Origin of the sequence: Rathayibacter sp. AY1A3, assembly GCF_002930975.1 — a bacterium.
Lineage (GTDB): Bacteria > Actinomycetota > Actinomycetes > Actinomycetales > Microbacteriaceae > Rathayibacter.
In genome coordinates, this window is record NZ_PSTO01000008.1 from 56,215 (window position 1) to 109,904 (window position 53,690).

Sequence of the window (53,690 nt, forward strand, 5' to 3'; positions counted from 1 at the left end):
CACCTCGCACGCCGCTGCGACTGCACTCCGTGGGCGCAGGCGCAGTCATGATGACCACGGCAGGTTAACGGACGGTGCCGGGCGTTTGAACAGTACTCGACCCCCGGAGGATCGACGGGCGTCCGGTAGGGGGACGCCCGGTGGATGGTTAGCCTGGGTCCGTGGATTCGGGCTTGATCGTGGTTCTGTCGCTCGTTCTCGGTGTCGCGATCGGGATCCTTCTGACGACCGTGCTCACGCTCGCCGCCCGCCAGGGCCGCATCGCGCAGGACGTGATCTCGGTCGGGCTCCCCGAGGGGATCGAGGCGATCATCGACGCCGTCGGCTCGCCCGCCTTCGTGACCGACCCGTCGCACAACGTGCTGAAGGCGTCCACCCGCGCCGTCGCGCTCGGCCTGGTCTCGCAGGACACGCTGCTCCACCCCGACCTCGCCGCCATCGTCGACCGCGTCCGCCGCTTCGGCGACGACATCGTCCAGGACCTCGAGCTCGCGACCAGCCCGCTCTCCGACGCCGCCGTGACGCTCGTCGTCCACGCGACCCGCCTGGGCTCCCGCTACGTCCTCGTCATCGCCGAGGACCACACCGAGGCGCGCCGGCTCGAGGCCGTCCGCCGGGACTTCGTCGCCAACATCTCCCACGAGCTGAAGACCCCGATCGGCGCCGTCGGCCTGCTCGCCGAGGCCCTCGACTCCGCCGCCGACGACCCCCAGCAGGTGCGCCGCTTCGCGCACCGGCTGACCCAGGAGTCGCACCGCCTCGCGAAGATCACCCGCGAGATCATCGAGCTCTCCCGCCTCCAGGCCGCCGACGTCGCCGGCTCCGCCGAGATCATCCGCGTCGACGACGTCGTCACGGCGGCGCTCGAGACCACCCACGTCATGGCGGAGTCGCACGACGTCACCCTGGTCAAGGGCGGGATGAAGAAGGCCTACGTCGTGGGGCAGGAGAAGATGCTCGTCTCGGCGCTGCACAACCTCCTCGCCAACGCCATCCAGTACTCGCCCGCCGGCTCCCGCGTGGGCATCGGCGTCCGCTCCACCGGCGGAGTCGTCGAGATCGCCGTCACCGACCAGGGCATCGGCATCCCGGAGGAGGACCTCGACCGGGTGTTCGAGCGCTTCTACCGCGTCGACCAGGCCCGCTCCCGCCACACCGGCGGCACCGGCCTCGGCCTCAGCATCGTCAAGCACGCCGTGCAGAACCACGGCGGCGACGTCCGCGTCTGGTCCAAGCCCGGCCGCGGCTCCACCTTCACCATCCGGCTCCCCGAAGCCGACCCCGCCCGGACGCCCTTCGCGGCGACCGCCCCGATAGGAGAACACGCGTGACCAGCATCCTGCTCGTCGAGGACGAGAGCGCCCTCAGCGAGCCCCTCAGCTACCTGCTCGAACGCGAGGGCTACGACGTCACCGTCGCCGAGGACGGCAACCGCGCCGTCGCCGCCTTCGACGAGGGCGACTACGACCTGATCCTCCTCGACCTCATGCTGCCCGGAATGCCCGGCACCGAGGTCTGCCGCGAGATCCGCACCCGCTCCTCCGTCCCGATCATCATGGTCACCGCCAAGGACTCCGAAGTGGACATCGTCGTCGGCCTGGAGCTCGGCGCCGACGACTACGTCACCAAGCCCTACTCCACCCGCGAACTGCTCGCCCGCATCCGCGCCGTCCTCCGACGCCGCACCGAGGAGCCCGGCGAGGAGCGGATCGTCGTCGCCGGCCCCGTCCGCATGGACATCGAACGCCACACGGTCGAAGTCGACGGCGTCGAGACCCCGATGCCCCTCAAGGAGTTCGAGCTCCTCGAGATGCTCCTCCGCAACGCGGGCCGCGTCCTCACCCGCGGCCAGCTCATCGACCGCGTCTGGGGGAGCGACTACTTCGGCGACACGAAGACCCTCGACGTCCACGTCAAGCGCATCCGCTCGAAGATCGAGAAGACGCCGAAGGAACCGGTGCTCCTGGTTACTGTCCGCGGCCTCGGCTACCGCTTCGACGCTTGATCGCGGGCCCTGGCGGGGCGATCTGCGGCGTTGTCGTCGGTTGCGATACCGCTGGTATCGCGCCCTCCTCCGCCTTGCAGCTCACCCCGCCAGGACCCGCGATCAACCCTGTGCTGGAGGGGTGAGGGGCGGGGCCGTCGCTGCGCGACGAGCCGGATGGGGTAGGGCCGTCGCTGTGGGACGAGCCGTCGAGGGTGGGGCCGTCGCTTCGCGACGAGCCGGGCGGGGGCGTCGCTCAGGGCGTGGTGCTCGAGTGGTCGGCGGAGTCGGTGTATCGAGACGCGCGCAGCCGGACGTCGCGCGAATGGTGGTCGAGTGGCCGACGGAGTCGGCGGATCGAGACCTGCGGGGACGACGAAGGGCCGCCCACCGGGGTGGACGGCCCTCGAGGGCGGAGGGGGCTACTCCGCGGTGGGAGCGTCGACGCCGGGCTCGGCGGTCGGAGTGGGGAGCGCGGTCCGGGCGGGGTCGGCCGTCGGGGTGACGGTCGGCGTCGCGGAGGGCGCGGGGGTCAGCGTCGAGTAGGCCTCGAGGGCGTTCGTCAGGACGGGGACGAGGAGCTCCTTGCCCTGCTCGGAGCCGTACTGGAAGTAGACGGGGAGCAGGCCGCCGGGGATCGTGTCGATGTCATCCATCTGGACGGCCTCGGTGCTGTCGGGGCGGACCTCGGTACGGCCGGGGACGGCGTCGACGGTGTCGCTGGTGCGGCCCGCGGAGCCCTCGTACTGCACCTCGACGCTCAGCGCCTCATCGGTGGAGTTCACGAGCGTCACGATCAGGGTGCCGGCCTCGCCGTCGTCCGAGACGATCATCGCGTTGCGGATGGCGAGATCGCCGATCGTCGCGCCGACTCCGTCGCTCGGGTCGTAGATCTTGCGCGTCGCCTGCGGGGCGACGAGGTTGCAGCCGGCGGTAGCGAGGGCGACGCCGACCGCGAGAACGACGGATGCAGCGATACGCGCCTTCACAGGAACCTCCAGATCGTCGGCCCCGCTCGCCCCGGACAGGGCGACTTCACTGTGCACGAGCCGACACCAGGCTAGCGTAGCGAGCACCGCGGCTCCGCCCGTCCGGACTCCCGTCCCGCTCGGCGCGCATGGTAATCTTTCCGCCGCTGAAAGGACGTCGCATGCAGTTCGAGGTCGGAGAGACGGTCGTCTACCCCCATCACGGAGCCGCCACGATCGCCGAGGTGAAGACCCGGACGATCAAGGGCCAGGAGAAGACGTACCTGAAGCTCCGCGTCGCGCAGGGCGACCTCGTCATCGAGGTGCCCGCCGACAACGTCGACCTGGTCGGCGTCCGCGACGTCATCGGCCGCGATGGCGTCGAGCGCGTGTTCGAGGTCCTGCGCGCCGAGGTCGTCGAGGAGCCGACCAACTGGTCGCGCCGCTACAAGGCCAACCTCGAGAAGCTCGGGTCCGGAGACGTCGTCAAGGTCTCCGAGGTCGTCCGCGACCTCACCCGCCGCGACCGCGACCGCGGCCTCTCGGCGGGGGAGAAGAGCATGCTCGCCAAGGCCCGCCAGATCCTCGTCTCCGAGCTCGCCCTGGCCGAGAAGACCGACGAGGACGCCGCCTCCGTGCTCCTCGACGAGGTCCTCGCATCCTGAACGGTCCGGCCGGCGCGCCGACCGCGGCCGTCGTCGTCGTCGCCGCCGGCAGCGGCACGAGGCTCGGCCGCGAGCGCCCCAAGGCCTACGTCGACTGCGCGGGGAGGACGATCCTCGAGCGCAGCCTGCGCACGGTGCTGCTGCTCGCGGAGCCGGTCCAGATCGTCGTCGTGGCTCCCGCCGCCCTCCTCGAGGAGACGGCCGCTCTGACGCACGCCGCCGGAGCCCCGGACGGCTCCGTCAGCGTCGTCGCCGGAGGCGCCAGCCGCCAGGAGTCGGTCGCTCGAGGGCTCCGGGCGCTCGGTCCGGCCGTCGAGACGGTGCTCGTGCACGACGCCGCCCGCGCCCTCACGCCCGTCGACCAGTTCGAGCGGGTGATCGCGGCGGTCCGGGAGACGGGCGGCGGAGTGATCCCGGGGCTGCCGGTCACCGACACGATCAAGCGCATCCGCGCCGACGGCGGGATCCTCGGCACGGTGGACCGCTCCGAGCTCGCCGCGGTGCAGACGCCGCAGGGCTTCCCGCGCGCGCTCCTCGACGAGGCCTACGCCTCGGCGGAGGAGGACTTCACCGACGACGCGGCGCTCCTCGCCTCGCGCGGCAGTCCCTCGATCGTCGTCGCGGGCGACCCGCTCGCCTTCAAGATCACCACCGCCTGGGACCTGGCCCGCGCGGAGCAGGTGCTCGCACCGCCACCCGCCGTCGTCGTGCCGCGCGTCGGCATCGGCACGGACGTGCACGCGTTCGACGACGCGTCGCCGCTCTGGCTCGCCGGGCTGCACTGGCCGGGGGAGCGGGGCCTGTCCGGGCACAGCGACGGCGACCCGGTCGCCCACGCGATCTGCGACGCGCTCCTGGGGGCGGCGGGTCTCGGCGACATCGGCTCCCGCTTCGGCACGGCCGACCCGCGCTTCGCGGACGCCCACGGCGAGGTCTTCCTCCGCGCGACCCGCGAGCTGGTGGAGGCCGCCGGCTTCGCCATCGGCAACGTCTCGGTGCAGCTCATCGGCAACCGCCCGAAGTTCTCGCCGCGGCGCGAGGAGGCGCAGAGGCTGCTCTCGGAGCTGCTCGGCGCACCGGTCAGCGTCGCCGCCACCACCTCGGACGCGCTGGGCTTCACCGGCCGGGGCGAGGGGGTCGCCGCGACCGCGACGGCACTGGTCCTCCCCACCCCCGCTGTCGCCCGGTAGTCCCCGGGCGGAGCCGCCGACCCGGCCGGGAGCGGTCCGCCCGGTAAACTCGCCCGCGTGACTCTGCGACTGCATGACTCGAAGGCCCAGGCCCTCGTCGATTTCGTCCCCCTCCGCGAGAACGAGGTCGGGATGTACGTCTGCGGACCCACCGTTCAGTCCTCGCCCCACATCGGGCACCTGCGCTCCGCCCTCGCGTACGACCAGCTGCGCCGCTGGCTGGCGTACCGCGGCTTCCAGGTCACCCTGGTGCGTAACGTCACCGACATCGACGACAAGATCCTCGCCATCGCCGAGGACGCGCGGCGTCGGGTGCCCGAGGGTGCGCCGGTCGAGCAGTGGTGGGCGCTCGCCTACCGCGTCGAGCTCGAGTTCACCGCCGCGTACACGGCCCTCGGCATCCTCCCGCCGACCTACGAGCCGCGCGCGACCGCGAGCATCGCCGAGATGATCACGCTCATCCAGACCCTGATCGAGCGCGGTCACGCCTACCCGGCGCCCGACGACTCCGGCGACGTCTACTTCGACACGCGGTCCTGGCCGGACTACGGCTCACTCACCCACCAGCGCCTCGAGAGCATGGAGGCGGCGACCGACGCCGACCCGCGCGGCAAGCGCGACCCGCACGACTTCGCTCTCTGGAAGGGCGCCAAGCCGGAGGAGCCCCAGTCGGCCGCCTGGGCCTCGCCGTGGGGCGCCGGCCGCCCCGGCTGGCACATCGAGTGCTCCGCGATGTCGACGAAGTACCTCGGCACCCAGTTCGACATCCACGGCGGCGGGCTCGACCTGCGCTTCCCCCACCACGAGAACGAGCTCGCCCAGTCCAGCGCCGCCGGCCACGCCTTCGCCAGCTACTGGCTGCACAACGGCCTCGTGTCCGTCACCGGCCAGAAGATGAGCAAGTCGCTCGGCAACTCGGTGTTCGCCTCCGAGCTGCTCGAAGCGGCCCGCCCGCTCGTCGTCCGCTACTACCTCGGCTCGGCCCACTACCGCTCCACCCTCGAGTTCCACGACGGGGCCCTCGAGGAGGCCGAAGCGGCGCTGGAGCGGATCGAGGGCTTCCTCGAGCGCTCCCGCCGCCGCCTCGACGGCACGCGGTTCGCCGCGCTCGGCGAGCCGGTGGTTCCGGAGGAGTTCGCCGAGGCGATGGACGACGACCTGTCCGTCCCGCAGGCCATCGGCGTCCTGCACGAGACCGTGCGCGCCGGCAACGCCGCCCTCGACGCCGAGGACCTCGGCTCCGTCTCGGCCCTGCGCACCCAGGTGCTCGCGATGGCGGCCGTGCTCGGCATCGACCCGGAGGCGCCCGAGTGGGCGCGCTCCGACGACGAACCCTCGTACCGCGCGCTCAGCGTGCTGGTCGACCGCCTGGTCGCCGAACGCCAGACCGCGCGCGAGCAGCGCGACTGGGCGAGCGCCGACCGCATCCGAACCGATCTCGCCGCGGCGGGAATCACGATCGAAGACACCCAGACGGGTGCGCATTGGAGTCTCGATGGCGAATAAGCCCGGCCGCCCCGGAGCGGTCCGAAAGAAGAGCAAGGGCAAGGCCGTCGGTTCCGGCGGTCAGGGCCGTCAGGCCCTCGAGGGCAAGAAGCCCACGCCCAAGGCCGAGGACCGGCCCTACCACCCCGCAGGCAAGGCGAAGCTGGCGCGCGAGCGCTTCGTCGCCGCCGGCGGAAAGGGCCGTCCCGGCGGAGCCCTCTCCGCGGCCGCCCGCGGACAGGGGCGCCCCGCCCCGTCGCGCAAGCCCAAGAGCGGCGACGACTTCGAGATGGTGACGGGCCGGAACTCGGTCCTCGAGGCGCTGCGCGCCAGCATCCCGGCCACCACCCTCTACCTCGCGACCCGCATCGAGATGGACGACCGGGTCAAGGAGGCGCTCAAGATCGCCACCGCCCGCGGCCTTCCCGTGCTCGAGGTCATGCGCCCGGAGCTCGACCGCCTCGCCGGGCCCGACTCCGTGCACCAGGGCCTCGTGCTGAAGGTGCCGCCCTACGAGTACGCCCACCCGAGCGACCTGCTCGAGCGCAGCGTCTCCCGCGGAGCGGTCCCCCTCCTCGTCGCCCTCGACGGCATCACCGACCCGCGCAACCTCGGAGCGATAATCCGCTCCGTCGCCGCGTTCGGCGGACAGGGCGTCATCGTCCCGCAGCGCCGCTCCGTGGGCCTCAACTCCGCCGCCTGGAAGACCTCCGCCGGAGCCGCCGCACGCATCCCCGTCGCGATGGCGTCCAACCTCACCGCCATGATCAAGGACTTCAAGCGCGCGGGCGTCTTCGTCATCGGACTCGACGGCGACGGCGACGTGATGCTCCCCGGCCTCGAACTCGCCGACCGGCCGCTCCTCGTCGTCGTCGGCAGCGAGGGCAAGGGCCTCTCCCGCCTCGTCACCGAGCAGTGCGACGCCGTCGTCTCCATCCCGATCAGCTCCGCCACCGAATCCCTCAACGCCGGGATCGCGGCGTCGGTCGCGCTCTACGAGATCTCCAAACTCCGCTCCGCCTCCGAGTAGCGCGGGCGCCGGCACGGCGATCTGCGGCGTTGTCGTCGGGCGCGATACCGCCGGTATCGCTTCCTCCTCCGCCTTGCAGCTCACCGCGCCGGCACCCGCGCTATGGGTCTGGATGTCAGAGGCGCCGCCTGCGGCGAGCGGACAGGGGCGCCGCCTGCGGCGAGCGGACCGAGTGCGCCGCCTGCGGCGAGCGAGCCGGGGGGATGCGAAGAGGGCCCGTGCTGACAGCGCGGGCCCTCTTGCGGTGGTGGGGGGTCAGACGTTCTTCGTCCAGTCGACGTCGGCGTCCTCGTCGGTGAGCTCGGCGTCGCCGGACTCGTCGAGGACGAGGTTCGGGAGGGTCAGCGCCTCGGTGGGAGGAGCGATGACCGTCGCCTCGTCGCGGCGGTGACGCAGGATGTCGTTCACGTAGGCGGTGACCGCCTCCGCCAGGGGGACGTCGCGCGCCTGCTGCTGCGACATGAACCAGCGGTGCTCGAGCAGCTGGTGGAACATCTCGGCCGGCTCCAGGCGGCCCTTGAGATCACGGGGGATCGAGCGGATGACCGGCTCGAACACCTGCGCCAGCCACTCGTGCGCCACCATCTCCTCGTCCAGGCCCTGCTTGTCGTAGGTCGCCGTGTACGAGTCGAGGTCGTTGAGCAGGCGCCGCGCCTGGTTCTCCTGCGCGTCCAGCCCGGTGAGACGGAGCAGCCGCCGCTGGTGGTGGCCGGCGTCGACCACCTTCGGCTGGATCCGCACCGTGGACCCGGCCTCGTCGGTCTTGATCGCGAGCTCCTCGATGTCGAAGCCCAGCTCGTTCAGCCGGTTCACGCGGTCGTTGATCCGCCAGCGCTCCGACGTCGCGAACGACTCGGCACCGGTCAGCTCCTTCCAGAGGCTGCGGTACGCCGCGACGATGCCGTCGGAGACGGTGATCGGGTCGAGGTCGTCGTCGACGCGACCGCCGGCCTCGAGGTCGAGCAGCTCGCCGGCGATGTTGACGCGGGCGATCTCCAGATCGTTCTCGCGCTGGCCGTTCGAGAGGCCGCCCGAGTAGAGCTGCCCGGTCTCCGCATCGACCAGGTAGGCGGCGAAGGCGCCGGCATCGCGCCGGAAGAGGGTGTTCGAAAGGGACACGTCGCCCCAGAAGAAGCCGATCACGTGCAGGCGGACCAGGAGGAGCGCCAGCGCGTCGACCAGACGGGTCGCCGTGTCCGGCCGCAGCGTCTGCGAGAAGAGCGCCCGGTAGGGGAGCGAGAACTTGAGGTGACGGGTGACCAGCACGGCGGGCAGGGCCTCGCCCTCGTCGTCGGTGCGGTTCGTGATCACCGCGCCCGGAACCACGCACGGCACGTCGAGGCGCTGCAGCGTCTTCAGCATCTCGTACTCGCGCCGCGACATCTCGGCGGTCGTCTCCTTGACGGCGACGACGTGACCGGAGAGGTGGGCGAAGCGGACCGTGTGCCGCGAGATGCCCTTCGGCAGGGCGGCGATGTACTCGTCGGGCCAGTCGTCGAGCCGCAGGTTCCACGGCAGGTCGAGCAGGGCCGGGTCGACGGTGGCCGAGGTGATGTTCAGGGAGCCGGACATGATGCGCCGTTCGTGTCGCGTGTCGGACGGTGGGGGAGCCGCAGACGACGCTGCCGCCGCCCTGGAGGGGACGGCGGCAGCGTGCGGTGCAGGAGGAGGCTCAGGAGAGGCGCTCGCCCGACTCCGCGTCGAAGATGTGCACGCGGTGGTTCGCGGTCACGTACACGCGGTCGCCCGCGGTCGGGTGCACGCGGCCGTCGACGCGCGCGACGATGTCGGTGCGGCGGCCCTCGACCTCGGTGTGGCCGTAGAGGTAGCCGTCCGAGCCGAGCTCCTCGATGAGGTCGACCTCGATCGGCAGTCCGCCGGGCTGGGTCGAGACGGTGACGTCCTCGGGTCGCACGCCGAGCGTGACGACCTTCTGGCTCGTCTTCGCGAGCGCCTCGCGGGCGATCGGGAGGACGGTGTCGCCGAACTTGACGCCGCCGTCGGCGACGTCCGCGTGGAACAGGTTCATCGCGGGCGAGCCGATGAAGCCGGCCACGAAGACGTTGTTCGGGTTCTCGTACAGGTCGCGGGGCGAGCCGACCTGCTGGAGGAGGCCGTCCTTGAGGACCGCGATGCGGTCGCCCATGGTGAGCGCCTCGGTCTGGTCGTGGGTGACGTAGACCGTGGTGATGCCCAGGCGGCGCTGGAGCGTGCCGATCTGGGTGCGGGTGGACACGCGGAGCTTGGCGTCGAGGTTCGACAGCGGCTCGTCCATGAGGAACACCTGGGGCTTGCGGACGATGGCGCGGCCCATCGCGACGCGCTGGCGCTGGCCACCGGAGAGCGCCTTCGGCTTGCGGTTCAGGTAGGGCTCGAGGTCGAGCATCTTCGCGGCCTCGAGGACCCGCGCGGCGCGCTCGTCCTTGTTGACGCCGGCGATCTTGAGCGCGAAGCCCATGTTCTCGGCGACCGACATGTGCGGGTACAGCGCGTAGTTCTGGAAGACCATCGCGATGTCGCGGTCCTTCGGCGGAACGTCCGTGACGTTGCGGTCGCCGATGAGGATGCGGCCCTCGTTGACCTCTTCGAGGCCGGCGAGCATGCGCAGGGAGGTGGACTTGCCGCAGCCGGAGGGGCCGACGAGGACGAGGAACTCGCCGTCGCCCACCTCGAGGTTGAGCTTGTCGACGGAGGCGCGAGTGGCCCCGGGGTAGACGCGGGACGCGTGGTCGAAAGTTACGGACGCCATTGTTCTTGCTCCTTCACCGGCAGGTACGTGCCGGACGATCCGAGTGAATGGAAGTGATGGTCATCATCGCGTGGGCGACTCCGACCAACCGTCACAGTATGCCACGGGGCCGACAGTCGTCGGTCGGGCACCGCGTATCCGTCGTTTGGAGGTTTCCCAGGGCTCGCGCGTAGGATTCCGGCGAGTCGCGCCCGGCGACCCCCTTCTTCCCCCTCTCTCATTCGGAGCGTTCTTGTCATGACCACCGGCGGAGCCAACGACCGTCTCTCGAAGAACCAGCGACGAGAGGCCGCCCGAGAGAAGGCGCGCCGCCTGCGCGAGCAGCAGAAGCGCCGCGACCGCGTGAGCCGCTTCGCCCTGCAGGGCGGGCTCGCCGCCGTCGTGATCGCGGTCGTCGTGATCGTGGTCTTCGCCGTCACCTCGAGCATCCGCCCCGCGGGCCCGGGCCCGGCGAACATGGCGAGCGACGGTGTCGTCATCGGCGAGAACATGGTCGCGCAGACGAGCGGTGCCGTCGCCGCCGACGGGACGTCCACCCCCAGCGCGCTCGACACCTCGGCCGGCACGGTCGACATCCGGGTCTACCTCGACTACCTCTGCCCCTACTGCGGCCAGTTCGAGAAGACCAACGGCGACCAGATCAAGGAGTGGGTGACCAGCGGTGCCGCGACGGTCGAGATCCACCCGATCGCCATCCTCACGACCCGCTCCAACGGAACCAAGTACTCGGAGCGCTCGGCCAACGCCGCCGCGTGCGTCGCGGACCGCTCGCCCGACTCCTTCTTCGACTTCAACTCCCTGCTGTTCGCCAACCAGCCGGCGGAGGGGACAGACGGACTCTCGGACGACCAGTTGAAGGACTACGCCTCGCAGGCGGGCGTCGAGGACACGGCGGCCGTGAACACCTGCATCGACGACCAGAGCTTCGTGAGCTGGGTCCGCGCCGCGACCGAGCGCGCCACCTCGGGTCCGCTGCCCGGCACGGACGTGCCCGCAGTCACGGGCACCCCGACCGTCCTGGTCAACGGCGAGGCGTACTCGGGCTCGCTGACCGACCCGGACGCCTTCAGCTCCTTCGTGCTCTCGGCCGCCGCCGACTCCTACTCGTCGGCGACTCCCGCGCCCACCTCCTCCGAGACCCCGGCGCCGAGCGACACGCCCGCCTCGACCGAGACGCCCGCGTCGACCGAGACCCCGGCTCCCGGCGACGCCCCGGTCTCCACCGAGGCCCCGGTCTCCACCGAGGCTCCGGCCTCCTCCGAGCCCACTCCGGCCGCCGCGGGCTGAGCCCCGGACGCGCAGGAGCCCCGCGCATGAAGAAGGCCCCGACCGCACAGCGCGGTCGGGGCCTTCTTCTCTCCTGAGCCGACGACGGGACTTGAACCCGTAACCGCCCGATTACAAGTCGGGTGCGCTACCAATTGCGCCACGTCGGCAGGTGCGCTCGCGCGCCCGGCCACCCTATCGCGGGCCCCGGATCCGCCCGGATCGGGGCCCGCCGCGTCTCACGGTTCGAGGATGCTGAGGTGCCGCTCGGCGGGAGCGGGACGCTTGGGGCCGCCGATCTTCCCGTCGGGACGGCCGACGTAGAGCCAGCCGAGCAGCTCCTCGCCCTTCTCGAGGCGATGCGCCTTCCGCACGGCCTTGTCGCGCGTGTAGGAGCCGGTGCGCCAGAAGACACCCCAGCCCGCCTCGTCGAGCAGCAGGCTCAGGAGGTGGGCGACGCCCGAGGCGACGGCCTCCTGCTCCCAGGCCGGCACCTTCGACTTCTTGACGCTGACCACGACGGCCAGCAGCAGGGAGGCGCGGTGCGTCTTCTCGATGTACTTCCGCGGGTCCTTCTTCGCCCCCGAGGCGACCGCGAAGCTGCGGCCGACCCGGTCGCGGGCGGCGCCGCGGATCTCGATGACCCGCCACGGGCGCAACGAGCTGTGATCGGCGAGACGCGACGCCGCCGAGACGAACGCCGCGATCTCGTCGTGCCCCGGAGCCTCCGGCGTCACCTTCGAGCGCGATCGGCGCGCGAGGACGGCCTCGAGCACGGGGGAGGAGGACACGGTCACTCGCCCTCGGCCTGGAAGTTCAGGGCGATCGAGTTCATGCAGTAGCGGTCGCCGGTGGGCGTGCCGAAGCCGTCGGGGAAGACGTGTCCCAGGTGGGATCCGCAGTTCGCGCAGCGGACCTCGGTGCGGACCATGCCGAGGGTGCTGTCCTCGATCAGCTGGACCGCGTCCGGGTTCACGGACTCGTAGAAGCTCGGCCAGCCGCAGCCGGAGTCGAACTTGGTGCCGCTCTTGAAGAGCTCGGCGTTGCAGGCGGCACAGGTGTAGAGGCCGGAGCGGTGCTCGTCGAGCAGCTCGCCGGTCCACGGGCGCTCGGTGGCCGCTTCGCGCAGGACCGCGTACTGGTCGCGGTCGAGCTCCTCGCGCCACTCGGCGTCGGACTTGTTCACGGAATACGACGACATGGGTCTCCCTCGGAATCCTCGTCAGTGTACGGGGGCGGTCGCGCCCCTCCACCTGGTCCAACCCCCGGGACGACGGCTCCATTCCGCCTCCGCGGGCTCTGGAGGAGACTCCCCGCCGGCACGCCGCGACGCGGTCACGAGCCGTTCGGAGCGCCTCCCCGGCGGTGGCGTCGCGCCTGCCTACCCTGGAGGGATGAGCAGGACGACGGACCCGAGACCGGGCACCGGTCTGTCCGAGCGCGAGCTGCGGGTGCTCGCCTTCGAGCGCGAGTGGACGGCCCGCTCCGGGGACAAGGACGACGCGATCCGCTCCCAGTTCGGACTGTCGGCCGCCCGCTACTATCAGGTGCTCAGCGCGGTGCTCGCCTCTCCGGCCGCCCTCGCGCACGACCCGATGCTCGTCACGCGGCTGCAGCGCATCCGCGACCAGCGCGCCGGCGCCCGCGCCTCGCGACGCCTCGGGCGCCTCGAGTAGACGAGCTGCTCGAGTCCACCAACGGAAGGCCGGCCGTACCCCCGATGTCGAACACGCACCCGAGAGACCGCTTCGACGAGGTCCCGGCGACGGAGGCGCGCGTCGGCGCCCACCGCCGGCCGCCGGCCCCTCACGCCCGCGCGGTCGCCCTCGCCTGGGCCGCGCTCGCCACCGGAGTCATCGTCCTGCTCGGCTTCATCGGGCTGCTGGTCATCGACGACCGGGTGCAGTTCACGGACGTCTTCACTCCGCCCACCGCGACCGCGGAGGCGACCCCGACCGCCGCCGCGACGCTCGATCCCGAGCTCGCCGTCGCCGTCCTCAACGGCACCGCCACCGTCGGACTCGCCGCCAGCGCCGGCGACGCCCTGACGACGGCCGGCTGGAGCGTCCCGACCGTCGCGAACGCGAACACCGAGGACATCGCCGCCACGACCGTCTACTTCAGCGACCCGGCGCTCGAGGGAGCGGCCCTCGGTCTCGTCGACTCGCTCGGAACGGGGACCGTCCTGCTCTCGCAGGACTTCGTCGAGACGGGCTCCGTCGTCGTGGTCCTGGGGGCCGATTACGCGTCCGAGCAGGGCTGATCGGGGCCCTCTGTTACGGGCACGTTTCCTCCGTGTTGAATCCCGGGCAACTCTTCCCCGCGAGGCCCTTTCCAGCCGCTCCCGGGGCCTATAGCCGGATTAGTATTCCTGACCAGGCACCAGCACATCGCTCGTGCCGCGGGCATCACAGCACTGGGGAGTACAGAGATGGCGAACGGAACCGTCAAGTGGTTCAACGCTGAGAAGGGCTACGGCTTCATCACGGTCGACGGCGGCGGACAGGACGTCTTCGTCCACTACTCCGCGATCGACATGTCGGGGTACAAGGTCCTCGAGGAGGGGCAGCAGGTCGCGTTCGAGGTCGGCACGGGGTCGAAGGGCCCCCAGGCCGAATCGGTCCGCCCGGCCTGACCGCCGAGCCTCCCGGGAGCCGTCGTCCGCCTCGTGCGGGCGGCGGCTCCTTCGTGTCGGAGCGCGTGCCGGTCGCTTGCACTCGTCCACCGCGAGTGCCAGAATCGACCTTGGCACTCGCTCCGGTCGAGTGCCAGCACAGACATTTCACGACGTCCGGGAGGGACGAGAAACACACATGGCCAAGATCATTGCTTTTGACGAAGAAGCCCGCCGCGGCCTCGAGCGTGGACTCAACACTCTGGCCGACGCGGTCAAGGTGACCCTCGGCCCGCGCGGCCGCAACGTCGTCCTCGAGAAGAAGTGGGGCGCTCCCACCATCACGAACGACGGCGTCTCCATCGCCAAGGAGATCGAACTCGACGAGCCGTACGAGAAGATCGGCGCCGAGCTCGTCAAGGAGGTCGCCAAGAAGACCGACGACGTCGCCGGCGACGGAACCACCACCGCGACCGTCCTCGCTCAGGCGCTCGTCCGCGAGGGCCTGCGCAACGTCGCGGCCGGCGCCGACCCGATCAGCCTCAAGAAGGGCATCGAGAAGGCCGTCAAGGCCGTCACCGCCGAGCTCATCGCCGGCGCGAAGGCGATCGAGACCAAGGAGGAGATCGCGGCGACCGCCTCCATCTCCGCCGCGGACCCCGAGATCGGCGCGATCATCGCCGAGGCGATCGACAAGGTCGGCAAGGAGGGAGTCGTCACCGTCGAGGAGTCGAACACCTTCGGCACCGAGCTCGAGCTCACCGAGGGCATGCGCTTCGACAAGGGCTACCTGTCGCAGTACTTCGTGACCGACCCCGACCGCCAGGAGGCGGTGTTCGAGGACCCCTACATCCTCATCGTCAACTCCAAGGTCTCGAACATCAAGGACCTGCTCCCGGTCGTCGACAAGGTGATCCAGGCGGGCAAGCAGCTGCTGATCATCGCCGAGGACGTCGACGGCGAGGCGCTGGCGACCCTGGTCGTCAACAAGATCCGCGGCATCTTCAAGTCGGTCGCCGTCAAGGCCCCCGGCTTCGGCGACCGTCGCAAGGCGCAGCTCCAGGACATCGCGATCCTCACCGGCGGCCAGGTCATCTCCGAGGAGGTCGGCCTCAAGCTCGAGAACGTCACCCTCGACCTGCTCGGCTCGGCCCGCAAGGTCGTCATCACCAAGGACGAGACCACGATCGTCGAGGGTGCCGGCGACGCCGAGGCCATCGCCGGCCGCGTCGCGCAGATCCGCGGCGAGATCGAGAACACTGACAGCGACTACGACCGCGAGAAGCTCCAGGAGCGCCTCGCGAAGCTCGCCGGCGGCGTCGCGGTCATCAAGGCCGGAGCGGCGACCGAGGTCGAGCTCAAGGAGCGCAAGCACCGCATCGAGGACGCCGTCCGCAACGCGAAGGCCGCCGTCGAGGAGGGCATCGTCGCCGGTGGTGGCGTCGCCCTCATCCAGGCCGGCAAGCTCGCCTTCGAGAAGCTCGAGCTCGTCGGAGACGAGGCGACCGGCGCGAACATCGTCAAGGTCGCCATCGACGCCCCGCTCAAGCAGATCGCCCTCAACGCGGGCATGGAGCCCGGCGTCGTCGCTGCGAAGGTCCGCGAGCTGCCCACCGGACACGGCCTCAACGCCGCGACCGGCGAGTACGTCGACCTCATCGCCGCGGGCATCATCGACCCGGTCAAGGTCACGCGCTCCGCTCTGCAGAACGCGGCGTCGATCGCCGGTCTCTTCCTCACCACGGAGGCCGTCGTCGCCGACAAGCCCGAGAAGAACCCGGTCGCCGCGGGCGGCGACCCCACCGGAGGCATGGACTTCTAGTCCTGCCCCCCACCACGCAGAAGGCGGTTCCCCTCCGGGGGAGCCGCCTTCGGCGTTTCCAGAGGCATCTGAGCGAGCAGCGGGCGACCGAACCGGCAGGTGGTCCTGGATCCGCTCCGCGACCACAACGGCGGTCCTCCTGCGGTGGCACCGCCCTCCGCGCCGCCTCGGTCTCCTCAGCGGACACCGGCACCAGAAGCGCGTGGAGTGCGCCGGTGCGGGTCGCGACGTCCGCGGTCAGGGCGGAGATGTCGTCGGCCGAACGGATGCGGACGGCGACTCCGCAGGATCCGGTGACGCGGCATCCGTCGAGCGTCGGGTCTCATCTCCAGCGGTCCGGGCGGGCTCGCCGCCCGCTGGTTCCCAAGAGGAGAGAGTGAGCCGCGCGCGGCCGTGCACTCCGGGTGCGCGAGGTCACGGTCGCCCCGGGCGGATCGATCCGTGACGCTCGCGGACGTCGACGGGAGACCTCGGACCGAAGGGGCCCCCGAGGTAAGACGGACTGCGGTGCGGATCAGACCGAGGCGGGGGAGGTCTCGCCGTTCTGGCCGACCGTCAAGAGCGGCAGCGCGACGCGGAAGGTCGCGCCTCCGCCCGGCGTCTCGACGACGTCCACGCGGCCCTTGTGCGCGGCGACGATCGAGGACACGATCGCCAGCCCGAGGCCGCTGCCGCCGGTCTCGCGGGTCCGCGAGGTGTCCGCGCGCCAGAAGCGCTGGAAGATCTTCTCGCGGATCTGCGGCGGGATGCCCTCGCCGTGATCGATGACCTCCAGCAGGGCGAGGCGGCGGGAGCGGTCGACGGCGACGCCGATCTCGATCGGAGTGTCCTCGGGCGTGTAGCGGACGGCGTTGCCGATCAGGTTCGTCAGGACCTGGCGGATCTTGTTCTCCTCCGCCATCACCATCGCCGGCACGCCCGGCTCCTCGGGGGCGGTGGCGGTGCCGGCGGCGATCTCCTCGGCGTTGACCCGGCGCGGACGCCGGCGGAATCGGGCGAGCCTCGCTCCTGCAGCGGCGATCGGGCCGGTGAGCCCGGGGTTCGTCAGCTCCATGGTCTGCGTGGCGGAGGCGCCGGCCTCGTCGGGCTCGAGCGCGGGCGTCTCCACGGGGGTGTCGTCACGGGTCTCGACGCCGAAGTCGCGGTCGGGCCAGGAGGCCATCGCGTCCATCGCGGCGTCGCGGGCGAGCGGCATAAGATCGACGGGCGCGAGTGCGAGAGGCTTCGTCTCGTCGAGGCGGGCGAGCTCGAGGAGGTCCTCGACCAGGCCGCCCATCCGGATCGCCTCCTTCTCGATGCGCTCCATCGCCTGGCCGACGGCCTCGGGCGTCTGCAGAGCGCCCATCCGGTACAGCTCGGCGTAGCCGCGGACGGAGACCAGCGGGGTGCGCAGCTCGTGGCTGGCGTCGCCGACGAAGCGGCGCATCTGGTCGATCGTGCGGGCGCGGTCGCGGAAGGCGGAGTCGATCCGCCCGAGCATCGCGTTCAGGGAGCGGTTGAGGCGCCCGACCTCGGTGTTGGGCGTCGTGCCGTCCAGGCGCTGGCTGAAGTCGCCGTCGGCGATGGCGGCGGCGGTCTGCTCGACCTCGCGCAGCGGGGCGAAGGTGGTGGTGACCAGCAGGCGGGTGAGGAGTGCGCCGATCACGACGATCGCGACTCCGAAGCCGAGGAAGATCGTGAGGTACGTCGTCATGATGACGTCGACGCTGCGGGTCGACACCGCGAGCAGGAGCGTCTGGTACTCGGTGCCCCTCGTGAACACCGTCGACATGACGTGGTACTCGACCTTGCCGTTGGAGCTCCAGATCTCCATCGGCTTGTCGCCGCCCTGCAGCGCCTGCTCGAGGGTGAAGGTCTGCGGGAAGGCAGGATCGGCCGCGCCGGACGCATTCGTGTTGTCGAGCGTGCCGTACTGGTCGTAGACGGCGCCGAAGTCGGCCTTGGACTCATCGATCGCGGCGAGGTCGTTGACGGAGAGGTCGCTCGCCGTCCGCTGGACCTGGTCGGCCAGCTGCGCGTCGAGCTGGGCGACGAGCTGCGGCTTCAGCATCGTCATCGTCCCGATCCCGGAGACGAGGAGTCCCAGCGTGAGCAGGAGGACCGTGACCGCGGTGATCTTGGTGCGCAACGAGATGGAGTTCCACCGCTCGGCCAGACCCTGGTGCATGGCGGTGGAACTCCCTCGGGATCGGCGGGCGCCGCGCCTCCGGCGGGAGGTGGCGCCGAGGTGGCGGAGGCTAGGCCTTCGCGACCTTCAGCATGTATCCGAATCCTCGCTTGGTCTGGATGAGCGATTCCTCCGAATGCGTGTCGAGCTTACGTCGCAGGTACGAGATGTAGGACTCGACGATGCCCGCATCGCCGTTGAAGTCGTACTCCCAGACGTGGTCGAGGATCTGCGCCTTGCTGAGCACCCGGTTCGGGTTGAGCATCAGGTAGCGGAGCAGCTTGAACTCGGTGGGGCTGAGCTCCACCGGCTCGTCGCCGACGAGGACCTCGTGCGTGTCCTGGTCCATCGTCAGCTCGCCGGCCCGGATGACCGCGTCCTCCTCGGCGTGCATGGTGCGGCGGAGGATCGCCTTGATGCGCGCGACGATCTCGTCGAGGCTGAACGGCTTCGTGACGTAGTCGTCACCGCCGACGGTGAGGCCCGTGATCTTGTCCTCGGTGTCGTCCTTCGCCGTGAGGAAGAGGATGGGGGAGGTGTACCCGGCCGAGCGGAGGCGCTTGGTCACGCCGAACCCGTTCATGTCGGGGAGCATCACGTCGAGGATGATCAGGTCCGGCTCCTCCTCGAGGACCGCCGAGATGGCCTGGGCCCCGTTGCCGACCGCACGCACGGCGAAGCCGGCGAAGCGGAGGCTCGTGGTGAGCAGGTCTCTGATGTTGGGCTCGTCGTCGACGATGAGAATTCGGGGTCCGTCCATGCAGGACAGTATCTGGCCGTCGGCTGTACGGAGTCTGGGAGTCGGTTGTCCGGGCGCTCGGTGTCGGCTCGGCGGCGGGGAACGCCGGATCGGAGGCGGTGCGGCAGGAGGAGAGCGCGTCCGATCAGGACTGCGCGCGGCGGCGCCGGACCCCCACGATGAGCATCGCGATCATCATGAGGAACGCGATGGGCAGGCCCACCAGCGGCACGGCGAAGACGAACTGCCAGAACGGGCCGGCGTACTCGCGGATCCCGAGCGCGGGGGCGACCAGGATCGCGAGGAACGCGAGGACCGTCACGACGATGATCGCGATGAACATGTAGGCGAGCGTGCGCTCCGCGCGTCCGACGCCCGCCGGCTCCTGTGGCTTCACCCGTCAAGGATAGGGCGGCCCCGGTCGACTAAACTGATGGCTGCTTCATTTCCAGGAGGGGTCTGCATGCCTACCGGCAAGGTCAAGTTCTACGACGAGGAGAAGGGCTTCGGCTTCATCAGCACTGATGACGGCCAGGAGGTCTTCCTGCACGCTTCCGCGCTGCCCTCCGGGACCGCGGTCAAGGCCGGCACCCGCCTCGAGTTCGGCATCGCCGACGGCAAGCGCGGGGCGCAGGCGCTCTCGGCGCGCGTCCTCGACGCTCCGCCGAGCCTGGTGAAGCTCAACCGGAAGTCCGCGGACGACATGTCCGTGATCGTGGAGGACACGGTCAAGCTGCTCGACGGGATCGGCGCCGGGCTCAAGCGCGGCCGCTACCCCGACAAGGCGCACGGGCGCACGATCGCGGCGCTCCTGCGCCGGGTTGCGGACGAGCTGGATGCCTGACGCCGACGGCACGACCGACGAGCAGGGCCCGGTCGAGGAGACCGTCGCCGCTCCGACCACGGAGGACGCTCGCGTGGAGCAGTCCTCGGAAGAGGGTGACTCCGGCGCCGAGCCGGACGCGACTCCCGCCGATTCTGACTCCTCCGCTGAGGACACGCGCGGAGCCGACGAGGAGATCGACGCTGACCAGGCGGCTCCTGTCGACGAGGCTCCCTCCGGCGAGGGTGAGAGCGACGCGGCCCTCCCGGTGACCGAGGCTTCTGCCGAGGACTCCGCCTCTGCGGAGGAGACTCTTCCGGCCGACGACGTCGCCGCGGAGGCGGGAGTCTCCGGCTCGGGCACGGCTTCTGCTGCAGTGCCGGCTCCTGCTGAGGACGCGGCCACTGCTGACGTTGCGGTTCCTGCTGACGTTGCGGTTCCTGCTGACGGCGCGGTTCCTTTTGACGACGCAGGAACACCTGAGGACTCGGCTCCTGCTCAGGACACGGCTGCTGCTGCCGACTCGGCTCCTGCTGAGGACGCGACTTCTGCTGAGGATGCGACTTCTGCAGAGGATTCCGGTCCCGTCATCGCCGAACCTTCCGAGGCCGACGACGACGCTTCCCCGGGGGAGGCGGACGAGGCCGCCGCGGACGAGGCTCTCGAGCCCGTCTACGAGGCGGACGCCGTGCTTGCCGGGTCTCTCGATGTCGCGCGCGCCGCGCTCGCCGAGATCGCCCCCGAGGGGACGATCGGCGAGCTGGTCACTACTCTGGCGCAGGGCGAGCACGTCGTGTCGCTGCAGTTCGCGAACCTCATGCGCGGGTACCCGGGTTGGCTGTGGACGGCGACGCTGTCCCGGATCGACGAGACCGAGGACGTGAACGTCCTGGAGGTCGAGCTGCTGCCGGGCGAGGGCGCGGTCCTCGCTCCGGACTGGGTGCCGTGGTCCGTGCGTCTCGCCGACTACCAGACCGCGCAGGACGCGCTCGGCGAGGAGGTCGAGGACGCGGACGACGACGAGCTCGAGGACGCCGAGGAAGACGACCTCGACGACGAGTCGGACGACGACTCCGACGAGGACGAGGACGAGGACGCGGGCGACGACGACGACTCGGATGACGACGACGACTCGGAGGACGATTCCGACGACGACGACTCGGACGACGAGGACTCGGACGAGGACGACTCCGACGACCCGGACGACGACTCGGACGACGAGGACTCCGACGACGTCGAGCCCGAACCCGCTCCCGCCCCGACCATCCGTCGCCGTCGACGTCGCCGCTGATCCGGTCCGGCGCCGCACGATGAGCATCGACTCCGACACCCGCATCGCCTATCCCGACGGCGCCGTGCGCTCCTCCGGGCGCGTGCAGCACGTGGGCCGGCTGGAGGACGGCCGCTGGGCGGTCGTCCTCGATGCGACCTCCGCTCACCCCGTCGACCCGACCTGGCCCGACCAGGGGCCCGACCGCGGCGCGCTGGTCGTGGCGGGGGAGCGGCATCCCCTCATCGACTGCCGCATCGGGGCGTGGCAGGGCGGCGAGCTGCACGTCGGCGAGCGGCTCCCGGTGCGGCTCGGCACTTCGGAGTGGAGCTTCGTCGTCGTCCACATCGTCGACGACGCCTCCTCACTCCACGTGGACGACGAGGTCGACGTCGAGGTCGACGCGGACCACCGGCACGAGCTCTCCCGCGGGCACACCGCCTGCCACCTCGCCTCCCTCGCCCTGAACGCCGCTCTGGCCTCGTTCTGGTCGAAGCCGGCGCGCGCCGACGCTCTCGGGAACCCGGACTTCGACCAGGCGGCGATCCAGACCTCGCGGATCCGCGAGTCCGGCTCCACCGACGTCTACCGCCTCGGCAAGTCCCTCCGACGCAGCGGGATGGACACCGCCCGCCTGCTGGCGGAGATCCTCGAGGTGCAGGAGCGGGTGAACGCCCTCCTCGCCGGGTGGATCGCCTCGGACGCGGAGGTGCGCATCGAGCGCGACGACGACCTCCTCAGCACGCGGCGGACATGGCGCTGCACCCTCCCCGCGGGGGACGCCGCGATCGCGTGCGGCGGCACCCACGTCGAGCGCCTCGGCGAGTTCACCGGCCTGCGCGTCCGTCTCGAGTCCGAGGCCGACGGCACCGGACTCCGGATGGAGACCGACGCGGTCTAGCGGCGGTTGCGGCTGTAGAACAGCCCGATCGTGCCGAGGACCAGTCCGATCACGACGGTCGACAGGACGACCGGCTCGACGACGGCTCCGACGGCCGCAGCCACGAGCACGGCCACGAGCGCGACCGCCCAGACGACGCACCCGACCAGCAGAGCCGTCGCGTCGTCGCTCGCGTAGGGCGGCGGCGCGGGCCGCCGCTCCTCCTCGCGCAGCCACAGCCGCATGGCGTGCCTCAGACCGCCAGGCGCTCGAGGACGTGGTCGATGCAGCCGAGCAGCGAGCGGACGTCGTCCGGCTCGATCGCGACGAACGTCGCCACGCGCAGCTGGTTGCGGCCGAGCTTGCGGTACGGCTCCGTGTCGACGATCCCGTTCGCGCGGAGGATCCTCGCGACGAGAGCGGCATCGACGGAGGCGTCGAAGTCGACGGTCGCGACGACCTGGGAGCGGTGCTCGGGCACCTCGACGAACGGGGTGGCGAGGCTCGAGGCCTCGGCCCAGTCGTAGATCGCGGAGGAGGACTCGGCCGTGCGCGCCGACGCCCAGGCCAGGCCGCCCGAGGCGTTCATCCACTCGAGCTGCGACTCCATCAGCAGGAGGGTCGAGAGCGCCGGAGTGTTCAGCGTCTGGTTCAGGCGGGAGTTGTCGACGGCGTTCTTGAGGCTCAGGAACTCGGGGATGTAGCGGCCGCTCGCCGCGATGCGCTCGATCCGCTCGATCGCGGCGGGGGAGAAGAGGCCGAACCAGAGTCCGCCGTCGGAGGCGAAGTTCTTCTGCGGGGCGAAGTAGTAGACGTCGGCCTCGGCGATGTCGACGTCGATGCCGCCCGCCGCGCTGGTGGCGTCGATGACGGTGAGCGCGCCCTCGTCGCCGCGGACCCGGCGGACCGGGGCCATCACTCCGGTGCTCGTCTCGTTGTGGGGCCACGCGTACACGTCGATCCCCTCGACGATCTCGACCTCGCTCCGGGACCCCGCGGGGACGGAGACGACGTGGGCCGGCTCGAGGAACGGCGCGGAGGCGGCGGCCGCGAACTTCTGGCCGAACTCGCCGAACGTGAGGTTCTCGGCGCGGCGCTCGATGAGGGAGAAGGCGGCGGCGTCCCAGAAGGCGGTCGAGCCGCCGTTGCCCAGCAGGACCTCGTAGCCGTCGGGGATGCGGAACAGCGTGGCGAGATGCTCGCGCACGCGCCCGACGAGGTCCTTGACGGGCGCCTGGCGGTGCGAGGTCCCGAGGAGGTGCGCGCCCTGCGTCGCGAGGTGGGCGAGCTGGTCGTGCCGCACCTTGGACGGGCCGCAGCCGAACCGTCCGTCGTGGGGGAGCAGCTCGCGAGGAATGGTGAGGTCCGGCATGCGTTAATACTAGGGTTCCCGGCCCGCACCCCTCCTCCGAGCGACGGAGGCCTGCGTCGCGCCGCAGCGCCGATGCTGCGTCGTGGCGACCACTAGGGTGGAGCGCGCCGAGACGGGAAGGCTGAGATGACGGATCTGATCGACACCACCGAGATGTACCTGCGCACCATCCTCGAGCTCGAGGAGGAGAACATCATCCCGCTGCGCGCGCGCATCTCGGAGCGGCTCAGCCACTCCGGGCCGACCGTGTCGCAGACCGTCGGTCGCATGGAGCGCGACGGCCTCGTCGTCGTCTCGGGCGACCGCCACCTCGAGCTCACCTCCGACGGCCGCCGCAAGGCGATCCACGTCATGCGCAAGCACCGCCTCGCCGAGCGGCTCCTCCACGACGTCATCAAGCTCGACTGGGAGTTCGTGCACGAGGAGGCCTGCCGCTGGGAGCACGTGATGAGCGAGCAGGTCGAGCGCCGTCTCCTCGAGATGCTCGACCACCCGACGGAGTCGCCCTACGGCAATCCGATCCCGGGCCTGGACGAGCTCGGCGACACCCCCGCCTCCCGCTTCGCCGACGGCGTCATCAGCCTGCCGCGCTTCGTCGCGGGGTCGAGCGAGCCCCGCCGCGGCGTCGTCCGGCGCCTCGGCGAGCCGGCGCAGGTCGATCCGGAGCTCCTCCTCCAGCTCAAGCAGGCCGGGGTCGTGCCCGGTGCCGAGGGCGAGTTCTCGGCCCTCAACGGCTACGTGCTCGCGCGCATCGACGGAGCCGAGGCGGGCATCGAGCTGCCGAACGAGGTCGCGGCGCACATCTTCCTCGTCGTCTGACCCGCGTCTCCCTGGGAGCGGCCCGTACGGGCCCTTACCGCATCCGGTGACCGGAGGCGAACGGGAGAGCGGTCTCTTCCCGCCGAGAAGATGACAAATCGGTAACGGTCGCTTACGCTCTGTGGAGCCCTGCGGCCGAGCCTCGGTCCCAGGGCGCGGGATCCGACGCCCCCACACCCGTCTCGGATCCTGTGCACACCGATGCTTCGTGCATGAGACGGGACAGCTGCCTGGGCTGAGGGGACGTCGGAGGATCTCCCCCTTGCCCCAGAACCCCCTCACCCCGAACGAGGACGCCGGCTCACCCGACCGGTTCCGCTCCAACCACCCGGACCGCTCCGGCGACGCGACCTTCGAGAACCGGCCCCCGGTCATCCGCGCCCGGATCCACGGGGACGCACCCGTCTCCCGTCGCGCCGTTCCCGCAGCTCCTGCCCGCCGCGCGGACATCACCGACTTCGTGCCGTCGCCGGCCGGGACCCCGCGCAAGCGCCGGGGCCGTGTCGTCGGCAAGGTCGCGATGGTCGGCTTCGCCGGCGCGCTGGTCGCGACCATGGCGCTCCCCGCCTACGCCTTCACTCCGGGCAGCCAGGACGACGGCCTGTTCGCGGCATCGCGAGCCGACCTCCTCCGCCAGGGCTCCGCGCAGACCGTCGCCGTCGACGGCGGAGTGGTGCAGGCCGCGATCGCCCGAGACGGCTTCTCGGCCGAGGCGGCGCCCCCGCCGCCCGCACCGGAGCCCGAGCCCGTCGTGGTCGCCGAGCCCGTCGTCGACACGAGCGACGTCGCCGAGGCGCGCGCCGAGACCGCCGAGGAGTTCAACTCCTACTCCGGCGCCTCGGCCAGCGAGATCGCGGCCGCCGCCCCGACCACCAGCTACAGCCTCTCGGCGGTGTTCGACACGGCGATGCAGTACCAGGGCGTGCCCTACGTCTTCGGCGGAGCCGACCCGAGCGGCTTCGACTGCTCCGGCTTCGTGATGTACGTCTTCGCGCAGTACGGCATCTCGATGCCGCACTCGGCCGCGGGCCAGGGCGCCATGGGCACCCCCGTCTCGCTCGCCGACGCGCAGCCCGGCGACCTCGTCATCATGGACGGCCACGACGGCTTCTACGCCGGCAACGGCAACATCCTGCACGCACCCTACGAGGGCGCGAGCGTCCGCGTGCAGCCGCTGTGGACCTCCGACTACCGGATCGTGCGCATCAACGGCTGACCCGGTCTGTCCGCTCGAGAGCCCGTCCCCTCCTGGAGGGGGCGGGCTCTCGTCGTCCCGCCGTGTGAACGCCGCGTGACGAATCCGGACCGACCCCTGGTGTTCCGGGCGTGAAGGGTTAACCTGAACCCCAGTCCGCTCGCGTGGCGAGCGGATCGATTCGTCGAGGGACGGAGTGCCGGGATGGCCGAGCGGAGCGGGCGCCACAGCGTGGGGCTGCGCTCGCGCGTGCGGCCGGCCGATTCGATACGCGCGCGGGTCCTCACCGCGGCGGTGCACTCCTCCGACACGCGGATACGACTCCACGTCATCGCGCGGCACTCCGCCGCGGCCTCGCAGGGCGCCGTCATCACGACGGCGCCCTTGCTCGTGGTCGCGGCGCCTTCGCGCGACGGCGTGCGACAGCACGGAGGTCACTGATGCGCACTCTGGTTCTCAACGCCGGCTACGAGCCGCTCGCGGTGGTGTCGTTCAAGCGGGCCCTGGTCCTGCTGATGACGGAGAAGGCGACCGTGATCGCCGCGGACGAGGGCAATCCGGTGCACAGCGCGCACGGCGACCACGTGCGGCCCTCGGTGATCGTGCTGACCCGGTACGTGCGCATCCCGAGCGGCCGGAGCGTGCCGGTGTCGCGCCGGGGCGTGCTCCGCCGGGACAACCACCGCTGCGGCTACTGCGGTCAGCACGCGGCGACGATCGACCACATCCAGCCCAAGTCGCGCGGGGGCCGGGACACGTGGGAGAACCTCGTCGCCTGCTGCCAGCGCTGCAACAACGTCAAGAGCGACCGCACCCCGCACGAGATGGGATGGCGTCTGCGCACCGTCCCCCGGATGCCGCGCGCCGGCTCCTGGCTCGTGCGCGGCGCGGAGCGGACGCAGCCCGACTGGGACGACTACCTGGCTCCCGCCGCCTGACGGGCCGCGGTCGCGCCGCTGGCGGCGTTGTCGTCGGGCGCGATACCGCCGGTATCGCTTCCTCCTCCGCCTTGCCAGCGACACGACCGCGACCCGTCAGGAGAGGGGCGTGGGGTGCGAACCGGCGCTATTCGTTGTCGTTGCCGGTGCTCTGGCTGGCGTTGCCGGAGCGCTCGCCGGCCCAGGTCCAGTTCGCGACCTCGGGGATGTCCTCGCCGTGCTCGCGGGTGTAGGCGCGGGCGCGGATGCGGGCGTCCTGCATCTCCTGGCGGAGACCGGCGGCGCGGGCGCCGAGGCCGGGGGTCCGGTCGATGACGTCGATCACCAGCGAGTAGCGGTCGAGGTCGTTGAGCATCACCATGTCGAACGGAGTGGTGGTGGTGCCGTTCTCCTTGTACCCGCGCACGTGCAGGTTGCCGTGGCCGGTCCGCTTGTAGGTCAGGCGGTGGATGAGCCACGGATAGCCGTGGTACGCGAACACGATCGGGCGGTCGGGGGTGAAGACCGCATCGAACTCGCGGTCGGAGAGGCCGTGCGGGTGCTCCGACTCCGACATCAGGCGCATCAGATCGACCACGTTGACCGTGCGGATCGCGAGGTCCGGCAGCTTCTCGCGGAGGATGCTCACCGCCGCGAGGGTCTCGAGGGTCGGCACGTCGCCCGCGCAGGCGAGCACGACGTCCGGGGACTCGCCCTGCCGCTCGCTGCTCGCCCACTCCAGGATGCCGAGTCCGCGCGTGCAGTGGGCGACCGCCTCCGCCATCGTGAGCCACTGGGGCGAGGGCTGCTTCCCGGCGACGACCACGTTGACGTAGTCGACGCTCCGGAGGCAGTGGTCGTAGGTCGAGAGGAGCGTGTTCGCGTCGAAGGGCAGGTAGACGCGCACGACCTCGGGCTTCTTGTTGACGACGTGGTCGATGAAGCCGGGGTCCTGGTGGCTGAAGCCGTTGTGGTCCTGGCGCCAGACGTGGCTCGAGAGCAGGTAGTTGAGGCTCGCGATCGGGCGGCGCCACTCGATGTCGCGGGTGCCGTCCAGCCACTTCGCGTGCTGGTTGAACATCGAGTCGATGATGTGGATGAACGCCTCGTAGCAGGTGAAGAGCCCGTGGCGGCCGGTGAGCAGGTAGCCCTCCAGCCAGCCCTGGCACTGGTGCTCCGAGAGCACCTCCATGACCCGCCCGGCGCGGGCCAGGTGGTCGTCGAGGGGGCTGAGCTCGGCGTCCCACTGCTTGTCGGTGGCGGCGTAGACGGACTGCAGCCGGTTGCTCGCGACCTCGTCCGGCCCGAAGAGGCGGAAGTTGGTCGGGTTGGCGCGGATGACGTCGGCGAGCCATTCGCCGAGCACCTTCGTCGCCTCCGCGACGGTGCCACCCGGCTGCTCGACGACGACCTCGTAGCGGCGGAAGTCGGGCAGGTCGAGGGTCTGCCGCAGCAGCCCGCCGTTCGCGTGCGGGGTCGCGCTCATCCGCAGCTCGCCCTCGGGGGCCAGCGAGCGGACGCGGTCGACCACGCCGCCCTCCTCGGTGAAGAGCTCCTCGGGCCGGTAGGAGCGGAGCCAGTCCTCGAGGAGCCGAGTGTGCGCCTCGGTGTCGCGGGCGTTGGGCAGCGGGACCTGGTGCGAGCGGTAGGTGCCCTCCACCTGGACGCCGTCGATCTCGGTCGGGCAGGTCCAGCCCTTCGGGGTCTTCAGCACGATCATCGGCCAGGCCGGGCGTGAGAGGTCGCCGGCGGCGGCGCGCTCCTTGATCGCCGCGATGCGGTCGAGCACCGTGTCCAGGACGTCGGCGAACCGCTCGTGCACGCGCATCGGGTCCTCGCCGTCGAAGCCGCCCTCGACGAGGAACGGCTCGTGGCCGTACCCGCGGAGGAGGCTGTCGAGCTCCTCCTGCGGGATGCGGGCGAGGACGGTCGGGTTCGCGATCTTCCAGCCGTTGAGGTGCAGGATCGGCAGGACGACCCCGTCGGTGAGCGGGTTCACGAACTTGTTGGAGTGCCAGCTGGTGGCGAGCGGGCCGGTCTCGGCCTCGCCGTCGCCGACGACCGCCGCGACCAGGAGGTCCGGGTTGTCGAAAGCCGCTCCGTACGCGTGGCTCAGCGCGTAGCCGAGCTCTCCGCCCTCGTGGATGCTGCCCGGGGTCTCGGGGGCGGCGTGGCTGGGGATGCCCCCGGGGAAGCTGAACTGGCGGAAGAGGCGGCGCAGCCCCTCCTCCGACTCGTCGATGTGCGAGTAGATCTCGCTGTAGGTGCCGTCGAGGTAGGCGTTGGCGACCATGCCAGGTCCGCCGTGGCCGGGGCCGGTGATGTAGAGGGTCGGCTGGCGGCGCTCGCGGATCGCGCGGTTCAGGTGCGCGTAGATCAGGTTGAGGCCGGGGGTGGTGCCCCAGTGGCCGAGCAGGCGGGGCTTGATGTCCTCCCGGCTCAACGGGGTCTTCAGGAGCGGGTTCGCGAGCAGGTAGATCTGCCCGACCGCGAGGTAGTTCGCGGCGCGCCACCAGGCGTCGACCGTGTCGAGAGTGTCCTGGGTCAGCTCGGCGTCGGCGGGTCGCGCGATCCAGCTGTGCTCGGGGACGGGCAGGAGAGACGGAGCGGGGGAGTCGGCCATGTGCCCACGCTGGCATCCGGACGCCCGGGGCGGAAGGGCCTTGCAGGCCCGGCTCCGGAGGGGGTCAGCCGCGCGGCGTCGCCCGGCGGAGGACCAGCGAGCCCACCACCGTCAGCAGCGCGGCGGGGACGAGGAGCAGAGCGGCGGCTCCGGCGGTCCCCGCGCTCTCGAGGACGTCCGCCACGACCGGCCGGCCCCCGGCGAGAGCGACGACGACGACCACCGCGAGTGCCGCCGCTCCGAGGGCGAGGAGGAAGGCCGTCACCCCGCGCTCCCGCCAGCGGAGGAAGACCGCTCCCGCTGCTCCCCCGAGGGCGAAGGCGGCGAGGAGGGAGCAGAGCAGGACGACGAAGCGCTCGTGCCACGGACCGTCGAGGGGGGAGGCGAGGAAGAGCGCGCCACCCAGCCCCCAGCCCCCGGTCGCCTCCTCGAGCACCCCGAGTACCACGACGATCGCCGCCCAGAGCACCGACAGGGCCGCGAAGGCGAGGGCGCTGCCGAGGACGTGGTCGCGTCGGGTCGCTCCGTAGCTCAGCGCCAGCCCGAAGGTGGCGGTCGTGGCCTGGATGGAGCCGATGAAGAGGAAGACGACGATCAGCATCCCCGGCCCCACGAGGAGGATGCCCGAGTCGCCGCCGCCCCGCTCGGCCCCGATCCCGCGGAGGACGAGCCACCAGATCACGAGGTTGCCGGCGAGGACGGCGAGCAGGACGAGCAGCGGCCAGCCGAGGACCGTCCCGGGGTGGGCGAGGTGGAGCCTCAGAACGGAGAGGATCCTCCGCGGGGAGGCGGAGCGGCGGGCGGGGGCGGTCATGGTCGGTCCTCTCGGATCGGTGGCGGTGGTGTCAGCTGCTGCGCGGGGTGGCGCGGCGGAGGATCGCCCAGCCCGCGACTCCGGCGATCGCGGTCGGGATGAGCGAGAGGGAGTAGCCGCCCGCGTATCCGACGCTGCCGAAGAAGGAGCCGACGGCGGGCCAGTTCTCGGTGAGCGTGAGGAGGGTGATCACGGCCAGCAGGAGGGCGCCGAGGATCCCGAAGAAGAGCAGCATCCCGCGCTGGCGCCAGCGCACGTAGACCGCCGCCGTCGCCGCTCCGATGAAGAAGAAGAAGAGCAGGGCGCAGAGCACCGCGACGGCCTGCTCGCCCACGGAGTCCCCGCCGAAGTAGATCGAGCGGAAGAAGCTGCCGCCGAAGCCCCAGCCGTCGGTCGCCCGCTCCACGATCCCGAGGACCACGAAGACGCCGGTGTAGAAGACCGAGAGGGCGACGAAGGTGAGGGCCGTGCCGAGGGAGAAGTCGCGGCGGGTGGCGCCGTAGCCGAGGGCGAGGCCGAAGGTGACGTTCACCGACTGGACGGCCACGACCATCATGTAGACGAAGAGGAAGAAGGACGCACCGGAGTAGGTCATCCCCTCCTGCGCCTCGAGGCGCTCGCCGGAGTCGAGCCCGCGGAGGATCAGCCACCAGACGACCAGGTTGCCCGACAGGATGACGGCCGTGATGATCAGCGGCGTGTAGAGGATGGTGGCGGGGTTCGCGAAGTGCAGGCGGACGATGCTGCCGAGGCGGCCGGCGGCGGTGTCGTGGCGCGCGGGGGCGCCGGTGAGGGCGGTCATTCCGAGGCCTTCCCGGTGGTGAGCTGGACGACGAGCTGCTGGAGGGGGACGGACTCGAGCTCGAGCCCGTGGCGGGCGGCGGAGGCGCGGCCCGCGTCGTCGAGCCGGGGGAGCGTGGCCGAGGCGCGGCTGCCGAGAGCGGAGCGGGCGATGACCTCGCGGCCGGCGGTGAACGACTCGACGGCCTGCCGGGGTCCGATGACCGTTGCCGCAGCACCCCGCAGCTCCTCCGCGTCACTGTCGACGACGAGGCGGCCCTGATCGATGACGAGGACGTGCTCGAGCAGACTGCTGACCTCGTCGATGAGGTGGGTGGAGAGGACGACCGTGCGCGGGTGCTCGGCGAAGTCCTGGAGGAGGCGGTCGTAGAACAGCTGCCTGGCGACGGCGTCCAGCCCCAGGTACGGCTCGTCGAAGAACGTGAGCGGGGCGCGGGAGGCGAGACCGACGATCACTCCGATCGCCGAGAGCTGTCCGCGGGAGAGCTTCTTGATCTTGCGGTCGACCGGGAGGCGGAAGTCCTCGACGAGCTCGCGGGCGAACGCCTCGTCCCAGCCGTCGAAGAACCAGGGGGCGCTGCGCAGGACGTGCTTCACCTTGAAGTCGTCCGGGTACTTCTGGCTCTCCTTGATGAAGCAGGTGCGGGAGAGGACGGCGGCGTTCTCCACAGGCGACTGCCCGAAGACGCGGATCTCGCCCGAGCTGGCGAACTCCTGGCCGGTGAGCAGCGACATCAGCGTCGTCTTGCCCGCGCCGTTGCGGCCGAGGAGGCCGTGGATGCGGTTCTCCTCCAGCGCGAAGCCGATGCCGTCGACGGCGCGCATGCGTCCGTAGTGCTTGGTGAGGTCGTGGACCTCGATGACCGCGCTCATCGCGATCCCCCTTCTGTGATCATGTCGGCGAGCTGCTCGGTGCTGAGGCCGAGCTTGGCGGCCTCGGCGAGCAGCGGAGCGACGAACTGGTCGCGGAACTGCGTGCGGCGCTTCTCGACCAGCCGGTCGCGCGCCCCCTCGGCGACGAACATGCCGATCCCCCTCTTCTTGTAAAGCACCCCGTCGTCGACGAGCAGGTTCACGCCCTTGCCGGCGGTGGCCGGATTGATGCGGTGGAACGCGGCGAACTCGTTGGTCGACGGGACCTGCGACTCCTCCGGCAGCGCGCCGTCGATGATGTCGTTCTCGATCTGCTCGGCGATCTGCAGGAAGAGCGGGCGGGAGTCGTCCACGCGGGCTCCTTCGGTGCTGGGTTGGGTGGTTAGTTGGTGTTGTAACTAACCATGGAGGCGGGAGGCGTCCGTGTCAAGAGGGGTGCGCCGCGCAGTCGCCGAGACGAGGGCCGTGGCGTGCTTCGCGAGCGTTGCGGTGGGCGGCCGGTCGGCGCTTCGCGGGGGGCGGGGCACGGCGGGTACACTGGCTCGGCCAGCCTCTGTAGCTCAATGGAAGAGCGACTCCGTCCTAAGGAGCAGGTTGGGGGTTCGAGTCCCTCCAGGGGCACCACAGTGTCGTCACCAAGACCCTTGCCAGAGGAAAACGCCGAGACGGTGCCGATCCCGGCTTCCAGGAAGCTGCTGAGGCTCCGAGCACCACTCTTTCGAGTGGTGCTTTTTTCGTGTGCTGCGAGCTGAACGGCGGTTGAGACGGTCGTGACGAAGGGCTCGTTCAACTCGACGGTGATGGTCTCGTTCGCGTGAACGAGAACACGCGCCAGGAAGACCTGATTGACGAGCTTCTTCACGTGGTCGGGTGCCCCGCCGTAAGCGCTGGCACACTCCGCGGTCGACGCACGCCGGGCGAACGGCCCCGATAGTGGCTGGTCCTGCGTGCGGCAGCTTCGGCGCCCCGGGCCGCCGGCCCTTGCTGCCGCCCGTGTCGGGAAGCAGGGCCTGCGCTAGCGTCGCTCCATGACCACACGTGAGTTGCGCGACGAACTCGCCGCGTTCGTCGCCGAGCGGGAGTGGGCGCAGTTCCACTCGGAGGAGAACCTGGCGAAGAGCATCGCCATCGAGGCGGGGGAACTGCTCGAGTGCTTCCAGTGGGGCCCCGACGCCGACCGGGATGCCGTCCGTTCCGAGCTGGCGGACGTCCTCACCTATTGCCTGCTGCTCGTGGACAGGATCGGCGCCGACCCCGAGGACCTGGTGCGGTCGAAGCTCGTGCGGACGCGCGAGAAGTACCCGGTGGACAAGGCTCGGGGAAGCAGCGCCCGGTATGACGCCCTCTGACATCGAGCGGATCGTCTTCGACGGGCCGTCCGTCAAGGTCTGGGCGATGACGGACGACCGCCGCTCGAACTGGCCGGTCGTCTACGTCCTGGACGAGGGCAAGCGCCGCGCGAGGCGGCTCCCGCGGGTCTACGTCGGAGAGACGAGAAGCGCGGCGAGCCGGCTGCGGCAGCACCTGGGCTCGGTCGACAAGGTCGACCTCCAGACGGCGCGCGTGATCGTCGATCCGAGGTTCAACAAGTCGGTCTGCCTCGATCTCGAGTCCTTCCTGATCAAGCTGCTCTTCGCGGAAGGTCGATTCGCTGTCCTCAATCGCAACGAGGGGATCGTCGACTCCGACTACTACGACCGGGCGGCGTACCAGGACCGTTTCGCCGAGATCTTCGAGCAGCTGCGCCTGGAAGGCCTGTTCACGCGGAGCATCGCCGAGATCGAGAACAGCGACCTGTTCAAACTTTCGCCCTTCAAGACGCTCACCTCCGAGCAGGCGGCGGCGGTCGTCGGAATCGTCGACGCGCTCGTCGAGGACCTCGGGAAGCAGACGCAGTCCACGTCGATCGTTCAGGGAGAGCCGGGGACGGGCAAGACGATCGTCGCCGTCTACCTCCTCAAGCTCCTCGCGGACGTCCGGCTGTTCGCGGAGAGGATCGACAGAGCCGAGGAGGCTCCCGGCGAGGACCGGCTGGACGACCTCGTCGAGGGCGACTCCGTCTTCTCGGACTTCTTCTTCGCCGACACCCGCGAACTGCTGCGCGGGCTGCGGGTCGGGATCGTCGTGCCGCAGCAGTCTCTGCGCTCCTCGATCAAGAAGGTCTTCGCCAAGACCACAGGGCTCGACGAGAAGATGGTGCTCACTCCCTTCCAGGTCGGTGAGGACCCGGGACGCTGGGACCTCCTCGTCGTCGACGAGTCGCACCGCCTCAATCAGCGGGCCAACCAGCCGTCGGGCTCCCTCAACAAGAAGTTCACGGACATCACCACTGCGCTGTTCGGCTCCGACGATCACGCCCGGACTCAGCTCGACTGGATCCGCGCGAAGAGCGATCACCAGATCCTCCTTCTCGACGCGGCGCAGTCGGTCCGACCGGCAGACCTTCCGCGGCCCGCGATCGACGCGTTGATCCGATCCGCTCAGGAGGACGGCCGCCTGCACCGTCTGACCTCGCAGATGCGAGTGCGCGCCGGAACGGACTACGTCGGCTGGGTGCGCGCCGTCCTCGATCCGACGGCAGCAGACCTCCCCCGGCGACCGGACCTCGGGGAGTACGACCTCCGCTTCTACGACGACTTCGGAGCCCTGCGGCGCGACCTGCGGCAGCGGGAGGAGGAGACCGGTCTGGCGCGGCTGGTCGCCGGCTACGCGTGGCGCTGGACGTCGCGGAAGGATCCGTCAGCCGCCGACATCGAGATCCAGGGAGAGCGGCTCCGCTGGAACAGCACGCAGGTCGACTGGATCGCGTCGCCCGGCTCCGCCGATGAGATGGGCTCGATCCACACCGTGCAGGGGTACGACCTGAACTACGCGGGCGTGGTCATCGGCCCGGACCTGAGGTGGGACAGCGAGAAGGGCCGGCTGAGGGTCTCCCGCTCGGATTACCACGATAAGAAGGGCAAGGAGAACAACCCGGGACAAATCGGCCGCGACTACACCGACGACGAGCTCCTGCAGTACATCGTCAACATCTACGCGGTGCTGCTGACCCGCGGGATGCTCGGCACGTACGTGTACGTCTGCGACGACGCCCTCCGGGAAAGACTCCGGACGGCCTTCGGCCGACCGCTCACGGCCTTCTGAGGGCGTCTCGCGGGCCTTCGCTCAGGCGGCGCCGCCATGATCGAGGCTGGTACTCGACGGAAGGTTCTCTGTGAGCATGTTCAAGCGCGTTCTCGGCATGGCGTCGAAGGCGCTCGATTCGAAGAGTGGCTCGGGCTCGTCCTCGAGCGGGACGACCGATTGGCGCGACCTCGTGCGCTCCGCTGCCGACAAGGTGACGGGCGACTCGCGGAGCGGGCAGGCCCAGCCGCCTCAGCAGTACGGGTCGCCGCAGCGCCCCTCCGCGCGCCCTCAGGACGCCCGGCCCGGGCAGCAGCCGGTCGTCACCAAGGAGGACCGCGCGGCGATCGCGCGCTACGACTACCTCCTCCGGACCGCCGACCCGGAGCAGCTCGAGCAGGTGCACCGCGACGCGTTCACGAAGCTGTCGCCGGCTCAGCGAGCCCAGGTCGAGGCGCGGCTCCGCGACGAGCTGCCCGCGAACGAGCAGCCGCGGTCCTCCGCCCCGGACGACCTCGCGCGAGCGGCGACGCGCGGCGAGGCGAACGCCCCGGGGTTCCTCAAGAAGATGTTCTCGAAGCCGGGCACCCGCGGCGCCCTCGCGGGTGCTGGCGTCGGAGCGGCGGCGGGCATCGGGCTCGGCGCGGCGGGCGGACTGCTCGCGGCGGTCGCGGGCGGCGCCGTGATCAGCAGCGTCGCCGGTCCGCTGCTCGCGCAGGCGTCCGGCCTCGGCGTGGACTTCGAGAACCTCGCCGGCGGGTTCGGCGACCTGGGCGACTTCGGCGACATCACGGGCGGCGCGGGAGAGTTCGTCTCCGGTGCGGGTGAGCACGTGTCCGGGCTGGGGGAGCAGGTGTCGGAGTTCGGCTCCGACTTCCAGCTGCCGGGGCTCGGCGACCTCGGGAACCTCTTCGACCGCTAGACGGACGGGACCGGAGCGCGCCTGCGGAGGAGCGGCGACGCGATCGCGAGGGCCGCGCCGACGACGAGCAGCACGGCCCCCACGATCGCGACGGCGGTCGTCGACCAGTCGGGGAGGTCGACCACCGTCGTGCCGTCGAGCAGCGTCCATTCGCAGGCCGCGCCCAGCGGCCACCACGACCAGAAGCCGCGGACCAGGTCGCCTGCCTCGGGCGGGACGCCGCCCAGGCTGACGCTGCACACGTAGTCGAAGCCCTGACGGTCGATGTTCGCGAACTGCAGAGGCACGAGCGCGAGGGCCGCGAGTCCGGCGACGGCGAGGACGAGGCCGGCGAGCAGGGCGAGACGCGCGGCGGTCAGGCGCTTCCTCGCCGGCGTCGAGGCGGGGGCGGGCGGCGTCTCGGTCATCGTCCGATGGTGGCACGCGTTCGTGGGGAGCAGGCGTGTGCCCGGGATCGGCGCCGAACAGCGCGGAGGCATAGGGCGGATGCGTCGGAGCCGCTCCTCGACCGCAGGCGCCACGGACGTCGGCCGGCACAGCGGCGACGGGGAGCCCTCGGCGTCGTACCCTCGACTGCATGGGGTTCGTCTTCTCGCTGGTGATCATCGTCCTGACCGTGCTCGCGCTGGTCGACGTCGTACGGCAGCCGGACAACGTCATCAAGAACCTGCCCAAGATCGTGTGGATCCTGCTGATCTTCTTCCTCCCGCTCATCGGCGTCTCGCTGTGGTTCCTGCTCGGGCACGACTGGAAGCGCGGCGACGGCGGATCCTTCGTGCCGGGCGGCCGAGTGCCCCGCCGCCGGAAGCAGGCGCCGCCGACGGTGGTGGTGCGGCCCGCTCCGAAGAGCACCGAGGAGCAGCTCGCCGACCTCGAGCGCGAGGAGGCGCACTACGCGCGGCTCGCCGAGGAGCAGCGTCGCCGCCGCGAGGGTGAGCGGCCGCTCGACGCGTGAGCGGCCGCTCCGGAGGCCGCTACTTCGAGAAGTTCGACGCCGTCCACTGGATCGAGGCGATCTTCGCCTGGCCCGCGACGCTCGGGTGGAAGTAGTCGGTGGTCCCGATCAGGCCCTTGGTGACGGGGGTCGCGGTGAGCGCTCCGCCGTCCCAGTCGCAGAGCTGACCGGCGGCGCTGCACGCCGTCTGCAGCGCGGTGTTGTACTGCGTCGTCCGCGTCTTCGCGGCAGCGGCGGAGGCGGCAGCGGCGGTGCTGCTGAGCCTGCGGCCGGTGGAGCTGACGCCGCGCGTGGTCCGGCAGAGGTCGCCGCCCGCCCAGACGAGCGCGCCGACTCCGGTCTTCACGACCGACCACTCGGAGGCCACGTTCGGCATCGACGAGAGGACGATGCGGGCGGAGGGCCACGTGGTGCGGATCTTCGTGATCGCGGCGGAGGCTCCGGTGCGGAACGTGCTCGCCGGGGTCATCGTGTAGCCGTCGGAGGCGACGCGGTTGTCGGGCGAGCAGAGGTCGTTGCCGCCGATGAGCAGCGTGACGACGTCCGGCCGCACGCCGGCGGCGACCGCGGCGTCGATCCGCGAGGGGACCTGCGCGACGACGTCGCCGGTGGTGGCGAAGTTCGCGGTCGTGACGGTGGTGCCGGGGAGCGCGGTCCGCAAGCGGGAGGCGAAGGAGTTCACGGAGGAGCTGGTGCCGGTGGACCAGTTGTTGCGGGGGCAGTCCGCGAAGGAGCCGCAGGTCCCGTAGGCCTGGGTGATGGAGTCGCCGAGGCTCAGCACCGAGAGGGTGGCGGGAGTGGCGGCGGCGGCGGCCTGCGCCGGGAGCAGCGCGGCGGCGAGGGCGAGCGCGGCTCCGACGGCGAGGGCGCGGACGCGGCGGCTCGGGGTCGGCGGGCGGGAGAGGGAGAGGCTCATGGGGACCGTTCTCGAGGGGGAGGACGGTGGGGGAGCCGTCGGTGCTGACGCTAGGGGAGCGGCGCCCCGGATGACCCCGAACGGGTGACCCCAGAACGGGCCGGATGTGCGCGACGGCAGCGGATCCGGTCGTCCGGCGGGCGGAACCGTCTGGAAGGCGAGCGTCCTCTCAGCCGCCTGCCACCGGCACGATCCGCAGCCGGCTCATCGCCCAGACCAGCGCCCCCGACGCGAGGAACGCGACCGCGATCCCGACGACGAACACCGACACCTGCCCGTACCCGGTCGCGGGATCCAGGAACGGATAGGGCACCCAGCCGTCCGTCGCTCCGCGGATCAGCACCACGACGAGCCAGACGATCGGGTAGACCACGACCAGCCAGAGCCTGCGCCACGGCAGCGGAGGGCGATCCGCGAGCAGCAGCCAGTCGAGCAGTCCGTAGACGGGGAACAGCACGTGCATGACGGTGTTGGCCCACGGCAGCGCCACTCCGCCCGCCACGTCGGTGAGGAGGGTGTTGTACACGAGGCCGACGACGATGATGTACCCGGTGAAGGCACCCCGCACCAGTAGGAGCCCGCCGGGCGCGGGACGGCGGCGGAGCGCGAGCACGGCGGTGGCTCCGAGCACGACGGCCAGCACGATGTTGCTCTGGATGGTGAAGAAGCCGAAGAAGTTGAACGGGTTCAGCGGCGTCCGAGAGGCGGTGTCGACGGCCGTCGCGATCACGGCCACGAGCACGGCGGCGGCCACGAGGAGGCGGAGGAGCGCGACCGGCACGCGGGCCGACTCCGCCCGGGAGGAGGGAGCGGGCGGCGTCATCGCTCGAGCGTAGCGCCGGAGCGCCTACCCTGTCCCCGTGCTCACGATCGGTGTCGACCTCGCTGCGGAGCCGGTGCGCACCGCTCTCGCCGCCCTCGAGTTCTCCGGCGGCCGGGCCGTCGTCCGCTCGCTCGTACTCGGCGCCGAGGACGCGACGATCGTCGAGGCGTCACGGGACGCGGCGGTCATCGGGATCGACTGCGCGTTAGGCTGGCCGGTGGAGTTCGCGGCGTTCGTCTCCGCGCACACGCGACGGGAGGTCTCGCCGCGGACGCTCGCGGGACGCGACTGGCGCCGCCGCCTCGCGTACCGCGAGACGGACCGGGTGGCGCGCGAGGTCACCGGCCGCTGGCCGCTCAGCGTCTCGACCGACCGGCTCGGGATGACCGCGATGCGCTGCGCTGAGCTGCTCGACGCCTTCGCCGCGAGCGGGGAGGACGTCGACCGCTCCGGGCGCGGACGGCTCGTCGAGGCGTACCCGGCGGCGGCGCTGCGGCTCTGGGGAGTGGACACCACGGGGTACAAGACGCGACCGGAGGCCGTGGCGCTCGCCGCGGAGTCGCTGCGACGGGCCGCACCCTGGCTCGATGTGCCGGCGCCCGCGCTCGCGCTGATGAGCCGCTCCGACGACGCGTTCGACGCCGTCGTCGCCGCTCTCAACGCCCGCGCCCACGCCCTGGGCGCGACCCTGCCGGTGCCTCCCGAACTGCAGGAGGCGGCGGAGGCCGAGGGGTGGATCGCGGTTCCGACCGGATCGCTCGCGGAGCTCGCGGGCTGATCCGGCCGTCTCGACGGGTGTGCGCTCAGGCCGGGATCTTCGCCCCCAGCAGGCCGGCGGCGACCTCGGCGGCCCGCTCGGCCTCCTCGACGGTCGAGAAGGGTCCGGTGGGGACGAGGGAGGGCGCGGTGGTCAGTCGGGCGTCGATCTCGAGTCGGAACCGGGGCAGCTCCGCCCCAGGAACGACGACGATCCTGACTCCGTTCCGGCTCCATCGCGCGGGTTGGATAGAAGAAATCTGTGTCATGGTGCTCTCCGCTTTCGCGATCATCCGCACGGGTGGCTGACGCCTCGACCGTGCACGCTTCACGCTACGTCCGGTGCCCGTCTCTCCGAACGGGCTTGACCTCTCAGGCTCGTCGGGCGTAGCGCGTCACTGCAGTCGGTCGAGGGTGTCGCTGATCCGCCGCAGGCACTCGATGAGGACCGACACCTGCGCGGCGTCCAGGTCGGCGAGCACCTCGCCCTCGGCGGTGACGAGATTCCGCATCGCCTCGTCGACCCGCTTCGTGCCCCGCGGGGTGAGCGAGACGATCTTGCTGCGCGAGTCGGCGGCGTTCTGCTCGCGGACCACGAGCCCGCGGGCCCCGAGGCGGTCGACGCGGCTGGCGAGGTTGCCGCTGGACAGCGCGAGGTGCGTGGCCAGGGCCGAGGGCGTCATCCCGCCCTCCCCGCGCTGCCGCAGCAGCGAGAGGAGCTCGAACTCCCACGGGGCGAGATCGCTGACGGCGAAGGACTGCCGCCGCACCTCCTGCACGCGCGGGCTGAGCCGGCGGAGGCGGGAGACGACGTCCAGAGGCGCGAGATCGAGGTCGGGCAGGGCCCCGGCCCACGCGTCGATCACCAGATCGACATCGTCGTCTTCGCGCATGCCCCGATTATCCCCGCACGGCGCGGGCGCCGACGACGGGTGGTCCGGGGAGGCCGGCGGGCCTAGCCTGTGCGGACGACGGGCGGGCCGGTCAGGCGCGGGCGGCCCGGACGTAGGCGACGATCGCGTTGGCGTGGCCGTGGCCCAGGCCGTGCTCGGTCTTCAGCCAGGTGACGACCTGCATGTGCGGCTCGGAGCGCAGCCGCTCGTCGGCGAGATCGAGCCAGTCCTGGACGGGACGGCCGTAGGTCTTCTCGATGCTCGGGAAGTACGAGGCCGGTCCCTTCGGCTTCGCGCCGTCGGCGGGCGGTTCGGGAGCGAGCACGCGGTCGGTCATGCGGTCACGATAGCGAGCCGCGGTCAGGTCGTGTAGGCCGAGGGGTCGAACCGGCCGAGCTCCTCGCGGAAGGCGAAGGCGAAGTCGGGCCAGAGCAGGGTGAGTCGCCGGTTGTCGTCCAGGTACCAGCTCTCGCAGCCCCCGTTGGTCCAGACGGTGTCGGCGCTGAGGGCGTCGAGGCGTGCGACGGAGGCGGCCTCGGCCTCGGCGGTGACCTCGAGCCGGTCGGCGCCGGAGACCGCGAGGTGGTCGAGCGCGGCGAGCACGTAGGCGATCTGCGTCTCGATCATGTGCACCGCGGAGTTGTGGCCGAGGCTCGCGTTGGGGCCGTTGACGACGAAGAGGCTCGGGAAGCCGTGGACCGCGGTCGACTCGTACGCGACCATGCCGTCGGCCCAGCGGTCGGCGAGGAGGACGCCGCCGCGGCCGCGGATGCGCCGGGCGAAGGGCGGCCGCGTGGAGTGGAAGCCGGTCGCGAAGACGAGCACGTCGACCCCGTGCGGGACGCCGTCGTCGCCGAGCGCGGCCCCCTCCTCGAGGCGCCGGAGCGGACCGGGGACGACGCGGACGTGCGGCTGCGCGAGAGCGGGGTAGTAGTCGTCCGAGAGGAGCACGCGCTTGCAGCCGATCTCGTAGTCCGGAGTCAGCACGGCGCGGAGCGCGGGATCGATGATCTGGGCCTCGAGGTGGCCGAGCGCCTCCGCCCGCAGCCGATCGATGGCCTCGGGCACGGCGACACGGCCGGCGAAGCCGAGCTCGGCGCGCCAGAACAGCTCCTCGCGGAGCCTCGCGAGGGCCCCGGGCGCACGGGAGAGGGCTCGGCGCTCCTCCGGCGGGTACGGGCGGTTCCGGCGGGGGACGACGTACGGGGCCGAGCGCTGGAAGAGCACCACCTCGGCGGCGCGCTCGGCGAGGTGCGGCACGATCTGCACGGCGGAGGCGCCCGAGCCGACGATGCCGATGCGCTTCCCGTCGAGATCGACGTCGTCCCGCCAGCGTGCGGAGTGGAAGGCGGGACCCGCGAACGAATCCAGGCCCGGGACGGCCGGGAGGCGGGGCTCGGAGAGGCGCCCCGCGCAGACGAGGAGGACCGCGGCGGAGTAGTCGCCCCGGGAGGTGCGCACCCGCCAGCGGTGCGCCTCCTCGTCGAAGACCGCCTCGAGCACCTCGGTCCCCAGCCGGAGCCGGGGCGCCAGGCCCTCCTTCTCGACGACGCGCTCGAGGTAGGCCTGGATCTCGGCCCCGGGGGCGTAGAACGCCGACCAGTCGGCCTCGGGGGCGAAGGAGTAGGAGTAGAGGTGCGAGGGGATGTCGCAGGAGACACCGGGGTAGACGTTGTCCCGCCAGGTCCCGCCGATCCGCTCGGCGCGCTCCAGCACGACGAACGAGGTCCCGCCGCGGCGCTCCAGGCGGACCGCGGCTCCGAGGCCGGCGAACCCGGCGCCGATCACGACGACGTCGACGTCCATCAGACCGTCGTCCTCGCCAGGACGCTGCCCGCCGGGTCGCGGTGCGGATCGGCGAGGAAGTGCTCGAGGACGGCGAGGAGCTCGGCGGGCCGCTCGGCGAGCACCGCGTGACCGGAGTCGAGGACGGCGTAGCGGGCGTCGTCGATCGCGCCGAGCAGGGCCTCGGCGCCCTCGACTCCTGCGACGGCATCGGCGGAGCAGCCGACCACGAGGGCGGGAACCCGGCAGTCCGAGGCGGCCGCAGCGACGTCGGCCCGGGCGGAGGCGGCGAGCATCCTGGCGGCGTCGGCGCCCCACGGGGAGGAGGCGGTGGCCGAGCGGACGGCGAGGAGCCGAGCGGCCTCCTCCTGCGCGTCGGGCGGCAGCATCGGCCAGAGGCGCGCCGTGCGGAGGAGGCGCTCCGTCGGGCGCAGCCATCCGGCTACGAGGGCGAGGGCGCGCACCCGCCGATCGCCCGCGGCGAGGGCCACGGCGGCTCCGAGCGAGTGGCCGATCAGGACGGCCTCCTCGGCGCCGAGCGCGTCCAGGGAGGCGCGGACCGCGGCGGGTCCGTCGCGCCAGGGGTCGCCGAGATCGGCGAGCTCGAGCGCGGCGACGCGGTGGCGCCGCGCCAGCATCGGCAGCAGCAGTCCGGTGTCGCTCCGCGCGCCCCGGCCGACGCCGGTCAGCAGCAGGACCGCGCGCGGGCTCTCGGCGCCCGCGGTCAGCAGCCGCACGGTGGCGCTGTCGGACTCGATCCGCTCCTCCCGGACCAGATCGGCCTGGCGCCGCAGGTACTCGGAGCGGGTCATGACGCCCGGCGGGTCCCGCGGACCGGGAGGCGCATCCGCTGCGGACCCGCCGCTGCGACGGGCTCCGCCCGCAGCGCCCTCTCCGGCGCGACCACGCCGTACGTCGTGGTGCGCTGGCGCCAGCCGCGGCCGATCTCGCCGCTCAGCCGGGCGACGGTCGCGATGTCGAGCGAGCGGTAGGCCTCCGCTCCGGCCTCGGGCCGCAGGGCGCCGTCGAGCAGCAGGCCGCCGAGGTCGTCCGCCCCGCCGCGGAGGAGGACCTGCGCCGCGTGCAGTCCGAGCTTGGTCCAGGCGGTCTGCACGTGGGGGATCCGGCCGTGGAGGACGAGCCGTGCGACGGCGTGCACGGCGCGGGTCTCGCGGAGGGTCGGCCCGCCCCGGCTCGCGCGCACCACGGCGGGAGGCGCTTCCGCCGGGACGAAGGGCATCGCTATGAACTCGGTGAAGCCGCCCGTCTCGTCCTGGATCGCCGCGAGCGTGCGCAGGTGCGCGAGCTGCTGCTCGGGGGTCTCGACGTGTCCGTAGACCATGGTCGAGGTGGAGCGGAGGCCGCTGCGGTGCGCGGCCGTGATCGCCTCCCGCCACTCGGCCACGGTCGGGTCCGTCCCCTCGCTCAGGACGGCGCGGACGTCGTCGTCGAGGATGCGGGCGGCGGTCCCCGGGACGGAGTCCACGCCGGCCTCGCGCAGAGCGTCGAGCATCGCAGGCAGGGTTCGGCCCGTGCGCCGGGCGACCTCGAGGATCTCGCCGGGCCGGTAGGCGTGCAGGTGCAGCGAGGGCTGCCGCTCCTTCAGCGTTCGGACGATCAGCAGCAGATCGTCGCCCGGGTGCTCCGGTCCGATCGCGCCCTGGAGGCAGAGCTCGGTGGCGCCGAGCGCGACCGCCTCGTCGGCGAGCTCCTCCAGCCGCTCGACGGTCAGCCCGCCGACTCCCCAGAGGGAGGTGTCGATGTTGCGGTTGACGACGACCGAGACCTCGTCGCCGGCGGCGTCGTGCCGCAGGTCGTCCGCCAGAGCGGAGAGGGCGTCGAGGTCGTCGCCGTCGGCTGCGAGCAGGGCGAGGTAGTCGGCGTCCTCGAGACCGGCGGGGTCCGTCTCCGCCCGGGCGAGCACGGCGCCGAGGGCGGGCGCGACCGGTCGGGGCAGGGGGTCGAGCGAGTCGCGGTAGGGCCGGGGGAGGACCGCCGCCGCCTCGTCGGCGAGCCAGGTCCCGCGGTCGGCGAGTGCCTCGACGTAGGGAGCGACGCGCGGATCGATCCAGGTGGCCGAGTCGCGGAGGTACTGCGGGTGGGCGGTCAGCCGCTCGTGCAGCCGGTAGCCGGCCGCCGCGGTGAGCCGCGCGAGGTCGTCGATGTTCGGCCAGGGGCGCTCCGGATTCACGTGATCCGCCGTGAGCGGGCTGACACCGCCCCAGTCGTCGACCCCGGCGCGCAGCAGCAGCCCGAGCTCCTGCTCGTCGGTGAGGTTCGGCGGCGCCTGGATCGTCGCCTCGGCGCCCAGCACGAGGCGCGCGACCGCGACGTTGGCCACGTACTCCTGCAGCTCGAGGTCGACCTCGTTCTGCATGGCCGTCCGCGGCTTCGCGCGGAAGTTCTGGACGATGCACTCCTGCACGTGGCCCCACCGCTCGTGGGACTCGCGGATCGCGAAGAGGGCGTCCGCCCGCTCCGCCGCGTTCTCGCCGATGCCCAGCAGCACGCCGGTGGTGAAGGGGATGCGGCTGCGTCCCGCGTCCTCGAGCACGCGCAGGCGCAGCGCCGGGTCCTTGTCCGGGGAGCCGTAGTGCACGCCGCCCTTCTCGGACCAGAGGCGCTCGGCGGTCGTCTCGAGCATCATGCCCATCGAGGGCGCGACCGGGCGGAGCCGCTGCAGCTCGGCCCACGACATCACGCCGGGGTTCAGGTGCGTGACCATGCCCGTCTCGCTCATCACCAGGACGGCCATCGCGCGCACGTACTCGAGCGTCGAGGCGTAGCCGTGCTCGGCGAGCCAGGCGCGGGCGACCGGCCACCGGTCCTCCGGGCGGTCGCCGAGCGTGAACAGGGCCTCCTTGCAGCCGAGCGCGGCACCGGCGCGGGCGACCTCGAGGATCTCCTCCGGCTCCATGAAGGTCGACTCGCGCTTGGCCGCGAGCCCGCCCGGTGTCTCCACGAAGACGCAGTAGTGGCACCGGTCGCGGCAGAGCTTGGTCAGCGGGACGAAGACCTTCCGCGAGTAGGTGACGACGCCGGGCCGTCCGCGGCGGGCGAGTCCGTCGTCGCGCAGGCGGCCGGCGGCCTCCAGCAGCAGGTCGAGGTCGTCGCCGCGCGCGCCGAGGAGCTCTTCTGCGGTCTCGCGCGTCAGCGCCTCGCCGTGGTCGAGCCGGGCGAGCAGGGTGGCCGTGGTCATGCGGGAGCGGCCCTTCCGAAGGGGGTCGTGGCGGAGGCGGAGGTCAGAGCGCGCGCAGCCGCGGCGCGAGGTCGCGCTCGAAGGCGTCGAAGAAGCGCTGCTGGTCGTCGCCCGGGGCGTGGAAGACCAGGTGGGTGAAGCCCGCGTCGACGTAGGGCTTGATCTGCGCGACCGTCTCCTCGGGGTCGGAGCCGACGATCCAGCGCTTCGCGACCTGCTCGATCGGCAGCTCGTCGGCGGCGCGCTCCATGTCGACCGGATCGGTCAGCGAGTGCTTCTGCTCCGGCGACAGCGAGAGCGGCGCCCAGAAGCGCGTGTTCTCGAGCGCGAGCGCCGGATCGGGATCGTAGGAGAGCTTGATCTCGATCATGCGGTCGATGGTCGAGGAGTCGCGATCGGCCGCCGCGGCGCCCTCCTCGACGGCGGGGAGCAGCTTCTCGGTGTAGAGCTCCATGCCCTTGCCCGATGTGCAGATGAAGCCGTCGCCCGCGCGGCCGGCGTACTTCGCGACGACGGGGCCGCCCGCCGCGATGTAGACCGGCACGCCGCTCTCGGGCTTGTCGTAGATCGACGCCTCGTGCGTGGAGTAGTACTCGCCGTCGAAGGTGACGCGGTCGCCCGCCCAGAGCGCGCGCATCAGCCGCACGGCCTCGCGCAGGCGGGCGAAGCGCTCCTTGAAGTCCGGCCAGGTCTGCTCGCCCGCGCCCTGGTAGCCGGTGGCGACCTCGTTCAGCGCCTCGCCGGTGCCGACGCCGAGCATGATCCGCTCGGGGTAGAGCACTCCGAGCGTGCCGAACGCCTGGGCGATGACGGCGGGGTTGTAGCGGTAGTGCGGGGTCATGACGGAGGTGCCGAGGGTGATGGTGGAGGTGCGCTCACCGGCCGCGGCGAGCCAGGCGAGGGAGAACGGCGCGTGCCCGCCCGTGTGCCGCCACGGCTGGAAGTGGTCCGAGACGACCGCGGTCTCGAAGCCGTGCCGCTCGGCGCCGACCGCGAGCTCGACGAGCTCCCGGGCGCCGAACTGCTCCGCCGATGCCTTGTACCCGAGCGTGATCGTCATCTGCAGCCTTCGTGAGAGGTGGGACGGCTCCCGGAGCGGGAGCGGCCCCTCCATTCTGCGCCTGCCGCGGCGCCCCGCGGGACGGGTGGACGCACCCGGGGGAGGCGTGCCCCGATCACGTGCCGGGGAGGAGCATCAGGCCGGCGGAGCGGCGATGTTCACCATCCAGCCGACGCCGTAGCGGTCGACCAGCATCCCGAAGCGGTCGCCCCAGGGCGAGGCGACCAGCGGCTCGACGACCGTGCCGCCCTCGGCCAGGCCGTCCCAGTAGCCGCTCAGCTCGGCGTCGTCGTCGCCGAAGAGCGCGATCGTGATGCGGGCGCCGCTCTCGGCCGGGCTCGAGGAGGGGGAGTCGGAGCCCATCAGGATCATTCCGCTCGGCGTGACGAGCTGGGCGTGCATGATCCGGTCCTGGTCGGCCGGATCCGCGCTCATCCCGAAGTCGCCGAAGCGGCTGGAGCTGAGCTCGCCGCCGAGGACGTCCCGGTAGAACTCCATCGCCTCCTGCGCGGAGCCGTCGAAGCCGATGTAGGGGCTCAGTGATGTGGGCACGGCACGCCTTTCCGTCGAGGTGCGCCCAGTATCTCCGCGTCCCGGCGCGAGCACCAGGGGCGTCCTGCGGAAGGTCCGCCCCCGGCCCTCAGAGCTCGTCGCGGGTGGGCGGGTTCGCGCCGGAGCGGGAGGTCGTGATGCCGGCGACGTGCGCGGCGTGGCGGCCGATCGCGTGCAGGGCGGGGCCGTCGAGGAGCATCCCGTTCGCGGCGCCGAGGCCCTGGCGGAACGCCTCGTCGAGGATCGCGCCCATCGCGGAGTCGCCGGCACCGATCGTGTCCGCCACCACGATCCGGGCGGCGGGCACGGTCACCCGCGTGACGGCCGAGGCCAGCAGCAGTCCCTCCGCGCCGCGTGTGACGACCGCGAGCTGCGACCCGAGGGAGAGCAGCCGGCTGAGGACCTCGTCGAGCTGCATCGTCGGGTAGAGCCACTCCGCGTCCTCGTCGCTGAGCTTCACGACCTCGCACGCGGCGGCGATCCGCTCGAAGCGCGCGAGCGCCTCGGCGTGCGCGCCGACCAGAGCCGGGCGGATGTTCGCGTCGACGCTCGCCGTCACTCCGGCGGGCAGAGCCTCGAGGAGCCCGAGCACGGCGGATCCGCCCGGCTCGAGGAAGATCGCGATGGAACCGGTGTGGACGTGGGAGGCGCCCTCCGGGTCCGCCGCCGGCGGGTTCCAGGAGAGGTCGAAGACGTAGCGGGCCGACCCGTCCGCGGCGAGGACCGCCCGAGCGGTGCTGGTGCGCTCCGAGTCGCCGTGCCGGACCTCCACCCCGGAGGCCTCGAGGTGGGCGCTGATGCGGCGGCCGCGCTCGTCGTCGGCGATGTCGGTGACGAGGGTCGCGAGTCGCCCGAGTCGGGCGAGCGTGAGGGCGACGTTGGCCGGGGAGCCGCCGACGTGCTCCGTGGCGCTGCCGTCGCGCTCGACGATGTCGATCAGCGCCTCGCCGATGACCAGGGTGCGGGAAGCCGGGCTGACGCGCTCGTCGGTGGAGGACATGCCGACATCATGCCGGGTGACGGGGTCGCCCCGCGACGCACGGGGCCGACCGGCGCGAGCAGCTCGCGTCCCGCCCGCGGCCTCAGCCCCGGTCGCGCAGGTCCGCCAGCACCGCGTCCACGGTCGTGATCTCGATCAGCGGCGCGTACAGGGACATGGCGTCGAGCGCGCGCTGGTGGTCGGCCTCGGAGGCGCCCGCGCAGGCGTCCGCGGCGACCCTGACCCGCACTCCGGCGTCCGCGGCCGCCAACGCCGTCGAGAGCACGCAGCAGTCGGTCGAGACGCCGGTGAGCACGAGCTCGCGGGAGTCGTCGAGCTCGGCCTCGAGCTCGGACCCCCACTTGCCGAAGGTCGTCGCGGTGATCGTGCGGTGGCCCTCGAACCCGGCCACGAGCTCGTAGAGCCGGTCGCTCTCGGGGACGAGCGCGAACGGCCACTCGCGGTAGTAGGGCATCCACGCGCCGGCGGGCCGCTCCGGGGCGACGAAGCGGGTGGTCACGACCCGCTCGCCGAACGCCGGGAGGAGCCGGCGGGTCCCCTCGGCCGCGCGCTCGAATCCGCCGGATCCCCACGGCGACTCGGCGTCGGCGAAGACGTGCTGCAGGTCGATCGCGACGAGCAGGCTCACGCCGAGGCCTCCTGGCGGCGGACGGCCCCGCGCGAGAGGGCGAGCGTTCCCGCGAAGCCGATCACGAGCGCCACGAGGACGCCGAGGTTGGCGCCGGCCCAGTCGCCGTCGCGGCCGCCGAGCGGGCCGAGGAGGTAGCCCTCCCACTCGAACCCGGGGGAGTAGTTGACCACCAGGCCCCAGCCGACGACGGCGCCGATCAGCACGAGGGCTACGGGGACCGCCGAGACGCTGCCGTAGCGGCCGCGGGAGTCGTACAGGGCTTCCTGGTCGTAGTCGCGCCGGCGGAGGAGGAGGTCCGCGAGGAAGACGCCGAGCCAGGCCGCGATCGGCACGCCGAGGGTGATCAGGAAGCCCTGGAACGGGCCGAGGAAGTCGCCCGCGACGAACACGACGTAGACCGCTCCGAGGACCATCAGCACGCCGTCGATCCCGGCGGCCACCGGCCGCGAGACCTTGAGCCCCGTGCTGAGCAGCGCGAGGCCCGAGGAGTAGATGTCCATCACGGCCCCGCCTATCAGGCCGAGCAGCGCGACGACGATGAAGGGGAGCAGGAACCAGGTCGGCAGGATCCCGGCGAGCGCTCCGATCGGGTCCGCGGCGATCGCGTCCGAGAGCTCCTGCGAGGAGCCGGCCAGCAGCAGGCCGACGACCACCAGCACGACGGGCGCGACCGCTCCGCCGATCGTCGTCCACGCGATCACTCCGCTCGTGCGGGCACCGCGGGGGAGGTAGCGGGAGTAGTCGGCCGCGGCGTTCACCCAGCCCAGCCCGAAGCCGGTCATCATGAACACGAGCCCGCCGATGACCGCGGCGGCCGAGCCCGCGGGCAGGGCGCCGACGGCGGCGAGGTCGATCCGGTCGAGGACGAGCACGACGTAGACCACGGTCAGCACGGCGGTCGCGACGGTGATCGCGAGCTGGAGCCGCATGATCAGGCGGAAGCCCGCGATCCCGGCGATCACGATGAGCGCGGCGACCACGATCAGCGCGACCACCTTGGTGAGCACGCCCCCGTCCCAGCCGAACTCCTCGAACACCGTCGCCGTCGCGAGCACCGCGAGGGAGGCCAGCACCGTCTCCCAGCCCACCGTGAGCAGCCAGGAGATCACCGAGACGAGGCGGTTGCCGTCGACCCCGAAGGCCGCCCGGCTGAGCACCATCGTGGGGGCGGAGCCGCGCTTGCCGGCGACGGCGACCAGACCGCAGAAGAGGAACGAGACGACGATCCCGATCACGCTGACGAGCGTCGCCTGCCCGAAGGAGAGGCCGAAGCCGAGGAGGAAGGAGCCGTAGCTCAGCCCGAGCACGGACACGTTCGCGGCGAACCACGGCCAGAACAGGTCGCGAGGGCGGCCGTGCCGCTCCGACTCCTGGATCGTGTCGAGGCCGTTGAGCTCGATGCCGCTTGCGGGGCGGGTGCTCGGACGATCGGGGGAGGTCATCGCGTCCTCGTTCTCACGGGTGCCGGCCCTGCGCCGGAGCTGTGACGAACCTACAGCGCCCCGCGCTCGAACAGCAGCCGGAGCGATTCGAGGTCGTCCGCGACCCGCGCGCAGTCCTCGTCCCAGTCGTCGAGGCTCATCCCGGGGCGCCGCCGCACGGTGAAGGCCACCTCGGCGCCGTCCCCGTTCACGAGCACCCGGAGCGGATTGTCCACCACCGTCCCGTCGGGGAGCGTGACCTCGTGGTCCGCGACGCCGAACGGGTTCTGCGGGACGAAGCGCACCTCGACCCGGCCCATCGGCGAGTCGGCGAACCAGCGTCCGTCGACCTGCTCGAGCGCGGAGGAGGCGAGGCCCGCGGCCCACCGCGGGAGGTTCGCCGGGTCGGAGACGAAGGCGTACACCTCCGCGGCCGGAGCCTCGATCACGACGCCCACGGGGCGCGATTCGTACAGTGTCATCCGCTCGTCCTTCCTCTGCATCCGGTCAGTGCTCGTCGCCGAAGCTGGCGACCAGCAGCGCGGCCAGCGCCGTCCGCTCCAGCATGCCCTCGATGCCGATCGCCTCGCTGCGCGCGTGCGCACCCTCGCCCGGGGCGCCGAGCCCGTCGAGGACCGGCAGGCCCAGCGCGGCGACGAGGTTGCCGTCGCTCGCCCCGCCGACCGCGATCTCGCGGAAGGGGACGTCGATCCGCTTCGCGACCCGCTCGGCCCTGCGGTAGAGCGCGGCGACGGAGGCGGTCCGCTCGAAGACGGGCCGCTCCCAGGAGCCGCGCACCTCCAGCCGGATGCGCGGGTCGGCGGCGGCGAGCGCGTCGAGCTCGGCCTCGACACGGGCGGCCTCGGCGGATCCGCGGATCCGCGCCTCCAGCTCCAGGCGCACGCGGGCCGTCGTCACGTTGACCCGCGAGCCGCCGGAGACCACTCCGATGTTGACCGAGGTGCCCTCCTCCTCCCGCGCGATCGCCAGCACCCGCGGGATCAGCGAGCCGAGCTCGTGGATCGCGCTCGCCCCCTTCTCCGGCTCGACCCCGGCGTGCGCCTCGACCCCGACCACGTCGATCACGAAGCGCCCGATGCCCTTGCGCGCCGTCTTGACCGCGTCGCCGATCGCGCCCTCGAACACCAGGACCGCGTCGGCGCCCGCGCACTGCCGCTCCAGGAACGGGCGCGAGGCGGCGCTGCCGATCTCCTCGTCCCCGCTCATCACCAGGCGGACGGCCGGATGCGGGACGCCGGCGTGGCGGAGCGCGGCCACCAGCCACACCATCTGCACCAGCCCGGCCTTCATGTCGTAGCTGCCCGGTCCGCTCAGGCGGTCGCCGTCGACGGCGAAGGGCCAGGAGCGGGTCGTGCCCAGGGGCCACACCGTGTCGTAGTGGCCGAGCAGCGCCACGAACGGACGCGTGCCGCGGTGCGGTCTCGCGCCGCCGCTCGCCGGGACGGTCCAGCTGGTCGCGGTCGGCGCGTCCTGCGCACGCCGGTGCTGCACGTCTGCGTCGTGCCCGAGCCGCTCTCCCACCCAGTGCACCAGGAAGGCGTGCAGCTCGCCGAGCGCCTCGAGGGAGTCGCTGGGGCTCTCGATCATCACGAGGTGCCGGACGTCGTCGAGCATCCGCGAGCGGTTGTCGCGGAGGAAGGAGCGCACGCGGGCGGCGTCGTCGGCATCGGGGAAGGTCATCGACTCCGGAGTACCAGAGTGGGGCCGCTCGCGCGAACCGGCTGAACCGTTCGGGCCCCCGTTACGTTGGTGCAGGAAGAGGTGGAGATGTCCGAGGATCAGGCCCAGATGCTGCGTGCGCTGCACGACGAGCACGCCAGCGCGCTCTGGCGGTTCGTGCTGCGCCTGACCGGCGACCGCCAGATGGCGGAGGACGTCGTGCAGGAGGCGCTGCTGCGCGCCTGGAAGCACCCCGAGATCCTCGCCCAGGGCGAGGCCGCCGCCCGCTCCTGGCTCTACACCGTGGCCCGGAACCTCGTCATCGACGACCGCCGCAGCGCCCGCTACGCCCGGGAGCTGGGCACGGACGAGGTCCCCGAGCGCCCGACCGCCGACCGCACCGACCAGGTGCTCGACGCCTGGCTGCTCTCGGACGCGCTCAGCGGACTGAGCCACGACCACCGCGCCGTCATCGTGCACGCCTACTACGGCGGCCGCACGGTCACCGAGATCGCCGCGCTGCTGGGGATCGCCCCGGGCACCGTCAAGTCTCGGATGCACTACGGGATGCGGGCCCTCAAGCTCGCACTGCAGGAGCGGGGGGTGACGGAGCTGTGAACCGCGACCCCTCCTCCGACGACCGGCACGACGACCCCTTCCGCGACTGGGACGCCGCGTACCTCCTCGGATCCCTGACCGCCGCCGACCGCCGCGAGTACGAGCTGCACCTGCGCGCCTGCCCCGGCTGCCGCGAGTCCCTCGCCGAGTTCGTCCCGCTGCCGGGCCTGCTGGCCCACCTGCCCCAGGACGAGGCGATGCGCCTGGTCGAGGAGCCGGAGGCGGCCGGCGATCCGGCTCCGGCGGCACTGCTGACCCGCCTCGCCGCGGCCACCGACTCCGTCCGCCGCCGGACGCGGCTGCGCATCGCGGGCCTGGTGCTCGCCGCCGCGGGCGTCTCGGCCGCCGCCGCCGTCGCCCTGCCGCTCGCGATCGGCCCGTCCCTCGCCCCCGTCGAGACCGTCGGCTCGACCGTCTCGCTCGCCGCGGCTCCGGGCGTCCCCGTCGAGGCCTCCGTGCGGTTCGTGCCGCAGCAGTGGGGCACGCGGATCGACATGGACTGCAGCTGGGCCGACACGGCCGAGCAGTACGCGGGCTCGGCCGGCTACGTCCTCTACGTCACGGACACCTCGGGCGGCACCGAGGCCGTCGGATCGTGGACGAGCGCGCCGGGGACGACGATGGAGCCCAGCCTCGCCACCGGGCTCCCGCTGTCCGAGATCGCCTCGGTCGAGGTGCGGCTGCAGGGATCGGACACCGTCGTGCTCACCGGCCGCCCCTGAGCGGGCCGCCGGATTCCCAGGTGCGCGCTCCGCGGACTGAGTAGCTTCTCAGTCATGACGATCGCGACCCTCGCCCTCGCCCCCGCCTCCGTGGCGACCGCCTCCTCCTCCGACAGCATCGACGAGCTCTCCGGGCTCGTCGGCGTCGCCGCGCGGGTGATCGCCGCGCTCGGAGAGGCGGGCGTCGGCCTGCTGACGCTGATCGAGACGGTGTTCCCGCCGATCCCGAGCGAGCTCGTGCTGCCGCTGGCCGGCTTCCTCGCCCAGCAGGGCCGGATGAACCTGGTGCTGGTCGTGATCACGGCGACCCTCGGCGCCTACCTCGGCGGCCTGATCCTCTACGCGCTCGGCCACCGCATCGGCACGGAGCGCTCGATCCGCCTGCTCTCCAAGCTCCCTCTGGTCGACCGCGAGGACTTCGAGAAGGCGGTCGGCTGGTTCCGCCGGCACGGCACCTGGGCGGTCCTCTTCGGTCGCCTCATCCCGGGCGTGCGCAGCCTCATCTCGCTCCCCGCAGGGGCCGAGCGGATGAACCTGCTGCTGTTCTCGGGACTGACGATCCTCGGCTCCGGCGTCTGGAACGGCCTGCTGATCGGCCTCGGCGCGGCCCTCGGCACGCAGTACGAGCTCGTCGACCAGTACGCCGGCGTGCTCGACGCGATCATCTACAGCGCGTTCGGCGTGCTGCTGCTCGCGCTCGTTGTGCGCCGCGTGCGGCGGCACCGTGCCGCGGCGCGCACCGGATCGCGCCACTGACCTGCGTCCTCGGGCGGGCGGGCGCAAGGCCCCGCGCCACCCCGCCCCGGTGCCCTAACGTTCGAGGGGTCCGCACTCCCCGACGCGAAGGAACGCCATGTCCGAGACCGCCGCGCCCACGATGTCCCGCACCTCCGTCGAGCGCTGGTGGATCATCGCCGTCTCGCTGATCGCGATCGTGCTCGGCGTCATCGCCGTCCTGATCCCCGGCCCGACGCTGCTGACCGTCGCCATCGTCTTCGGCATCCACCTGATCGCCGCGGGCGTCTTCCGCCTGCTGCTGGCCTTCACCGCCTCGCGGCTCGATGCCCGGGTGCGCTGGCTCGCGGGCCTGCTCGGCGCCCTGATCCTGGTCGCGGGCATCCTGTGCCTGTCGAACCCGTTCGAGTCGCTGAGCGTCCTGGGCCTCGTGATCGGCGCGGGCTGGATCCTCGACGGCGTCTCGAGCATCACCAGCGGCCGCACCGTCGCCGGCCCCGCGTGGCTGCCGATCGCGGCAGGGATCGCCTCAGTCATCGCGGGCGTCCTGACGATCATCATGCCCGTGCTGGCGCTGGCCTCCTTCGTCACGGTCGCGGCCATCCTGCTGATCGTCGTGGGCGTCTCGGGCCTGCTCCTGCTCCCGGGCCGCACGAAGCGCCCCGAGGGCGCCGAGGCGTAGACCGCGCGGATGGCCGATCCCGATCTCGTCCCCGAGCTGCTCGTCGCCGACCTCGACCGGAGCCTGGGATTCTGGTGCGGTCCCTGCGGGTTCCGGATCCACTACGCCCGGCCCGAGGAGGGCTTCGCGTACCTGGTCCTCGGCTCCGCGC

At 71.9% G+C, this 53,690-nt stretch carries 58 protein-coding genes and 2 tRNA genes (1 of these 60 running past the window's edge); 28 read left to right on the forward strand and 32 right to left on the reverse strand.

Features of this window, described 5'->3' with window-relative positions:
- Positions 1-161 precede the first annotated feature (161 nt).
- Both C5C10_RS05620 and C5C10_RS05625 read left to right on the forward strand, forming a co-directional pair.
- The gene (locus tag C5C10_RS05620; protein ID WP_104224692.1) at positions 162-1,331 is read left to right on the forward strand and encodes a cell wall metabolism sensor histidine kinase WalK; all 1,170 of its coding nucleotides are present in this window, start codon (positions 162-164) and stop codon (positions 1,329-1,331) included.
- Complete coding sequence (locus tag C5C10_RS05625) at positions 1,328-2,005, forward strand: response regulator transcription factor (RefSeq protein ID WP_104227263.1); 678 nt, start codon at positions 1,328-1,330, stop codon at positions 2,003-2,005. Before C5C10_RS05620 ends, C5C10_RS05625 begins: the two co-directional genes overlap by 4 nt.
- Positions 2,006-2,406: 401 nt before the next feature.
- Here the strand turns inward: C5C10_RS05625 and C5C10_RS05630 are convergent, their stop codons facing one another.
- Positions 2,407-2,973: a hypothetical protein gene (locus C5C10_RS05630; RefSeq protein ID WP_104224588.1), complete on the reverse strand. Its 567-nt coding sequence runs from the start codon at positions 2,971-2,973 to the stop codon at positions 2,407-2,409.
- Between the two features lie 161 nt (positions 2,974-3,134).
- Here C5C10_RS05630 and C5C10_RS05635 point away from each other — a divergent pair, with 161 nt between their 5' ends.
- The 4 genes from C5C10_RS05635 to rlmB are packed head-to-tail and all read left to right on the forward strand — an operon-like array spanning position 3,135 to position 7,322.
- Entirely contained in the window at positions 3,135-3,617 is a 483-nt protein-coding gene (locus C5C10_RS05635; protein ID WP_104226484.1) for a CarD family transcriptional regulator, read from the forward strand.
- Positions 3,611-4,807, forward strand: coding sequence for a 2-C-methyl-D-erythritol 4-phosphate cytidylyltransferase (gene ispD, locus C5C10_RS05640; RefSeq protein WP_181073405.1), 1,197 nt, complete (start codon positions 3,611-3,613; stop codon positions 4,805-4,807). Before C5C10_RS05635 ends, ispD begins: the two co-directional genes overlap by 7 nt.
- A 57-nt stretch (positions 4,808-4,864) precedes the next feature.
- On the forward strand, positions 4,865-6,313 hold the full coding sequence (cysS, locus tag C5C10_RS05645) for a cysteine--tRNA ligase (RefSeq protein ID WP_104328761.1): 1,449 nt from the start codon (positions 4,865-4,867) through the stop codon (positions 6,311-6,313).
- Positions 6,303-7,322, forward strand: coding sequence for a 23S rRNA (guanosine(2251)-2'-O)-methyltransferase RlmB (gene rlmB, locus C5C10_RS05650; RefSeq protein ID WP_104224591.1), 1,020 nt, complete (start codon positions 6,303-6,305; stop codon positions 7,320-7,322). The genes cysS and rlmB overlap by 11 nt, the downstream gene beginning before the upstream one ends.
- Before the next feature lie 255 nt (positions 7,323-7,577).
- Here rlmB and C5C10_RS05655 read toward each other — a convergent pair whose 3' ends face one another.
- Together C5C10_RS05655 and C5C10_RS05660 are read right to left on the reverse strand one after the other, a co-directional pair.
- On the reverse strand, positions 7,578-8,894 hold the full coding sequence (locus tag C5C10_RS05655) for a DUF4032 domain-containing protein (RefSeq protein WP_104226481.1): 1,317 nt from the start codon (positions 8,892-8,894) through the stop codon (positions 7,578-7,580).
- A 100-nt stretch (positions 8,895-8,994) separates the two neighbouring features.
- Positions 8,995-10,071 carry an ABC transporter ATP-binding protein gene (locus C5C10_RS05660; RefSeq protein ID WP_104328762.1) on the reverse strand — a complete coding sequence of 359 codons (1,077 nt, stop codon included), beginning with the start codon at positions 10,069-10,071 and terminating at the stop codon, positions 8,995-8,997.
- A gap of 237 nt (positions 10,072-10,308) precedes the next feature.
- On the opposite strand from C5C10_RS05660, the gene C5C10_RS05665 reads away from it, so the two are divergent.
- On the forward strand, positions 10,309-11,358 hold the full coding sequence (locus tag C5C10_RS05665) for a thioredoxin domain-containing protein (protein WP_104328763.1): 1,050 nt from the start codon (positions 10,309-10,311) through the stop codon (positions 11,356-11,358).
- A gap of 76 nt (positions 11,359-11,434) precedes the next feature.
- On the opposite strand, the gene C5C10_RS05670 is transcribed toward C5C10_RS05665, so the two are convergent.
- From C5C10_RS05670 to msrB, 3 genes are all read right to left on the reverse strand, one after another.
- Positions 11,435-11,507 (reverse strand) — tRNA-Thr (locus C5C10_RS05670).
- 69 nt (positions 11,508-11,576) lie between these two features.
- The gene (locus C5C10_RS05675) at positions 11,577-12,134 is read right to left on the reverse strand and encodes a nitroreductase family protein (RefSeq protein ID WP_104226480.1); all 558 of its coding nucleotides are present in this window, start codon (positions 12,132-12,134) and stop codon (positions 11,577-11,579) included.
- A complete protein-coding gene (gene msrB, locus C5C10_RS05680) occupies positions 12,131-12,538 on the reverse strand; it encodes a peptide-methionine (R)-S-oxide reductase MsrB (RefSeq protein ID WP_104255437.1) in 408 nt (135 codons plus the stop codon). Before msrB ends, C5C10_RS05675 begins: the two co-directional genes overlap by 4 nt.
- Before the next feature lie 193 nt (positions 12,539-12,731).
- Here msrB and C5C10_RS05685 point away from each other — a divergent pair, with 193 nt between their 5' ends.
- The 4 genes from C5C10_RS05685 (at position 12,732) to groL (ending at position 15,773) form a co-directional block, all read left to right on the forward strand.
- Positions 12,732-13,013 carry a DUF3263 domain-containing protein gene (locus tag C5C10_RS05685; protein WP_104224597.1) on the forward strand — a complete coding sequence of 94 codons (282 nt, stop codon included), beginning with the start codon at positions 12,732-12,734 and terminating at the stop codon, positions 13,011-13,013.
- A 44-nt stretch (positions 13,014-13,057) separates the two neighbouring features.
- On the forward strand, positions 13,058-13,600 hold the full coding sequence (locus C5C10_RS05690; RefSeq protein ID WP_104328764.1) for a LytR C-terminal domain-containing protein: 543 nt from the start codon (positions 13,058-13,060) through the stop codon (positions 13,598-13,600).
- A 168-nt stretch (positions 13,601-13,768) separates the two neighbouring features.
- Positions 13,769-13,972, forward strand: coding sequence for a cold-shock protein (locus C5C10_RS05695; protein WP_104224599.1), 204 nt, complete (start codon positions 13,769-13,771; stop codon positions 13,970-13,972).
- 178 nt (positions 13,973-14,150) lie between these two features.
- Positions 14,151-15,773 (forward strand): chaperonin GroEL, encoded by a 1,623-nt coding sequence (groL, locus tag C5C10_RS05700; RefSeq protein ID WP_104224600.1) that lies wholly within the window; start codon positions 14,151-14,153, stop codon positions 15,771-15,773.
- Between the two features lie 514 nt (positions 15,774-16,287).
- Here the strand turns inward: groL and C5C10_RS05705 are convergent.
- The 3 genes from C5C10_RS05705 to C5C10_RS05715 all read right to left on the reverse strand — a co-directional run bounded on the left by C5C10_RS05705 (position 16,288) and on the right by C5C10_RS05715 (position 19,076).
- Complete coding sequence (locus C5C10_RS05705; protein WP_104224601.1) at positions 16,288-17,940, reverse strand: HAMP domain-containing sensor histidine kinase; 1,653 nt, start codon at positions 17,938-17,940, stop codon at positions 16,288-16,290.
- Positions 17,941-18,010: 70 nt separating this feature from the next.
- On the reverse strand, positions 18,011-18,700 hold the full coding sequence (locus C5C10_RS05710; RefSeq protein WP_055787731.1) for a response regulator transcription factor: 690 nt from the start codon (positions 18,698-18,700) through the stop codon (positions 18,011-18,013).
- A 124-nt stretch (positions 18,701-18,824) separates the two neighbouring features.
- A complete protein-coding gene (locus tag C5C10_RS05715; protein WP_244229474.1) occupies positions 18,825-19,076 on the reverse strand; it encodes a hypothetical protein in 252 nt (83 codons plus the stop codon).
- Between the two features lie 66 nt (positions 19,077-19,142).
- On the opposite strand from C5C10_RS05715, the gene C5C10_RS05720 reads away from it, so the two are divergent.
- Genes C5C10_RS05720 through C5C10_RS05730 form a run of 3 tightly spaced genes read left to right on the forward strand, consistent with a single transcriptional unit; the run spans position 19,143 to position 21,673 of the window.
- Complete coding sequence (locus C5C10_RS05720; RefSeq protein WP_104224602.1) at positions 19,143-19,523, forward strand: cold-shock protein; 381 nt, start codon at positions 19,143-19,145, stop codon at positions 19,521-19,523.
- On the forward strand, positions 19,516-20,793 hold the full coding sequence (locus tag C5C10_RS05725; protein ID WP_104328765.1) for a DUF3027 domain-containing protein: 1,278 nt from the start codon (positions 19,516-19,518) through the stop codon (positions 20,791-20,793). Before C5C10_RS05720 ends, C5C10_RS05725 begins: the two co-directional genes overlap by 8 nt.
- A gap of 19 nt (positions 20,794-20,812) precedes the next feature.
- Complete coding sequence (locus tag C5C10_RS05730) at positions 20,813-21,673, forward strand: metal-dependent hydrolase (RefSeq protein WP_104328766.1); 861 nt, start codon at positions 20,813-20,815, stop codon at positions 21,671-21,673.
- Here C5C10_RS05730 and C5C10_RS05735 read toward each other — a convergent pair.
- Both C5C10_RS05735 and serC read right to left on the reverse strand, forming a co-directional pair.
- Positions 21,670-21,897 (reverse strand): DUF2530 domain-containing protein, encoded by a 228-nt coding sequence (locus tag C5C10_RS05735; RefSeq protein ID WP_104328767.1) that lies wholly within the window; start codon positions 21,895-21,897, stop codon positions 21,670-21,672. The genes C5C10_RS05730 and C5C10_RS05735 overlap by 4 nt on opposite strands.
- Positions 21,898-21,905: 8 nt before the next feature.
- Positions 21,906-23,024, reverse strand: coding sequence for a phosphoserine transaminase (serC, locus tag C5C10_RS05740; RefSeq protein ID WP_104328768.1), 1,119 nt, complete (start codon positions 23,022-23,024; stop codon positions 21,906-21,908).
- Positions 23,025-23,150: 126 nt separating this feature from the next.
- Between serC and C5C10_RS05745 the strand changes: the two genes are divergently transcribed.
- The 3 genes from C5C10_RS05745 (at position 23,151) to C5C10_RS05760 (ending at position 25,976) form a co-directional block, all read left to right on the forward strand.
- A complete protein-coding gene (locus C5C10_RS05745; RefSeq protein ID WP_104224606.1) occupies positions 23,151-23,843 on the forward strand; it encodes a metal-dependent transcriptional regulator in 693 nt (230 codons plus the stop codon).
- A 262-nt stretch (positions 23,844-24,105) separates the two neighbouring features.
- A complete protein-coding gene (locus C5C10_RS18045; RefSeq protein ID WP_258060437.1) occupies positions 24,106-25,059 on the forward strand; it encodes a C40 family peptidase in 954 nt (317 codons plus the stop codon).
- 419 nt (positions 25,060-25,478) lie between these two features.
- Positions 25,479-25,976 carry an HNH endonuclease gene (locus C5C10_RS05760; RefSeq protein ID WP_104224608.1) on the forward strand — a complete coding sequence of 166 codons (498 nt, stop codon included), beginning with the start codon at positions 25,479-25,481 and terminating at the stop codon, positions 25,974-25,976.
- A gap of 127 nt (positions 25,977-26,103) precedes the next feature.
- Here C5C10_RS05760 and C5C10_RS05765 read toward each other — a convergent pair whose 3' ends face one another.
- The 5 genes from C5C10_RS05765 to C5C10_RS05785 all read right to left on the reverse strand — a co-directional run bounded on the left by C5C10_RS05765 (position 26,104) and on the right by C5C10_RS05785 (position 31,419).
- Positions 26,104-28,578: a phosphoketolase gene (locus C5C10_RS05765; RefSeq protein ID WP_104328769.1), complete on the reverse strand. Its 2,475-nt coding sequence runs from the start codon at positions 28,576-28,578 to the stop codon at positions 26,104-26,106.
- Positions 28,579-28,642: 64 nt separating this feature from the next.
- Positions 28,643-29,392: a hypothetical protein gene (locus C5C10_RS05770; protein WP_104328770.1), complete on the reverse strand. Its 750-nt coding sequence runs from the start codon at positions 29,390-29,392 to the stop codon at positions 28,643-28,645.
- Positions 29,393-29,423: 31 nt separating this feature from the next.
- Complete coding sequence (locus tag C5C10_RS05775) at positions 29,424-30,194, reverse strand: ABC transporter permease (RefSeq protein WP_104255431.1); 771 nt, start codon at positions 30,192-30,194, stop codon at positions 29,424-29,426.
- Positions 30,191-31,066, reverse strand: coding sequence for an ABC transporter ATP-binding protein (locus C5C10_RS05780; protein ID WP_104224612.1), 876 nt, complete (start codon positions 31,064-31,066; stop codon positions 30,191-30,193). Before C5C10_RS05780 ends, C5C10_RS05775 begins: the two co-directional genes overlap by 4 nt.
- Entirely contained in the window at positions 31,063-31,419 is a 357-nt protein-coding gene (locus C5C10_RS05785) for a GntR family transcriptional regulator (RefSeq protein ID WP_104224613.1), read from the reverse strand. Before C5C10_RS05785 ends, C5C10_RS05780 begins: the two co-directional genes overlap by 4 nt.
- Before the next feature lie 196 nt (positions 31,420-31,615).
- Between C5C10_RS05785 and C5C10_RS05790 the strand changes: the two genes are divergently transcribed.
- The 4 genes from C5C10_RS05790 (at position 31,616) to C5C10_RS05805 (ending at position 35,111) form a co-directional block, all read left to right on the forward strand.
- A tRNA-Arg gene (locus tag C5C10_RS05790) sits at positions 31,616-31,690 on the forward strand.
- A 404-nt stretch (positions 31,691-32,094) separates the two neighbouring features.
- Positions 32,095-32,415: a nucleotide pyrophosphohydrolase gene (locus C5C10_RS05795; protein ID WP_104328771.1), complete on the forward strand. Its 321-nt coding sequence runs from the start codon at positions 32,095-32,097 to the stop codon at positions 32,413-32,415.
- The gene (locus tag C5C10_RS05800) at positions 32,402-34,210 is read left to right on the forward strand and encodes a DUF2075 domain-containing protein (RefSeq protein ID WP_104328772.1); all 1,809 of its coding nucleotides are present in this window, start codon (positions 32,402-32,404) and stop codon (positions 34,208-34,210) included. Before C5C10_RS05795 ends, C5C10_RS05800 begins: the two co-directional genes overlap by 14 nt.
- A 76-nt stretch (positions 34,211-34,286) precedes the next feature.
- A complete protein-coding gene (locus tag C5C10_RS05805; RefSeq protein WP_258060438.1) occupies positions 34,287-35,111 on the forward strand; it encodes a hypothetical protein in 825 nt (274 codons plus the stop codon).
- On the opposite strand, the gene C5C10_RS05810 is transcribed toward C5C10_RS05805, so the two are convergent.
- On the reverse strand, positions 35,108-35,518 hold the full coding sequence (locus tag C5C10_RS05810; protein ID WP_104249440.1) for a hypothetical protein: 411 nt from the start codon (positions 35,516-35,518) through the stop codon (positions 35,108-35,110). The genes C5C10_RS05805 and C5C10_RS05810 overlap by 4 nt on opposite strands.
- A 170-nt stretch (positions 35,519-35,688) precedes the next feature.
- Here C5C10_RS05810 and C5C10_RS05815 point away from each other — a divergent pair, with 170 nt between their 5' ends.
- Complete coding sequence (locus tag C5C10_RS05815; RefSeq protein WP_104255426.1) at positions 35,689-36,066, forward strand: PLD nuclease N-terminal domain-containing protein; 378 nt, start codon at positions 35,689-35,691, stop codon at positions 36,064-36,066.
- Between the two features lie 19 nt (positions 36,067-36,085).
- On the opposite strand, the gene C5C10_RS05820 is transcribed toward C5C10_RS05815, so the two are convergent.
- Entirely contained in the window at positions 36,086-36,982 is an 897-nt protein-coding gene (locus tag C5C10_RS05820; protein ID WP_104328774.1) for a GDSL-type esterase/lipase family protein, read from the reverse strand.
- Between the two features lie 169 nt (positions 36,983-37,151).
- The gene (locus tag C5C10_RS05825) at positions 37,152-37,805 is read right to left on the reverse strand and encodes a Pr6Pr family membrane protein (protein ID WP_104249443.1); all 654 of its coding nucleotides are present in this window, start codon (positions 37,803-37,805) and stop codon (positions 37,152-37,154) included.
- A 37-nt stretch (positions 37,806-37,842) separates the two neighbouring features.
- Between C5C10_RS05825 and C5C10_RS05830 the strand changes: the two genes are divergently transcribed.
- Positions 37,843-38,583: a DUF429 domain-containing protein gene (locus C5C10_RS05830; RefSeq protein WP_104328775.1), complete on the forward strand. Its 741-nt coding sequence runs from the start codon at positions 37,843-37,845 to the stop codon at positions 38,581-38,583.
- Between the two features lie 25 nt (positions 38,584-38,608).
- Here C5C10_RS05830 and C5C10_RS05835 read toward each other — a convergent pair whose 3' ends face one another.
- The 13 genes from C5C10_RS05835 to C5C10_RS05895 all read right to left on the reverse strand — a co-directional run bounded on the left by C5C10_RS05835 (position 38,609) and on the right by C5C10_RS05895 (position 50,803).
- A complete protein-coding gene (locus C5C10_RS05835) occupies positions 38,609-38,830 on the reverse strand; it encodes a hypothetical protein (RefSeq protein ID WP_146076606.1) in 222 nt (73 codons plus the stop codon).
- A gap of 126 nt (positions 38,831-38,956) precedes the next feature.
- A complete protein-coding gene (locus tag C5C10_RS05840; RefSeq protein WP_104328776.1) occupies positions 38,957-39,454 on the reverse strand; it encodes a MarR family winged helix-turn-helix transcriptional regulator in 498 nt (165 codons plus the stop codon).
- Between the two features lie 91 nt (positions 39,455-39,545).
- The gene (locus C5C10_RS05845; RefSeq protein ID WP_104225060.1) at positions 39,546-39,791 is read right to left on the reverse strand and encodes a DUF4287 domain-containing protein; all 246 of its coding nucleotides are present in this window, start codon (positions 39,789-39,791) and stop codon (positions 39,546-39,548) included.
- A 23-nt stretch (positions 39,792-39,814) separates the two neighbouring features.
- Complete coding sequence (locus tag C5C10_RS05850; RefSeq protein WP_104328777.1) at positions 39,815-41,260, reverse strand: NAD(P)/FAD-dependent oxidoreductase; 1,446 nt, start codon at positions 41,258-41,260, stop codon at positions 39,815-39,817.
- Positions 41,260-42,051: an alpha/beta fold hydrolase gene (locus C5C10_RS05855; RefSeq protein WP_104328778.1), complete on the reverse strand. Its 792-nt coding sequence runs from the start codon at positions 42,049-42,051 to the stop codon at positions 41,260-41,262. Before C5C10_RS05855 ends, C5C10_RS05850 begins: the two co-directional genes overlap by 1 nt.
- Positions 42,048-44,438, reverse strand: a complete 2,391-nt coding sequence (cofG, locus tag C5C10_RS05860; RefSeq protein WP_104328779.1) for a 7,8-didemethyl-8-hydroxy-5-deazariboflavin synthase CofG — start codon at positions 44,436-44,438, stop codon at positions 42,048-42,050. The genes C5C10_RS05855 and cofG overlap by 4 nt, the downstream gene beginning before the upstream one ends.
- Positions 44,439-44,481: 43 nt before the next feature.
- Positions 44,482-45,498 carry a glucose-6-phosphate dehydrogenase (coenzyme-F420) gene (fgd, locus tag C5C10_RS05865; RefSeq protein ID WP_181067747.1) on the reverse strand — a complete coding sequence of 339 codons (1,017 nt, stop codon included), beginning with the start codon at positions 45,496-45,498 and terminating at the stop codon, positions 44,482-44,484.
- A gap of 135 nt (positions 45,499-45,633) precedes the next feature.
- Positions 45,634-46,050 (reverse strand): VOC family protein, encoded by a 417-nt coding sequence (locus tag C5C10_RS05870; RefSeq protein ID WP_104246718.1) that lies wholly within the window; start codon positions 46,048-46,050, stop codon positions 45,634-45,636.
- Between the two features lie 88 nt (positions 46,051-46,138).
- Positions 46,139-47,050 (reverse strand): carbohydrate kinase, encoded by a 912-nt coding sequence (locus C5C10_RS05875; RefSeq protein WP_104328780.1) that lies wholly within the window; start codon positions 47,048-47,050, stop codon positions 46,139-46,141.
- Positions 47,051-47,132: 82 nt separating this feature from the next.
- Positions 47,133-47,678, reverse strand: coding sequence for a cysteine hydrolase family protein (locus tag C5C10_RS05880; protein ID WP_104328781.1), 546 nt, complete (start codon positions 47,676-47,678; stop codon positions 47,133-47,135).
- Entirely contained in the window at positions 47,675-49,123 is a 1,449-nt protein-coding gene (locus C5C10_RS05885; RefSeq protein ID WP_104249451.1) for a cytosine permease, read from the reverse strand. Before C5C10_RS05885 ends, C5C10_RS05880 begins: the two co-directional genes overlap by 4 nt.
- 50 nt (positions 49,124-49,173) lie before the next feature.
- Positions 49,174-49,584 (reverse strand): SRPBCC family protein, encoded by a 411-nt coding sequence (locus C5C10_RS05890; RefSeq protein WP_104328785.1) that lies wholly within the window; start codon positions 49,582-49,584, stop codon positions 49,174-49,176.
- Between the two features lie 25 nt (positions 49,585-49,609).
- Entirely contained in the window at positions 49,610-50,803 is a 1,194-nt protein-coding gene (locus C5C10_RS05895) for a M20/M25/M40 family metallo-hydrolase (protein ID WP_104328782.1), read from the reverse strand.
- An 87-nt stretch (positions 50,804-50,890) separates the two neighbouring features.
- Between C5C10_RS05895 and C5C10_RS05900 the strand changes: the two genes are divergently transcribed.
- The 5 genes from C5C10_RS05900 to C5C10_RS05920 all read left to right on the forward strand — a co-directional run.
- Complete coding sequence (locus C5C10_RS05900; protein ID WP_104225070.1) at positions 50,891-51,400, forward strand: sigma-70 family RNA polymerase sigma factor; 510 nt, start codon at positions 50,891-50,893, stop codon at positions 51,398-51,400.
- Positions 51,397-52,122 carry an anti-sigma factor gene (locus C5C10_RS05905; protein WP_104232863.1) on the forward strand — a complete coding sequence of 242 codons (726 nt, stop codon included), beginning with the start codon at positions 51,397-51,399 and terminating at the stop codon, positions 52,120-52,122. Before C5C10_RS05900 ends, C5C10_RS05905 begins: the two co-directional genes overlap by 4 nt.
- A 54-nt stretch (positions 52,123-52,176) precedes the next feature.
- Entirely contained in the window at positions 52,177-52,878 is a 702-nt protein-coding gene (locus C5C10_RS05910; protein ID WP_104225072.1) for a DedA family protein, read from the forward strand.
- Between the two features lie 97 nt (positions 52,879-52,975).
- A complete protein-coding gene (locus tag C5C10_RS05915; protein WP_104232862.1) occupies positions 52,976-53,539 on the forward strand; it encodes an HdeD family acid-resistance protein in 564 nt (187 codons plus the stop codon).
- Positions 53,540-53,548: 9 nt separating this feature from the next.
- On the forward strand, positions 53,549-53,690 hold the beginning of the coding sequence (locus tag C5C10_RS05920; RefSeq protein WP_104225074.1) for a VOC family protein. Its footprint extends 299 nt past the window's final position; 142 of the gene's 441 nt are visible here — the first part of the coding sequence; the start codon lies at positions 53,549-53,551; its stop codon lies off the right edge, out of view.

Bases quoted from the DNA above. Each gene is read 5' to 3' on its own strand.
- C5C10_RS05855 (WP_104328778.1), bottom strand. From the start codon at position 42,051: ATGACCCGCTCCGAGTACCTGCGGCGCCAGGCCGATCTGGTCCGGGAG.
- C5C10_RS05780 (WP_104224612.1), bottom strand. From the start codon at position 31,066: ATGAGCGCGGTCATCGAGGTCCACGACCTCACCAAGCACTACGGACGC.
- C5C10_RS05765 (WP_104328769.1), bottom strand. From the start codon at position 28,578: ATGGCCGACTCCCCCGCTCCGTCTCTCCTGCCCGTCCCCGAGCACAGC.
- C5C10_RS05760 (WP_104224608.1), top strand. From the start codon at position 25,479: ATGCGCACTCTGGTTCTCAACGCCGGCTACGAGCCGCTCGCGGTGGTG.
- C5C10_RS05910 (WP_104225072.1), top strand. From the start codon at position 52,177: ATGACGATCGCGACCCTCGCCCTCGCCCCCGCCTCCGTGGCGACCGCC.
- C5C10_RS05720 (WP_104224602.1), top strand. From the start codon at position 19,143: ATGCCTACCGGCAAGGTCAAGTTCTACGACGAGGAGAAGGGCTTCGGC.
- C5C10_RS05725 (WP_104328765.1), top strand. From the start codon at position 19,516: ATGCCTGACGCCGACGGCACGACCGACGAGCAGGGCCCGGTCGAGGAG.
- C5C10_RS05810 (WP_104249440.1), bottom strand. From the start codon at position 35,518: ATGACCGAGACGCCGCCCGCCCCCGCCTCGACGCCGGCGAGGAAGCGC.
- C5C10_RS05800 (WP_104328772.1), top strand. From the start codon at position 32,402: ATGACGCCCTCTGACATCGAGCGGATCGTCTTCGACGGGCCGTCCGTC.
- C5C10_RS05690 (WP_104328764.1), top strand. From the start codon at position 13,058: ATGTCGAACACGCACCCGAGAGACCGCTTCGACGAGGTCCCGGCGACG.
- C5C10_RS05635 (WP_104226484.1), top strand. From the start codon at position 3,135: ATGCAGTTCGAGGTCGGAGAGACGGTCGTCTACCCCCATCACGGAGCC.
- C5C10_RS05770 (WP_104328770.1), bottom strand. From the start codon at position 29,392: ATGACCGCCCCCGCCCGCCGCTCCGCCTCCCCGCGGAGGATCCTCTCC.
- C5C10_RS05825 (WP_104249443.1), bottom strand. From the start codon at position 37,805: ATGACGCCGCCCGCTCCCTCCTCCCGGGCGGAGTCGGCCCGCGTGCCG.
- C5C10_RS05660 (WP_104328762.1), bottom strand. From the start codon at position 10,071: ATGGCGTCCGTAACTTTCGACCACGCGTCCCGCGTCTACCCCGGGGCC.
- C5C10_RS05655 (WP_104226481.1), bottom strand. From the start codon at position 8,894: ATGTCCGGCTCCCTGAACATCACCTCGGCCACCGTCGACCCGGCCCTG.
- C5C10_RS05665 (WP_104328763.1), top strand. From the start codon at position 10,309: ATGACCACCGGCGGAGCCAACGACCGTCTCTCGAAGAACCAGCGACGA.
- C5C10_RS05685 (WP_104224597.1), top strand. From the start codon at position 12,732: ATGAGCAGGACGACGGACCCGAGACCGGGCACCGGTCTGTCCGAGCGC.
- C5C10_RS05745 (WP_104224606.1), top strand. From the start codon at position 23,151: ATGACGGATCTGATCGACACCACCGAGATGTACCTGCGCACCATCCTC.
- fgd (WP_181067747.1), bottom strand. From the start codon at position 45,498: ATGACGATCACGCTCGGGTACAAGGCATCGGCGGAGCAGTTCGGCGCC.
- C5C10_RS05820 (WP_104328774.1), bottom strand. From the start codon at position 36,982: ATGAGCCTCTCCCTCTCCCGCCCGCCGACCCCGAGCCGCCGCGTCCGC.
- rlmB (WP_104224591.1), top strand. From the start codon at position 6,303: ATGGCGAATAAGCCCGGCCGCCCCGGAGCGGTCCGAAAGAAGAGCAAG.
- C5C10_RS05735 (WP_104328767.1), bottom strand. From the start codon at position 21,897: ATGCGGCTGTGGCTGCGCGAGGAGGAGCGGCGGCCCGCGCCGCCGCCC.
- C5C10_RS05900 (WP_104225070.1), top strand. From the start codon at position 50,891: ATGTCCGAGGATCAGGCCCAGATGCTGCGTGCGCTGCACGACGAGCAC.
- C5C10_RS05840 (WP_104328776.1), bottom strand. From the start codon at position 39,454: ATGCGCGAAGACGACGATGTCGATCTGGTGATCGACGCGTGGGCCGGG.
- C5C10_RS05835 (WP_146076606.1), bottom strand. From the start codon at position 38,830: ATGACACAGATTTCTTCTATCCAACCCGCGCGATGGAGCCGGAACGGA.
- C5C10_RS05890 (WP_104328785.1), bottom strand. From the start codon at position 49,584: ATGACACTGTACGAATCGCGCCCCGTGGGCGTCGTGATCGAGGCTCCG.
- C5C10_RS05915 (WP_104232862.1), top strand. From the start codon at position 52,976: ATGTCCGAGACCGCCGCGCCCACGATGTCCCGCACCTCCGTCGAGCGC.
- C5C10_RS05795 (WP_104328771.1), top strand. From the start codon at position 32,095: ATGACCACACGTGAGTTGCGCGACGAACTCGCCGCGTTCGTCGCCGAG.
- C5C10_RS05885 (WP_104249451.1), bottom strand. From the start codon at position 49,123: ATGACCTCCCCCGATCGTCCGAGCACCCGCCCCGCAAGCGGCATCGAG.
- groL (WP_104224600.1), top strand. From the start codon at position 14,151: ATGGCCAAGATCATTGCTTTTGACGAAGAAGCCCGCCGCGGCCTCGAG.
- C5C10_RS05775 (WP_104255431.1), bottom strand. From the start codon at position 30,194: ATGACCGCCCTCACCGGCGCCCCCGCGCGCCACGACACCGCCGCCGGC.
- cofG (WP_104328779.1), bottom strand. From the start codon at position 44,438: ATGACCACGGCCACCCTGCTCGCCCGGCTCGACCACGGCGAGGCGCTG.
- C5C10_RS05850 (WP_104328777.1), bottom strand. From the start codon at position 41,260: ATGGACGTCGACGTCGTCGTGATCGGCGCCGGGTTCGCCGGCCTCGGA.
- C5C10_RS05805 (WP_258060438.1), top strand. From the start codon at position 34,287: ATGTTCAAGCGCGTTCTCGGCATGGCGTCGAAGGCGCTCGATTCGAAG.
- msrB (WP_104255437.1), bottom strand. From the start codon at position 12,538: ATGTCGTCGTATTCCGTGAACAAGTCCGACGCCGAGTGGCGCGAGGAG.
- C5C10_RS05710 (WP_055787731.1), bottom strand. From the start codon at position 18,700: ATGGACGGACCCCGAATTCTCATCGTCGACGACGAGCCCAACATCAGA.
- C5C10_RS05695 (WP_104224599.1), top strand. From the start codon at position 13,769: ATGGCGAACGGAACCGTCAAGTGGTTCAACGCTGAGAAGGGCTACGGC.
- C5C10_RS05705 (WP_104224601.1), bottom strand. From the start codon at position 17,940: ATGCACCAGGGTCTGGCCGAGCGGTGGAACTCCATCTCGTTGCGCACC.
- C5C10_RS05875 (WP_104328780.1), bottom strand. From the start codon at position 47,050: ATGTCCTCCACCGACGAGCGCGTCAGCCCGGCTTCCCGCACCCTGGTC.
- C5C10_RS05730 (WP_104328766.1), top strand. From the start codon at position 20,813: ATGAGCATCGACTCCGACACCCGCATCGCCTATCCCGACGGCGCCGTG.
- C5C10_RS05895 (WP_104328782.1), bottom strand. From the start codon at position 50,803: ATGACCTTCCCCGATGCCGACGACGCCGCCCGCGTGCGCTCCTTCCTC.
- serC (WP_104328768.1), bottom strand. From the start codon at position 23,024: ATGCCGGACCTCACCATTCCTCGCGAGCTGCTCCCCCACGACGGACGG.
- C5C10_RS05815 (WP_104255426.1), top strand. From the start codon at position 35,689: ATGGGGTTCGTCTTCTCGCTGGTGATCATCGTCCTGACCGTGCTCGCG.
- C5C10_RS05845 (WP_104225060.1), bottom strand. From the start codon at position 39,791: ATGACCGACCGCGTGCTCGCTCCCGAACCGCCCGCCGACGGCGCGAAG.